40 protein-coding genes and 4 pseudogenes (1 of these 44 cut by a window edge) are annotated in these 57,671 nt (G+C 57.9%); 17 read left to right on the top strand and 27 right to left on the bottom strand.

The genetic code is table 11. From position 1 onward, the window contains the following. Positions 1-46 precede the first annotated feature (46 nt). Positions 47-1,312, bottom strand: coding sequence for a RidA family protein (locus tag ACB039_RS06770; RefSeq protein WP_371165351.1), 1,266 nt, complete (start codon positions 1,310-1,312; stop codon positions 47-49). A 407-nt stretch (positions 1,313-1,719) separates the two neighbouring features. Between ACB039_RS06770 and ACB039_RS06775 the strand changes: the two genes are divergently transcribed. Then, positions 1,720-2,001, top strand: coding sequence for a hypothetical protein (locus tag ACB039_RS06775; protein WP_371165352.1), 282 nt, complete (start codon positions 1,720-1,722; stop codon positions 1,999-2,001). Positions 2,002-2,092: 91 nt separating this feature from the next. Here the strand turns inward: ACB039_RS06775 and ACB039_RS06780 are convergent, their stop codons facing one another. Continuing rightward, the gene (locus tag ACB039_RS06780; RefSeq protein ID WP_371165353.1) at positions 2,093-3,217 is read right to left on the bottom strand and encodes an anhydro-N-acetylmuramic acid kinase; all 1,125 of its coding nucleotides are present in this window, start codon (positions 3,215-3,217) and stop codon (positions 2,093-2,095) included. A gap of 533 nt (positions 3,218-3,750) precedes the next feature. Then, positions 3,751-5,070: a peptidoglycan DD-metalloendopeptidase family protein gene (locus tag ACB039_RS06785; protein ID WP_371165354.1), complete on the bottom strand. Its 1,320-nt coding sequence runs from the start codon at positions 5,068-5,070 to the stop codon at positions 3,751-3,753. A gap of 114 nt (positions 5,071-5,184) precedes the next feature. On the opposite strand from ACB039_RS06785, the gene tyrS reads away from it, so the two are divergent. Then, on the top strand, positions 5,185-6,384 hold the full coding sequence (gene tyrS, locus ACB039_RS06790; RefSeq protein WP_371165355.1) for a tyrosine--tRNA ligase: 1,200 nt from the start codon (positions 5,185-5,187) through the stop codon (positions 6,382-6,384). 69 nt (positions 6,385-6,453) lie between these two features. Here tyrS and ygjK read toward each other — a convergent pair whose 3' ends face one another. The 3 genes and pseudogenes from ygjK to ACB039_RS06805 form a co-directional block, all read right to left on the bottom strand. Continuing rightward, positions 6,454-8,934 carry an alpha-glucosidase gene (gene ygjK / locus ACB039_RS06795; RefSeq protein ID WP_371165356.1) on the bottom strand — a complete coding sequence of 827 codons (2,481 nt, stop codon included), beginning with the start codon at positions 8,932-8,934 and terminating at the stop codon, positions 6,454-6,456. 184 nt (positions 8,935-9,118) lie between these two features. Then, positions 9,119-9,433, bottom strand: a pseudogene (locus ACB039_RS06800) (helix-turn-helix domain-containing protein); the annotation flags it as partial. A gap of 70 nt (positions 9,434-9,503) precedes the next feature. Continuing rightward, positions 9,504-10,760: an adenylosuccinate synthetase gene (locus ACB039_RS06805; RefSeq protein ID WP_005331291.1), complete on the bottom strand. Its 1,257-nt coding sequence runs from the start codon at positions 10,758-10,760 to the stop codon at positions 9,504-9,506. Between the two features lie 169 nt (positions 10,761-10,929). On the opposite strand from ACB039_RS06805, the gene ACB039_RS06810 reads away from it, so the two are divergent. Continuing rightward, positions 10,930-11,838, top strand: a complete 909-nt coding sequence (locus ACB039_RS06810; protein WP_182788167.1) for a LysR family transcriptional regulator — start codon at positions 10,930-10,932, stop codon at positions 11,836-11,838. A gap of 75 nt (positions 11,839-11,913) precedes the next feature. On the opposite strand, the gene ACB039_RS06815 is transcribed toward ACB039_RS06810, so the two are convergent. Together ACB039_RS06815 and ACB039_RS06820 are read right to left on the bottom strand one after the other, a co-directional pair. Further along, positions 11,914-13,248 (bottom strand): TAXI family TRAP transporter solute-binding subunit, encoded by a 1,335-nt coding sequence (locus ACB039_RS06815; RefSeq protein WP_371165357.1) that lies wholly within the window; start codon positions 13,246-13,248, stop codon positions 11,914-11,916. A gap of 239 nt (positions 13,249-13,487) precedes the next feature. Continuing rightward, positions 13,488-14,630 carry a MalY/PatB family protein gene (locus ACB039_RS06820; RefSeq protein ID WP_371165358.1) on the bottom strand — a complete coding sequence of 381 codons (1,143 nt, stop codon included), beginning with the start codon at positions 14,628-14,630 and terminating at the stop codon, positions 13,488-13,490. A gap of 163 nt (positions 14,631-14,793) precedes the next feature. Here ACB039_RS06820 and ACB039_RS06825 point away from each other — a divergent pair, with 163 nt between their 5' ends. After that, positions 14,794-15,966: an MFS transporter gene (locus tag ACB039_RS06825; RefSeq protein WP_371165359.1), complete on the top strand. Its 1,173-nt coding sequence runs from the start codon at positions 14,794-14,796 to the stop codon at positions 15,964-15,966. Between the two features lie 69 nt (positions 15,967-16,035). Here the strand turns inward: ACB039_RS06825 and ACB039_RS06830 are convergent, their stop codons facing one another. Together ACB039_RS06830 and ACB039_RS06835 are read right to left on the bottom strand one after the other, a co-directional pair. Next, positions 16,036-16,920, bottom strand: coding sequence for a LysR family transcriptional regulator (locus tag ACB039_RS06830; RefSeq protein ID WP_005331279.1), 885 nt, complete (start codon positions 16,918-16,920; stop codon positions 16,036-16,038). An 87-nt stretch (positions 16,921-17,007) separates the two neighbouring features. Beyond that, a complete protein-coding gene (locus ACB039_RS06835) occupies positions 17,008-17,763 on the bottom strand; it encodes a YciK family oxidoreductase (protein WP_218409409.1) in 756 nt (251 codons plus the stop codon). A 221-nt stretch (positions 17,764-17,984) separates the two neighbouring features. Here ACB039_RS06835 and sohB point away from each other — a divergent pair, with 221 nt between their 5' ends. After that, positions 17,985-18,992 carry a protease SohB gene (gene sohB, locus ACB039_RS06840; RefSeq protein ID WP_371165360.1) on the top strand — a complete coding sequence of 336 codons (1,008 nt, stop codon included), beginning with the start codon at positions 17,985-17,987 and terminating at the stop codon, positions 18,990-18,992. Positions 18,993-19,235: 243 nt separating this feature from the next. Here sohB and astB read toward each other — a convergent pair whose 3' ends face one another. After that, the gene (astB, locus tag ACB039_RS06845; protein ID WP_171268703.1) at positions 19,236-20,573 is read right to left on the bottom strand and encodes an N-succinylarginine dihydrolase; all 1,338 of its coding nucleotides are present in this window, start codon (positions 20,571-20,573) and stop codon (positions 19,236-19,238) included. Positions 20,574-20,933: 360 nt separating this feature from the next. On the opposite strand from astB, the gene topA reads away from it, so the two are divergent. Both topA and ACB039_RS06855 read left to right on the top strand, forming a co-directional pair. Beyond that, the gene (gene topA, locus ACB039_RS06850) at positions 20,934-23,555 is read left to right on the top strand and encodes a type I DNA topoisomerase (RefSeq protein WP_171273422.1); all 2,622 of its coding nucleotides are present in this window, start codon (positions 20,934-20,936) and stop codon (positions 23,553-23,555) included. Positions 23,556-23,670: 115 nt separating this feature from the next. Further along, positions 23,671-23,841 (top strand): hypothetical protein, encoded by a 171-nt coding sequence (locus tag ACB039_RS06855; RefSeq protein WP_162852227.1) that lies wholly within the window; start codon positions 23,671-23,673, stop codon positions 23,839-23,841. Between the two features lie 20 nt (positions 23,842-23,861). On the opposite strand, the gene ACB039_RS06860 is transcribed toward ACB039_RS06855, so the two are convergent. From ACB039_RS06860 to ACB039_RS06905, 10 genes are all read right to left on the bottom strand, one after another. Beyond that, on the bottom strand, positions 23,862-24,218 hold the full coding sequence (locus ACB039_RS06860; protein ID WP_371165361.1) for an MGMT family protein: 357 nt from the start codon (positions 24,216-24,218) through the stop codon (positions 23,862-23,864). Between the two features lie 77 nt (positions 24,219-24,295). Further along, positions 24,296-25,849 carry a methyl-accepting chemotaxis protein gene (locus tag ACB039_RS06865; protein WP_371165362.1) on the bottom strand — a complete coding sequence of 518 codons (1,554 nt, stop codon included), beginning with the start codon at positions 25,847-25,849 and terminating at the stop codon, positions 24,296-24,298. A gap of 200 nt (positions 25,850-26,049) precedes the next feature. After that, complete coding sequence (locus ACB039_RS06870; protein ID WP_371165363.1) at positions 26,050-27,915, bottom strand: beta-N-acetylhexosaminidase; 1,866 nt, start codon at positions 27,913-27,915, stop codon at positions 26,050-26,052. Positions 27,916-28,065: 150 nt separating this feature from the next. Further along, positions 28,066-28,938: a BadF/BadG/BcrA/BcrD ATPase family protein gene (locus tag ACB039_RS06875; RefSeq protein ID WP_371165364.1), complete on the bottom strand. Its 873-nt coding sequence runs from the start codon at positions 28,936-28,938 to the stop codon at positions 28,066-28,068. After that, positions 28,931-30,646, bottom strand: coding sequence for a glycoside hydrolase family 9 protein (locus tag ACB039_RS06880; protein WP_371165365.1), 1,716 nt, complete (start codon positions 30,644-30,646; stop codon positions 28,931-28,933). The genes ACB039_RS06875 and ACB039_RS06880 overlap by 8 nt, the downstream gene beginning before the upstream one ends. Positions 30,647-30,747: 101 nt before the next feature. Then, positions 30,748-31,740, bottom strand: a complete 993-nt coding sequence (locus ACB039_RS06885; RefSeq protein ID WP_182788192.1) for an ABC transporter ATP-binding protein — start codon at positions 31,738-31,740, stop codon at positions 30,748-30,750. An 11-nt stretch (positions 31,741-31,751) separates the two neighbouring features. Beyond that, a complete protein-coding gene (locus ACB039_RS06890) occupies positions 31,752-32,774 on the bottom strand; it encodes an ABC transporter ATP-binding protein (RefSeq protein WP_226171986.1) in 1,023 nt (340 codons plus the stop codon). Next, complete coding sequence (locus ACB039_RS06895) at positions 32,771-33,685, bottom strand: ABC transporter permease (RefSeq protein WP_042648441.1); 915 nt, start codon at positions 33,683-33,685, stop codon at positions 32,771-32,773. Before ACB039_RS06895 ends, ACB039_RS06890 begins: the two co-directional genes overlap by 4 nt. 1 nt (position 33,686) lies before the next feature. Further along, positions 33,687-34,670, bottom strand: a complete 984-nt coding sequence (locus tag ACB039_RS06900; protein WP_005331240.1) for an ABC transporter permease — start codon at positions 34,668-34,670, stop codon at positions 33,687-33,689. 116 nt (positions 34,671-34,786) lie between these two features. Next, positions 34,787-36,469, bottom strand: coding sequence for an ABC transporter substrate-binding protein (locus ACB039_RS06905; RefSeq protein WP_041205282.1), 1,683 nt, complete (start codon positions 36,467-36,469; stop codon positions 34,787-34,789). Between the two features lie 588 nt (positions 36,470-37,057). Between ACB039_RS06905 and ACB039_RS06910 the strand changes: the two genes are divergently transcribed. Continuing rightward, positions 37,058-38,023 (top strand): IS1595 family transposase, encoded by a 966-nt coding sequence (locus ACB039_RS06910; RefSeq protein WP_371165366.1) that lies wholly within the window; start codon positions 37,058-37,060, stop codon positions 38,021-38,023. 78 nt (positions 38,024-38,101) lie between these two features. Then, a complete protein-coding gene (locus ACB039_RS06915) occupies positions 38,102-39,064 on the top strand; it encodes an IS1595 family transposase (protein WP_371165367.1) in 963 nt (320 codons plus the stop codon). A gap of 74 nt (positions 39,065-39,138) precedes the next feature. On the opposite strand, the pseudogene ACB039_RS06920 reads toward ACB039_RS06915, so the two are convergent. Then, a pseudogene (locus ACB039_RS06920) lies at positions 39,139-39,492 on the bottom strand (TRAM domain-containing protein); the annotation flags it as partial. A 59-nt stretch (positions 39,493-39,551) separates the two neighbouring features. Between ACB039_RS06920 and ACB039_RS06925 the strand changes: the two are divergent. Together ACB039_RS06925 and ACB039_RS06930 are read left to right on the top strand one after the other, a co-directional pair. After that, positions 39,552-39,761: a hypothetical protein gene (locus ACB039_RS06925; RefSeq protein WP_371165368.1), complete on the top strand. Its 210-nt coding sequence runs from the start codon at positions 39,552-39,554 to the stop codon at positions 39,759-39,761. A 145-nt stretch (positions 39,762-39,906) separates the two neighbouring features. Continuing rightward, positions 39,907-40,374: a GNAT family N-acetyltransferase gene (locus ACB039_RS06930; RefSeq protein WP_268433869.1), complete on the top strand. Its 468-nt coding sequence runs from the start codon at positions 39,907-39,909 to the stop codon at positions 40,372-40,374. A 113-nt stretch (positions 40,375-40,487) separates the two neighbouring features. On the opposite strand, the gene rimO is transcribed toward ACB039_RS06930, so the two are convergent. Beyond that, positions 40,488-41,915 carry a 30S ribosomal protein S12 methylthiotransferase RimO gene (gene rimO / locus ACB039_RS06935; protein ID WP_371165369.1) on the bottom strand — a complete coding sequence of 476 codons (1,428 nt, stop codon included), beginning with the start codon at positions 41,913-41,915 and terminating at the stop codon, positions 40,488-40,490. 1,681 nt (positions 41,916-43,596) lie between these two features. Here rimO and ACB039_RS06940 point away from each other — a divergent pair. The 3 genes from ACB039_RS06940 to ACB039_RS06950 all read left to right on the top strand — a co-directional run bounded on the left by ACB039_RS06940 (position 43,597) and on the right by ACB039_RS06950 (position 46,566). Further along, the gene (locus ACB039_RS06940) at positions 43,597-43,989 is read left to right on the top strand and encodes a hypothetical protein (RefSeq protein WP_128297483.1); all 393 of its coding nucleotides are present in this window, start codon (positions 43,597-43,599) and stop codon (positions 43,987-43,989) included. Positions 43,990-44,013: 24 nt separating this feature from the next. After that, a complete protein-coding gene (locus ACB039_RS06945; RefSeq protein ID WP_371165370.1) occupies positions 44,014-45,723 on the top strand; it encodes a relaxase/mobilization nuclease domain-containing protein in 1,710 nt (569 codons plus the stop codon). A 120-nt stretch (positions 45,724-45,843) separates the two neighbouring features. Continuing rightward, positions 45,844-46,566 (top strand): hypothetical protein, encoded by a 723-nt coding sequence (locus ACB039_RS06950; RefSeq protein WP_128297515.1) that lies wholly within the window; start codon positions 45,844-45,846, stop codon positions 46,564-46,566. Between the two features lie 370 nt (positions 46,567-46,936). Here the strand turns inward: ACB039_RS06950 and ACB039_RS06955 are convergent, their stop codons facing one another. The 4 genes and pseudogenes from ACB039_RS06955 to ACB039_RS06970 all read right to left on the bottom strand — a co-directional run bounded on the left by ACB039_RS06955 (position 46,937) and on the right by ACB039_RS06970 (position 54,369). Next, a complete protein-coding gene (locus ACB039_RS06955; RefSeq protein WP_190283682.1) occupies positions 46,937-49,150 on the bottom strand; it encodes a DEAD/DEAH box helicase in 2,214 nt (737 codons plus the stop codon). Further along, positions 49,125-50,420, bottom strand: coding sequence for an ATP-binding protein (locus ACB039_RS06960; protein WP_190283681.1), 1,296 nt, complete (start codon positions 50,418-50,420; stop codon positions 49,125-49,127). The genes ACB039_RS06955 and ACB039_RS06960 overlap by 26 nt, the downstream gene beginning before the upstream one ends. Further along, positions 50,413-53,169 carry a TerB N-terminal domain-containing protein gene (locus ACB039_RS06965; RefSeq protein ID WP_371165371.1) on the bottom strand — a complete coding sequence of 919 codons (2,757 nt, stop codon included), beginning with the start codon at positions 53,167-53,169 and terminating at the stop codon, positions 50,413-50,415. The genes ACB039_RS06960 and ACB039_RS06965 overlap by 8 nt, the downstream gene beginning before the upstream one ends. A 282-nt stretch (positions 53,170-53,451) precedes the next feature. Next, positions 53,452-54,369: pseudogene (locus ACB039_RS06970) on the bottom strand (IS5 family transposase). 228 nt (positions 54,370-54,597) lie between these two features. Between ACB039_RS06970 and ACB039_RS06975 the strand changes: the two are divergent. The 3 genes and pseudogenes from ACB039_RS06975 to ACB039_RS06985 all read left to right on the top strand — a co-directional run. Beyond that, positions 54,598-54,909 (top strand): annotated as a pseudogene (locus ACB039_RS06975) (transposase); the annotation flags it as partial. A gap of 824 nt (positions 54,910-55,733) precedes the next feature. Then, on the top strand, positions 55,734-56,021 hold the full coding sequence (locus tag ACB039_RS06980; RefSeq protein ID WP_190283677.1) for a hypothetical protein: 288 nt from the start codon (positions 55,734-55,736) through the stop codon (positions 56,019-56,021). Positions 56,022-56,184: 163 nt separating this feature from the next. After that, a protein-coding gene (locus ACB039_RS06985) for a recombinase family protein (protein ID WP_371165372.1) crosses the window boundary here: on the top strand, positions 56,185-57,671 show its 5' portion. Its footprint extends 334 nt past the window's final position; only the first 1,487 of its 1,821 coding nucleotides appear in the window; it begins with the start codon at positions 56,185-56,187; its stop codon lies beyond the right edge, outside the window.

Genomic DNA, 57,671 nt, shown 5'->3' on the forward strand with positions numbered 1-57,671 from the left:
AAGACACCGGCCGAAGCCGGTGTCTTTTTACTGCTAAAACAATCTCTTAAACCAAAGGCGGGGTACTTTCCGCATTGGAGAGTACGGCATCCATCTGGATCAGGGCGCCGGCGGGCAGTTCGCTCACGCCAATGACGGTGCGGGCGGGCAGATAGCTCGGGAAGTAGTTGGTGTAGATGGCGTTTACTGCGTCCAGATCCTCGATGTTCTTCACCTGGATATTGACCTTGACGATATCGTCCATCACGTGGCCGATACTCTCGACGATGGTCTTGATATGGCCGAGGCACTGGGCGGTCTGCTCACGGATACAGCCGGTCAGCACCTTGCCGGTGGCCATGTCGATCGGCAGCTGGCCGGCGATATGGTTGTAGTGAGAGAAGGCGACGCTCTGGCAATGGAGCGGGCTGCGCGGCGCCTTGTCGGTATTGCGGGCGATGATCACCAGATTGTGTCTGTCTTCTACCAGCTGCGGCGGAGTGCCGTCACCGTGGGAGATCACCGCATCCATCTGCACCCTGGCACCCTGCGGCAGGGCGGAGGCCGCGATCACGCTGCGGGCCGGCAGATAGGCGACGGCGCGGGCGATGGCGGAGTCCGGGAAGAAGGTGCGGTAAACCTCGTTGACGGCGTCCAGATCCACCAGGCTGGTCAGATAGACGGTGACCTTGACGATATCGTCAAACGGCACATCGATGCTCTCCAGCACGTTTTTGATATTGCGCAGGCACTGGGCCGCCTGCTCCTGGATGCCACCGGCAACCAGCTGGCCGGTGGCGGTATCCACCGGCAGCTGGGCACCGATATTGTTGTAGTGGGAGAAGGCGACGGTATGGGTCGAGAGTGGATCCTGCGGTGCCTTGTCGCTGTTGCGGGAGAGTTTCAGCAGCGGGCAGGGTGCCTGCGGGAAGGTGCCTTCCCCGTTGGAGAGCAGGGCGTCCATCTGAATGGCGGCGCCCAGCGGCAGGGCTGCCACGGCCAGCACGGTACGGGTCGGCAGGTTGCGGGGGAAGAATTCCCGATAGACGGCGTTGACCGCCTCCAGATCCCCCATGTCTTTGAGGAAGAGGGTGACTTTCACCATGTCATCCATGACGTGGCCGATGCTCTCGACTATGGCCTGGATATTGGTCAGGCACTGTCTGGCCTGGGCCTGGATATCGCCACCTACCAGCTTGCCTGTCCTGGGATCGACGGGGAGCTGGGCGGCAATATTGTTGTAGTGGGAGAAGGCCACGCTCTGGGTGCAGGGGCCCAGATCCTGCGGTGCATTGGGGGTATTTCTGGCTGACTTGATGATGGTACCACTCATGGCGATACTCCTTTCTCTTTATTGATGTAGGGTCAACGCCTTCCTTCCTCGTTTGCCGCACACCTCGCTTTATTTCGGCAACAGTTGTCCGTTCCCGACGAATGACGACGGGTGATACGGAAAACAGTCATCGCTGTTTCGAGTCTTGCTTCGACGTCGCCTGCGTGGGCGAGCGGCTGATGGAGAAATGGATCGGGTTGATGATTCAGACAGGGGGATTCTATGGGGGGCCGACCAGGGGATGCAAACCGGGATCGCATTTCTATGAGGTGGCTCAATGCTCTGAAATATAGCTAAAATGCGGTTCAATTCACCATATATAACGGCTGACCGGGTGTCATAACGCGCCTTATAAGGGAAATGGCCGCAGTGCGTGGGTTTGTACCGGGCCGTCGTTGATCAATTCTGTGAATAAAGGGTTAATCATCGGCAATGTTTTGCTGTTCATGCACTCCAATATGAATGGCTATGCATTTTATGCCCATGGACGGGGCTGTCAGCAACATCAAAAATATGCTAACCAGTGTCCGTTTTCGACCCTTGCAACAGAGGCGGGAAATATCATTCACCCAGGCTGCATGACGACGATGTCATTGACGCAAGCGAGCCGCCGTAATCAACCAATATGGGCTATATATGACATCCAGATTTATGCAATGAAATTGCAGCGGAAAATAGAAGGGGAATGAACACGGTCGATAACGGCTGACGGCAGAGCCGGACAATGACAGAGAGGGCGGCATGTGCCGCCCTCTCTGTTCGTGTGCGCAGGTTGCCCGCTCAAGCAGGATAGAGGGCACCCAGCACCGCCGGTCGGCTGGCGCCGGTGACGGCGGGCAGGTTGCCGGGCTTGCGGTGGACAAAGCACATGGCCAGCCAAGCAAAGGCCGCTCCTTCCACCCAGTCGGGGGCGAGCCCCAGCTCGGCCGTGCTGGCGATGTGCCAGCGGGGCAGCAGGGTGGCGAGCTCCCCCAGCAGGGGGCCGTTGTGGGCGCCACCGCCGCAGACGAACAGTTCTGGCCTGGTTTGCGTCTCATCCACCGCGGGCAGCTGGCGGGCTATGCTGTGGCAGCTGAGGGCCTGCAGGGTGCGCTGTACATCCACCGGGGCGTATGCCGTGCCTGCCAGCTCGTGGTCTAGCCACTCCAGGGTGAACATCTCTCGCCCTGTGCTCTTGGGGGCGGGGGCGGCGAAGTAGGGGTGAGCCAGCAGCTTGGCTAGCAGCTCGGGAACAAGCTGGCCGCTGGCCGCCCACTGGCCACAGGCGTCATAGCTGCCGCCGTCGGGCTGATGGCGGCGATACCAGCCATCGAGCAGGGTGTTGGCGGGACCGGTATCGAAGCCATATACCCCTGAACCAGAGCCCCCGTCGGTCTGGCCCGACAGCACTGAGATATTGGCGATGCCGCCGAGGTTCAGCACCACCCGCAGGGCGCCCGGTTTGGCAAAAATGGCCTGATGGAAGGCGGGCACCAGCGGCGCCCCCTGACCGCCTAGGGCCATGTCCAGGGTGCGAAAATCGGCAATCACATCGATACCCGTGAGGGCAGCCAAGAGTGCCGCATTGCCTATCTGCAGGGTAAAGCCGAGCTGGGGGCGGTGGCGCACCGTCTGGCCGTGGGAGCCGATGGCACGGATATCCTTGGGCTCAAGCCCTGCCTTGGCAAGCAGCGCCAGGGTGGCGGCGGCAAATTCCTGCGCCACGCGATTGTCGGCCACGCCCATGCGGTCTATTTCGTTCTCCCCCGGGGTGCAGAGGGCGTGAAGCTCGCGGGCCGTTGCCTCTGGCCAGGGATGGCAGAGCGCCGCCTCCACCCGAAGGGTTTCCCCATCCAGAGTGACCAGCACGGCATCGATGCCATCCATGCTGGTGCCCGACATCAATCCGATATAGCGCTCAGCCATGGTGTCTCCTCAATTGCGGGTCGTACTAGAGAGCAGGAGATTGGGGAATAGGGTCACGGCCTCAATGCCATGCCATATTCTGGTACCCGACATCAATCCGATATAGCGCTCGCTCATGACATGCCCTTATGTGACGAGAAACCTGACCAAGGAGTGGAGGAGGGCGCGGCATCTATCCCATGCCAGGCTCTGGTACCTGACATCAATCCGATATAGCGCTCAGCCATGGTGTCTCCTCAATTGCGGGTCGTACTAGAGAGCAGGAGATTGGGGAATAGGGTCACGGCCTCAATGCCATGCCATATTCTGGTGCCCGACATCAATCCGATATAGCGCTCGCTCATGACATGCCCTTCTGTGACGAGAAATCTGACCAAGGAGCCGAGAAAGGCGCGGCACCTATCCCATGCCAGACTCTGGTGCCAGGCATCAATCCGATATATCGCTCAGCCATGAGCTCTCCTCAATATGGTTGCCAAGAGTGGGCTGAATAAAAAGGGCTGGCGGGCATTATCCCGCCAGCCCCTCTGGCCTTAGCTGCCGTTGCTGTCCCGCTGGTTCTGGGCCAGTTGCAGCTCCGTGCTGTCAAGCTTGGCCAGTTGTGGCCTGGCCTGTGCCTTGAAGCTGGCCAGTGCGCGCCCGGTGAGGGTCTCAGCCTGGGGCAGGGTGAGGGTGCGTGGGTTCTTGTGCACGCCGCCCACCACGAATTCATAGTGCAGGTGCGGGCCTGTGACGCGGCCGGTGCCTCCCAGCAGGCCTATGGTTTGCCCCTGTTTCACCCGCTGCCCCTTGTTCACGGTGCGCTTGGAGAGGTGCAGGTATTTGGTTACGTAGTTGCCAGCGTGCTTGATGAACACATAGTTGCCGTTGAACTGGTTGTAACCGGCCGCCACCACGCTGCCGCCCCCCGCCGCCATGATGGGGGTGCCCACCGGCGCCACGTAGTCGATGCCGTTGTGGGGGCGCACCTTGCCGGTGACCGGGTGCAGGCGACGCGGGTTGAAGTTGGAGCTGATGTATTTGAAGTTGACCGGGGCGCGCAGGAAGCTCTTGCGCATCGCCTTGCCTTCCGGGGTGTAGTAGTTGCCATCCTGGTTCAGCACGGCGCGATAGATGGCCCCCTGGTTGATGAACTCGGCGGCCAGGATGTCGCCGGAGGCGACCCGTTCGTCATCCTGATACTTGTCTTCGTAGACCACCCGGAAGCTGTCTCCCGGCTGCAGGTCCTGGGCAAAATCGATGTCCCAGCCGAAGATGGCGGCCAGGTCCATGATCTGATCCTCCGTCATGCCTGCCTCGCTGGCGGCGCCCCAGAAGCTGGATCGGATCTCCCCCTTCGCCACCTGCTCGCGGGTGTCGAGCTCGAGCTTGACCGACCTGGCGACGAAGCTGTCGTCCTTGCGGCTCACCTTGAGCGCCTGTTCCAGGCTGTGCGGGTAATACAGGCTGTGCAGCTCGCCCTGTTCGGTGAGCTTGAAGGTGAGCTCCTGCCCCGGCTGCAGCATCCGCAGGGGATCGCTGCCGTCGAGCTGATCGATAAGATGAAGATCAGTGGTATTGAGCCCGATGCGCTGGAAGATGACCCCCATGTTGTCGCCCCGGCGCACCTTCACCTGCTTGGTGATGTAGCGCGGCTTGGGCGGGGTGAGGGGCTGCGCGGTCTCGAGTTCATCGTTTGCGGCGGCCGCGTCGGCGGGCTGGCGCAGGGCAAGCTCGTTGCCGTTGTCATCGACCCGGGTGGCGACGGCCTGTTCGCTTGGCCAGGCTGCCAGCATCATCACCAGGATGCTCAGAATAAGCACCATCTTGCGGTGCCAGGTAGGAAGAGAGTTGAAGGCGTGCCAAATGACCATGAGAAGCTGACGAAGTTGAACCCAGAAGAAGGTCGGAGTTTACCGCCTTTCCAATTGGCCTGCCATTCCAGTAATATGTCTGGCCCTGTGGAATCGTGATTGGAGAGTCAAAAAATGTCCCAGCTCGAGGTGGCGCTAGCCGAGATCAAGCGCGGAGCGGAAGAAATTCTGGTTGAAGAAGAACTTGTCGCCAAGTTGAAGGAAGGGCGCCAGCTGCGCATCAAGCTGGGGATGGACCCGACGGCTCCGGACATTCACCTGGGTCATACCGTGATCCTCAACAAGCTGAAGACCTTCCAGGATCTGGGCCACGAGATCATTCTGCTGATCGGCGACTTCACCGCCATGGTGGGGGATCCCTCCGGCAAGAACAGCACCCGCCCGCCGCTCTCCGAAGAGGCCATCAAGCACAACGCCCTCACCTATGCGGAGCAGGCGTTCAAGATCCTGGATCCCGCCAAGACCCGCATCGAGTACAACTCCACTTGGTTGGGTGAGCTGGGCGCGACCGGCATGATCAAGCTGGCGGCCAAGCAGACAGTGGCCCGCATGATGGAGCGCGACGACTTCAAGAAGCGCTACAGCGGCGGCCAGTCCATCGCCATTCACGAATTCCTCTATCCGCTGCTGCAAGGCTATGACTCGGTTGCGCTCAAGGCGGACGTCGAGCTCGGCGGTACCGATCAGAAGTTCAACCTGCTGATGGGTCGCGAGCTGCAAAAAGATGCCGGCATGGCCGCCCAGTGCGTGCTGATGATGCCGCTGCTGGTGGGTCTGGACGGCGTCAAGAAGATGTCCAAGTCCGCCGCCAACTACATAGGCGTGCACGATGCCCCGGGTGAGATGTTCGGCAAGATCATGTCCATCACCGACGATCTGATGTGGAACTACTACGAGCTGCTCTCCTCCCGCCCGCTGGCGGACATCGAAGGCTTCAAGGCCGGTATCGAAGCCGGTACCCTGAACCCCCGCGACGTGAAGATCTGGCTGGCGAAAGAGATCATCACCCGCTACCACGACGAAGCGGCGGCCGAAGCGGCCCACGAGGACTTCACCCAGCGCTTCTCCAAGAACGCCATCCCGGACGAGATGCCGGAAGTCGAACTGGCGCTGGACGGGGAAGGTCTGGCTATCGCCAACCTGCTGAAAGACGCCGGTCTGGTGGAGACCACCTCCGAGGCGCTACGGATGATCAAGCAGGGCGCGGTCAAGGTGGATGGCGACAAGCTGGACGATGGCAAGGCACTGATCGGTGCCGGTACCGCCGTCTATCAGGTCGGCAAGCGCAAGTTTGCCCGGGTGACCGTCAAGTAATCGCGATCCGCTGATAGAAAGAAGGCCTCCATCATGGAGGCCTTTTTGTTGGCTGACTACCGCTGAGAGTTAGCTCTCTTTCTTCAGAAAGTTGCGATAGAGCATATAGAGGTGGGCCGAGCTCCAGCTGAAGTTGCTGGCCCCCTGCATGGCGCCGGTTTCCGGGTTGTAGTTCTCGCGGATGGGGCCGCTGCCCGCCAGCCCCTCGGCGTTGGCAAACAGCTTGTTGACCAGCAGTTGGGCGTCGTCGCGATAGCCGTAGTTCTCCAGCCCCTTCACCCCGAAGTAGAACTGATCCAGCCAGACCCGGCCGCGCCAGTAGATGTCGGGGTCGTAGGCCGGGTTGGTCAGGGCCGCCGTGCCGAGCGGCACTTTGGTGTTGAACTCCTGGCTGCTCAGCATCACCTCGCGCACCCGCGCCGCCTTCTCCTTGTCCGCCACCTCGGCCCAGAGCGGGCTCCAGCCTTCCGGGCCACGGCCGCGGGCGGTCAGCAGCTTGCCGACGCAGCCGTTGGCATCTGCCACGTCCCCCTGGGCAATCTGGCGATCGTAATAGAAGCCGGAGGCCTCATCGAACAGGCAGCTGTTGATGTAGCCGGCGAGCTGGCTGGCGCCCTCGCGATAGCGGATCCCTTCGTCAGGCTTGCCGAGCAGCTCGGCCATGTCCGCCAGGATGCGCTTCTCCTTGGCGAGGAAGGCGTTGAGTTCCACCGACTCCTGATCGATGGAGAAGCCGATGAGGCTGCCGTCGTCCTCGTGGTTTTCGAAGAAGGCGACGTTCCAGTCCTGGCGGGCCTTGTCGATGTCGCCACCATAGGCCTTGTCGGCGTAACGCTTGAGCTGATCCGGCTCGATGAAGCCGAAGCGGGCGGCGTTGTCCATGCCGGACTCCCAGCCGGCGCCGTGCTGGGCACCTATGTCCATCTCGTCGTACCCGCCTGTGTTCAGCACCTGCTGATAGAGCGCCATACCGGCGCAGCCATACCAGCCGTCCCCTTCGGCGGTGCAGCTCGCGAGATCCAGCCCGGCGGGCACGCCACTGGCGTACTGCACCTTGAAGGTGATGTTGCCGAACTCGTCGTTGTGCTCGACGTGGCGGGTGGCGCCGTATTCGATGATGCCGTTGCGGTTGTTGTCCCGCGCCCTGTACCACCAGTCGTGATAGGCCTGGATCTTCGGATACATCTCGGCGATGAAGGCCTTGTCTTTAGTGGCGCTGTAGATCTCCCAGATGGCCCAGGCGGAGAGCGGCGGCTTGGTGTCCCGCTCGTTCCAGTTGCCGCCGTCGCCACCTCTGTCCGACAGCTTGTTGTAGAAGACGGCGTCGATCACCATGCCGGCATCCTGCGGACGCACCGGGTCATCCGGCTGAACCTGGTAGTCATACATGGCGCGCACGTTGTTCTTGGCTACCTCGGGGTTGAAGTGGGCCATGGCGTAGGCGTGCTTCCAGCTGTCCCAGGCCCAGACGCCGTCGAACCAGCGGGCCGTGTTGGAGGGGGTGACCCCGTCGTGGAGGATGGCGCCAGCCGGCGAGCGCCAGTTGCCGTTGAGGGTCTCCATCGCCTTGACCGCGATGCGACGCTCCGACTCCGGGATGCCCTGGTTGGAGAGGCCGCGCGCCAGGTAATCTTCCCAGCGACGGATAGAGGCATCGAAGGCGTCGGCCGGGTCGGCCAAGAGCGCCTGGCGGCTCTGCTCGAAGCGGCTCGCCTCCTCGCTGCTGTGGACATAGCTCTGCAGGGTGTAGATATCCTGCTGACCCTTGGCGGCCAGGGTGAGGCTGGTCTCGCTCACATAGCCGAGCCCCTTCTCGTCCAGGGTGGTGCGGCTCGGCAGGGTGCGGTCGATGCGGTAGCGGGCGCTGCCGCTTTGCATGATGTTCCAGGTGCTGCGCAGTTCGCCGAACTGGAACTCGATGCCTTGCTCGCTCTGGCTGATGGTGCGGGTCCAGTCGGGATACTGCTCGGCGACCGTCTTGTTGGCATTCCACTGCTGGAGCAGCTCCCCCTGCCAGTTGAGGGTCAGGGTGAGGGGCGCATCCTGGTTGTTCACCAGACGGGTGCGGATAAGGGCGGTGCGAGCATCGCCGTAGCGCAGCTCCAGCTCCAGGGTGAAGGGCTCGAACTCGAAGCGCTGCACCAGGGCGCCGGGGATGGCGTAGATCTCATGCTTACTGGCGCTGGTGAGCGGGAAAGCGCGGCCGCTCTCGTCCCCCAGACTGAGCCTGTCAAGCTCGCTGGCGAAGAACAGGCTGTACTCTTCGGCGATCACCATGGGGCCGGTGAAGCCGCCCCACTCGCCGTCGCTTTTGGGTAGCAGGAAGCCGTGCCAGGCCCCGAGATCGAGCAGCGGGTTGTATTTGAGGTTGGAGTAGCTGTCAAAGTCACGGAACTGGAGCGGGGTGCCGGTGCGATCGATCACGTTCCGATACTGGTTCGCCAGGGTGGCGCCAGGCGGGGTTGGGGCACTCGAGTCATTGCCGTTGCAGGCGGTCAGGCCAAACAGGGCGACACCCAGGGCGATGGAAAGTAAATTTTTACGAAACATATCTCGCTCCAATGACGATTTTGTAGGTTAAGGAAGGTGCTTTTTTTGTGTTTATTTTAGTAAAAACGTTTTCATGGCCATTCTAGGGGAAAGAAAGCGGAAAGATTGGCGCTGCGTCACAGTATGGATGGGGAGACGTGTGATCGGGATCACCGGGTTACATGAGGTTACACAGGAGTTGTTTTTAGTAACTATTTACTTGTCGCTGTGGCGCCGTTGCGGGACAGGTACGCAAATATTGGTGGGGAGTCAGGCCGAACTCCTGCTTGAAGCGGGTGGCGAAGCGGCTGGGAGAGTCGTAACCGCAGGCGAGGGCGGCCTCCAGCGGGCTCAGTCCCTGTTGCAGCAGGGTGAGGGCGTGGCTCATGCGCACCTGGGTTTGGGTGGTCTGACTCAGCTTGCGGCTAGCCATGGAGCAAACCAGCTCGAAGCAGAATGTCAGCGCCGGGCTTATCTCAAGGCGTGGCTTCCTCTGCGGCGTGGCCTGGGCGTCAGTCAGCGGGCCGGCCATAAAAAAACCGGCCTCCATGAGGCCGGTTTTGACATCTTGCTGGCAGCAGCGAGGCAGCTTAGCGCAGTATCATCTGCTCGCGGCCCGGGCCGACGGAGACCATGGGAACCGGCACACCCAGCAGGGCTTCGATGCGCAGCACGTAGTGCTGGGCAGCCTTGGGCAAGTCTTCGAACTTGCGGATGTGGGAGATGTCTTCGCTCCAGGCTTCCATGGACTCGTACACCGGCTTCAGACCGGCAGTTTGCGGCCAGATCGGGTTCTCGGTGTTGGCACCTTCGTAGGCCACGCAGATCTTCAGATCCGGCATGCCGGAGAGGCAGTCCAGCTTGGTCAGGGCGATCTCGTTGGCAGCCTGGATCTCCAGACCCTGCTTGGTGGCGACCGCATCGAAGTAACCGATGTCACGGGGACGGCCAGTGGTGGCGCCGAACTCGTTGGCGAACTTGCGGAACTCGTCCTGATTCTCCATGGCGGTGATCAGGGTGCCGGTACCGACCGAGGTACTGAACGCCTTGGCCACGGCAATCACGCGCTCGGGGCGCAGGGCCGGCAGGCCGCCACCGATGCCGGCGTAGGCGCCGGAGACGTGGGAGGAGGTCACCCAGGGGTACTCACCGTAGATGAGGTCACGGCCGGCGCCCAGCTGGGCTTCGAACAGCAGGGTGCCGTTCTTGGCCTGGATGGCCTTGAGCGGCTCGCTGACGTTGCAGACGGCGTCGATCCAGGGGGCGGACACTTCCAGCAGCCAGTCGGCCATCTCCTGAGCAGTCTGGCTGAATTCGAAGCTGGGGTAGAGCGCCTTGAGCTGCGGCAGTTTCCAGTCGAGGAAGAACTGGATGCGCTCGACCAGCACGTCCGGCTGTTTCAGCCAGCCCACCAGGATCGCCTTTTTCATGACCCGATCACCGTAAGCCGGGGCAATGCCCTGACGGGTGGAGCCATAGGCACCATCACCCAGACGGACTTCTTCCAGGGTGTCTTCCAGCGCGTGGATCGGCAGGCAGAAGGTGGCTCTGTCAGAGATGGCGAGTTTCGGAGTCACGCCGGCGGCCTTCACTTCGGCCAGTTCTTTGGTCAGCGGCTCCGGGCTGATGACCATGCCAGGGCCGAGCACGACCAGGCAATCCGGGTTGAAGACGCCGCTTGGCAGCTGGTGCAGCTTGAAGGTGCCAAGATCGTTGACCACGGTGTGGCCGGCGTTGTTGCCGCCCTGGAAACGGATGCTGGCGGCGGACTGGCCTGCCAGATAATCGACGATGCGGCCTTTGCCTTCATCACCCCAGTTAGCACCTACGACTACGATAGACGACATGACTCTTTCTCCTAAGACGTTAGGCGTCCATCCTAGGAGCCCTATGCGGATTAGAAAAATTAATTATCTTTATAATTCCGATAAGTAAGTCATATAATTATGGCCAATTTATCGGCAAAGCCCCGCCATGACGCGCCACCCCGCGCCAGCCGTGGGTGAGAGTTACCTCATGTTGGATATTCACTGGTTAAATACCTTTGTCACCCTGGCCCGCCTGCAGCACTTCGGCCAGACCGCCACCGAGCTGCACATGACCCAGCCCAACGTCAGCCTGCACCTCAAGAACCTGGAGCAGGCCACCCGGGTCAAGCTCATCGAGCGCAGCCCGTTTCGGTTGACTCAGGCTGGCGAGCGGCTGCTGCAAAGTGCCGAGCGTGCCATCAACGAGCTGCAGCTCTGTCAGTCCGATCTCAACGCCCTCAGCCAGTTGAGCCAGGGGACGCTCGCCATCGCCGCCAGCGACATCATCTCGCGCCTGTTGCTGATCCAGCCGTTCCAGCGCTTCAAGCAGGCCTTTCCCGGCATCGATCTCACCCTGTTCAACACCACCTCGGATCAGGCGGCGGATCTGGTCAGGGCGGGCAAGGCGGATCTCGGCTTCGTGATGGCGCAAAAGCGCAGCGAGCCGCTCTACTACACCGAATTGCAGCAGGTGACCTGGTGTGCGCTGGGGCAGGGGCTCACCCGCTGGCAGGCCCGTGCCAGGGCGGGGGAGAGCGATCCCCTCGACGAACCGACCCTGATCCTGCTGGGGCACGACACCCGCACTCGGGCGCTGATTGACCCTTCCTTGCCCCTGCTCGGGCTGCCGAGCTGCCGCATCATGGAGGTGGGCAGCGTGGATGCCCAGCTCGACTGGGCAGAAGCGGGGTTCGGGGTGGCCATAGTGCCGGATTTCTCGCTCCACCCGCGGCTCAAGCTCACCGCTCCCGTGACCCGGCTGACCGACTTCCCCGGCACCAGCCTGGGGTATGTGGTGCGCCAGAACCAGGTGCTGTCGCGAGCCATCAAGCAGTTGCTGCACTGGGTGGAGGAGGAGATCCTGCGCCCGGACTCGTTACTGTCCCCCAAAGGGTGAACCCGGTGCCCTTCGCTGAACAGTCAGATGACAAGAGGCCACCCCAGGGTGGCCTCTTGCATTGTGCTCTCCCCGTCATTGGGCGGGGGCTGGCGTCTCGCCGGTGACCGGCGAGGCGCCGCTTGGGCTGCCCGGTACGGGTGTGGCGGTTGTCGCTTGCTCGGTGCTCTTTGCCGCCGAAGGGGTGGCGATCTTGGCCGCATCCGGCTGGCTGCCCTGCGCTATATCAGCCTCCGTCGGCACCGGTAGCGTGGTCAGCGCCGGGGCTTGCCCGGTCGCCACCGCATCCGAGCTGGCCGGCAGGGTGGCGCCAGCAGGCTGCTCCGGCAGCACCTCAGCTCCTTCCAGCGGGGTGGCCGCGCTGGTGGGGGCCGACGGCGCCGTGGGGAGCTCCCCTGAGGTAGCCTCGGCCCCGGAGGGGGTGAGGGACTCGGGCAACAGGGTCGGTACGGCATCCAGCATGCCGGGGTGCAGCGGGAGTATGTCCCCTGCCTGCATGGATTCGGGGGTAAGGGTGGTGAGCGCCGGGTGCAGGCGAGTGAACTGCTTGAGATGGCGGCTCAGCACGTCGCGCAGGGTGCGCACCTCGGCCTCGGGCAGGCTGGCCTTGGCCACCAGCTCGGCGGTCACGGCAAAGGTGGCGAGGGAGCTGGTCTGCCCCGGGTAGAGATTGGCGCCGATGCGGCTGCGTTGGTAGTAGGGGTATTGCTTGAGCAGCTTGTCTATCTGCTCCCCCTCGATGGGGATGAGGCGGGCCTGGCAGCGACCGGTCAGATCGCCGATCCCCTGATTGGGGTGGCCGGCAACCAGGAAGGCGGCATCCAGGGTACCGTTGCAGAGTCCCTCCAGCCGGTTGCCGGGGGATGCCACGGGAGGCAGTGTGAAGTCGGTTGGGCGCCAGCCCATGGCTTCGAGCAGTGCCTGGCTGGTGACCCTGTCTCCCGAGTTGGGGCTGCCCAGATCGACCCGCTTGCCTTCGATGTCCGCCAGAGTGGTGATGTTGCTGGTGGCACTGGCGAGCAGGGTCAGGGATTCATTATGGAGCCGCAGCAGGCTGCGCAGCTGATCGTTCGGGGCCTGACCCGCGAAGGGGCCGCTGCCGTGGGCCGCATGGAACAAGACATCCGACTGTACCAGCGCCAGCTGGATGTCGCCCTTGGCCAGTGCGGCCAGGTTGGCAATGGAACCCGAGGTGCTCTGTACCGTGCAGTGCAACCCGTGGCTGGCACTGTCGTCGTTGAGCAGGCGGCAGATGGCGCCCCCCGTGGGGTAGTAAACGCCGTTGAGCGCCCCCGTGCCTATGGTGACATAGGCGGGGGCGGCAGACAGGGGCAGCGCCAGCACGGCCGCCAGCCAGGGCTGGACAAGGTGTAACAGGTGTGACAGGGCGCGCAGGGGTCTTGGGTGCATAGGGAACCGGAACAATGGCTGAAAAAAGGGATGAACCAGGCTCATCCCGTCATGAGTCACATCTTATCTATATCAGATGTGAACCTGAATGGCTTTCGCCATTCCCGTCCATGGCTGGGGGAGGCTGACCGGCAGCCCCCTCCTTGCCGTCAGTGGCGTGCCTGGAGAATCGCCTTCTCCATGCGAGCCAGCGTCTCCCTGAGCCTTGCCCGGTGGCTTGCCGGAGCGTGCGATCCTTGTCAGATGCTGCGCTGAAGAATGGCTTTCTCCATGCGCGCCAAGGCTTCGGTGAGGCGAGCCCGGGTGCAGCCAAAGTTGAGGCGCACGCATTGGCCATCACCAAACTGGGCGCCCGGGGAGAGACCGACACCCGCCTGCTCGAAGAAGGCGACCGGGTCATCCAGCTCGAGGCCGCTCACATCGATCCAGGCGAGATAGGTCGCCTGATTCTTTGCCAGCTTGACGCCGGGCCAGCGGGCAACCGCCTGTTCGATCAGTGTCAGGTTGGCCCTCAGATAGTCGAGCTGTTCGCTGAGCCACTGTTCACCACCCTCGTAGGCGGCCTCGGCGGCCACGAAGCCCAGCAGGTTGACGTCGGCACTGATGCCGCGCATCGCCTGCTGCAGCTTGAGGCGCAGGCGGCTATTGGGCACTACCGCGAAGGAGCAGCACAGACCCGCGATGTTGAAGGTCTTGCTCGGCGCCATCATGACGGCGCTGCGTTCGGCGGCCGACGGGCTCAGGGCACCGTAGGGCAGGTGGCGGGCATCCTTGTCCAGCAGCAGATCGCAGTGGATCTCGTCCGAGCAGACCACCAGATTGTGGCGCTCGGCGATGGCGTCGATGGTGAGCAGCTCCTCGCGGGTGAAGACGGTGCCCCCCGGATTGTGCGGGTTGCACAAGAGCAGCAGGTCGGCGGAGGGAGCCTGGCGTTCCAGCTCCTCCAGATCCAGCACCCAGCGTCCGGCCTCCTCCATCATGGGAACGGTCAGCAGGGGACGATCGTTGAAGCCCGGCGCCTGCAGGAAGGGGTAGTAGACCGGCTTGGGGGTGATGATGCCACGGCCGTGCTGGCTCCAGGCTTTGCAGGCGAGGTTCAGACCGGGCACCACCCCCGGCAGGAAGACCAGCCACTCCGGGGAGATAGTCCAGCCATAGCGCTGCTGCATGCGGGTGATGATGAGTTCGATCAGCCGGGGGGAGGGGCGGGAATAGCCGAAGATGCCGTGGGCCACCCGCGCCGTGAGCGCTTCGATGACGGCGGGGGGCGAGGCGAAGTCGGTGTCGGCCACCCACATGGGCAGCACATCCTGACCCTTGTACTTGTCCCACTTCAGGCTCATGGTGCCGCTGCGATCTATCTCCCGATCAAAATCAAACATGTGAAATCCTTGTACTGGCCAGAGGGTTTACCAATGTACGGACTTGGACGTGGCCTCGCAACCCTTGAGGTGGCTGTTGATAATCGCATAAAATAAACGCCGTCATACTGTACACCCGCCGGCTTCTGGCTCCCTTTTTCTCTTCCATATCAATGGTATCTCTATGAGTTTGCTGAGTGCTGCCCGCAAGAGGCCGGATCCCGTCTCTCTCTCTTTCCTCGCCGTGACCTTCATGACCGGGGTGGCGGTGGCACTCCAGGTGCCCACTTTGAGCCTGTTTCTGGCCGAGGAGGTGCAGGTGCGCCCCTTTCTGGTGGGGCTCTTCTATACCGTCAACGCGGTGATCGGCATCCTCATCAGCCAGTGGCTCGGCCATCGCTCCGACAACGGGGGGGATCGCAAGCAACTGATCCTGCGCTGCTGTGTCGCCGGCATAGTGCTCTCCCTGCTGTTTGCCTGGAACCGGCAATACTGGCTGCTGGTGAGCCTGGGGGTGGTGCTGGCGAGCCTGACCGCCACCGCCAGTCCCCAGCTGTTTGCCCTGGCACGCGAATATGCCGACAGCCGCAACAAGCGGGCGGACATGTTCAGCTCGGTGCTGCGGGCCCAGTTTTCCCTGGCCTGGGTGATTGGGCCACCGGCGGCCTTCGCGCTCGCCATCGGCTACGGCTTCGAGGTGATGTATCTGGCCTCCGCCCTGGCTTATCTGATCTGTGCCTTCGTGGTCTGGCGCTGGTTGCCCTCCCTGCCGCTGCCGAGCATCCGGGGCGAAGGGGAGCGGGTCAGCAGCTGGCGAGATCCTTCGGTGCGGGCGCTCTTCATCGCCTCCACTCTGATGTGGACCTGCAACAGCATGTACCTCATCAACATGCCGCTCTACATCACCCGTGAGCTGGGACTGGAGGAGAAGCTGGCCGGGATCCTGATGGGCACGGCGGCGGCCCTGGAGATCCCCTTTATGCTGCTGGCGGGTTACTACACCCGGCGTTTTGGCAAGCGGCCCATGATGCTGCTGGCGGTGCTGGCCGGGGTCGGCTTCTACGCCGGCCTGGTGACCCTGTCGAGTCAGGGGGCCCTCATCGCGCTGCAACTGCTCAACGCCATCTTCATCGGCATCGTCGCCGGGATCGGCATGTCCTATTTCCAGGATCTGATGCCGGGCCGGGCCGGGGTGGCAACCACCTTGTTTGCCAACAGCATCCGCACCGGCTCCATCATGGCGGGCGCGATAGCGGGGACGGTGGCGGAGATCTGGAGTTTTCACGGGGTCTTCATGGTGGCCACCGCCTTGGCGCTGGCCGCGCTGGCCGCCTGCTGGCGGGTGCCCAATGTGTGAGGTGCCCGGGGCGGGCGAGTGAGGGCCTGACGGGATGAGCAGGGGCCGGCCGCGTTGGCCGGCGCGGGACTATTTGCCGCTGTCGGCCTGGTATTCGTTGCGCAGGCAGCGCAGCAGCAGCTCGGCTGCCGGCCCCAGGGCATCGGTCGACGGGGTGAGCAGGTAGGTGTAGAGGTAGCGCTCGCTGCCGCCAGCGAGATCGAGCCTCACCAGGGCGCCGCTGGCGAGCTCCTCCTGCACCAGGTGGCGTGGTACCCAGGCATAGCCGAGACCGAGGCTCACCATGCTGAGCACCTCGCGATAGTGGGTCGCCTTCCAGCCGGTGTCATCCGCATCGTTCCAGTCCACCGAGCGGTGGATGGGGGGGTGCAGGCTTATCTGGTTATGGCTGGCGAGCAGTTCGGCCGTGATGGGCTCCTCCTGCCCGGCGAGGGGATGTTCAGCCGCGCACAACGGCAACAGGCAGACCTCGTCCAGGGGCAGACCGGTGCGATCGTGGGGCAGGTGCTCGGAGAGCATCAGATCACCCACCTGGAGTGCATTGAAGTGGCAATGGATCCGCTCGTGCAGATTGATGCGGCAACCCCGGCTGCGGGGATGGAAGTGCGCCAACGCCCGATAGAGCCGCTCGCGCGGTTGCAGCACCGACACATAGAGGTTGATCTGCGGCTCCCACTGGCGCTCCAGGTTGTTGGCCAGGTTCTCCAGCTCTTCCACCTGCTGGCTGAGCTGGCGGGCCCGCTTGAGGAAGATCTCCCCCGCCGGTGTCAGCACCGCCTTGCGCCCCCTCACCTCCAGCAGGGCCAGCCCCAGGCTCTGTTGCAGCTTGGCGACCGCATGATTGAGGGAGGATTGGCTCTTGTTCAGCGCCTCCGCGGCCTGGGCGTAACCGCCACAGTCCACCACGGCCTGGAAGATCCGCCATTGCTCAAACGTGCTCTTGGGACGAAACATAGTGCAACCTGTCAGGGGCCGATGGGATTCAACAGGGCGCGACTGGCGCCCCCCTTCACTTTAACCCCATCTGGTTAGTGTGTTGATTTATTTGGGCTGGGCCACGAAGGTCTGGCCGGTCTTGCCACGGCTGTCCGGCCCCATCAGATAGAGATAGAGCGGCATCAGGTCGGCCGGGGTCTTCAGCAACTGGGGATCTTCCGCCGGGAAGGCGCTGGCGCGCATCCTGGTGCGGGTGCCGCCCGGGTTGAGGGTGTTGACCCGCACCCCAGTGTTCTCCAGCTCGTCCGCCAGCACTTCCATCATGCCCTCGACGGCGAACTTGGAGATGGCATAGGTGCCCCAGTAGGCTCGTCCCTTGCGCCCCACGCTGGAGGAGGTGTAGACGATGGAGGCCTCGCCGTGCGCCTTGGCGGTCTGGCGAATGAGGGGCAGCAGGGCCTGGGTCAGCAGGAATTCCGACTTGACGTTGACCTGCATCACCTCGTCCCACTCCTTCTCCTGGATATGTTCGAAGGGGGAGAGGGTGCCAAGCAGGCCGGCATTGAACAGCACGCCATCGAGGCGGCCGAACTGCTGGGAGAAGGTTTCGGCCATGCCGCGGTAGTGGGCGGCGGTGGCCCCTTTCAAATCGACAGGGACTATGGCGGGCAGCGGGTGGCCGGCCGCCTCTATCTGGTCATAGACCGCCTCCAGCTTGGCGCTGGTGCGACCGAGCAGCACCACGGTAGCGCCGTGGGCGGCATAGGTGAGCGCCGCTTCGCGGCCGATACCGTCACCGGCACCCGTTACCAGAATGACCTTGTCCTTGAGCAGATCCCGAGGGGCCTGATAATCGAGCATGTGCACTCCTGTTAACAAATCTGTGGCGGATGGGCGCAATAGAGGAGGCAAGTGTACTGATCCGGCCCTGCCGTTGACCAGCATGAGACGGCAAAAATGTGAAGAAAACAGGGCGGTAGCCTGAATTGGCGCAAGATGGCCCTGGGCCAGGGCAGAGTTTTTGCGCGGCGCCGACAAACTCCTTACTATGTGAAAAAACCGAACATAGCGCGGAGCATCAAGTGGCATTTTTGACCGAATACGGCCTGTTCCTGGCCAAGACCCTCACCCTACTGCTGGCCATCGGCGCCGTCGTCCTGATGGTGGCGAGCAGCCGTCAGCCCAGGACCCGCAAGGGGGAGCTGGTGGTGACCGATCTCTCCAGCGAGCTGGAGCAGGGGCGTCATCAGTTGCAGACGGCCCTGGCCGGCAAGGCCGAGCGCAAGCAGATGGACAAGGCACGCAAGGCCGAAGACAAGGCGCGCGCCAAGGCGACCGATGAGCGCAGCCGGCTGTTTGTGCTCGATTTTCACGGCAGCATGGATGCGAGGGAAGTGGCCTCCCTGCGGGAAGAGGTGAGCGCCGTGATTGGGGTCGCCCGGCCCGGGGACGAGGTGCTGCTGCGCCTCGAGTCCGGCGGCGGCGTGGTGCACGGCTATGGCCTGGCGGCCTCCCAGCTGCAGCGCCTGCGTGACAAGGACATCACGCTGACGGTGGCCATCGACAAGGTGGCGGCGAGCGGTGGCTACATGATGGCCTGTGTGGCGGACAAGATACTGGCGGCGCCCTTTGCCATTGTCGGCTCCATCGGAGTGATAGCCCAGTTACCGAACTTCAACAAGCTCTTGAAAAAGCACGACATCGAGTTTGAGATGCACACCGCCGGTCAGTACAAGCGCACCATCACCATGTTCGGCGAGAACGACGATCTGGGTCGGGAGAAGTTTCGCGAGGAGCTGGGGGCCATCCACGAGCGCTTCAAGGGGTTCGTGGCCGAGCACAGACCCGACCTCGACATCGACAAGGTCACCACGGGGGAGCATTGGCTGGCGAGCCAGGCCAAGCAGCTCGGCCTGGTGGATGCGCTCTGCGCCAGCGATGACTACCTGCTGGCCCAGGCCAGCCACCACAAGGTGGTCGGCATCAGCTACCGCAAGCCCAAGAGCCTGACCCAGCGGCTAGGCCGCCAGGCCGCACTGGGGCTGGAGGGGGCGCTCGGCCGCCTCTGGCAGCAGAGTCCCTGGCGCTGAGAACCTGTTTCGAGCTTACTGCGAGGTCGTGATCAAGGCTCATGTGCTGCTCGCTTGTTTGTAACCAAGAGTTCTCATGTGTATCTACACACTCCGGTTCCTGTGCTGCTCTTCACCTTGCTGACGATCTCTCGCTACAGCTCGTGAACAGGTTTTATAGCTCAGTGCAAAGGACTAAAAAGAGAGCCGGGCATTGCCCGGCTCTCTTTTTATTGCGTCGGCTCTGCTGGCCGATGGCGCGCCTCAGCGCTGGAAGGGGTAGACGGAGCCGAGTTTGAGGATCTGGGTCAGCTCGTCCAGGGCGGTGCGGGTCTCCAGCACCAGGGCTGGATCGCGCAGATCGTCCAGCGCCAGGCTGTCGCGGTAGTGGCGATCCACCCAGGTGTCGAGGCGGGCAAACTGGTTGTCGTTGATGAGGCAGGCCGGGTTGACCGCCGCGAGCTCGGCGTCGTTCATGGCGACCCGCAGTCGCAGGCAGGCGGGGCCGCCGCCGTTGCGCATGCTCTGCTTCACGTCCATGAAATGTACCCCCTTGATGGGGGTGCCCAGGGTCACGAGCTTGGCAAGATAAGCGGATACTGCCGGGTTGTCACGGCACTCGGTGGGGGCGATGATCGCCATCTCACCGCTCGGCAGGGTCAGGATCTGGGTGTTGAACAGATAGGATTTCACCGCGTCCTGCACCGACACCTCATTGGTCGGCACTTCGATGAAGTGCAGTTCCCCTTCACCGAACTTGGTGCGGACCTCGGCCAGGGCCGCCTCGGTATGGAGGAAGGCCTGCTGGTGGAAGAAGAGCACATTCTGGTTGCCCACCGCGATCACATCGTTGTGGAACACCCCCTGATCGATTACGTCCGGGTTCTGCTGGATGAAGACGGCGCTCTCTTCCCCCAGGCCGTGCAGACGGGCGATGGCCTGGCTGGCCTCCAGGGTCTGGCGGGCCGGGTAGCGCTTGGGGGCGGGCTGTGAGACGTCGAAGGCGCTGCGGCCATAGACGAACAGCTCGACCCCGGCCTCGCCGTAGGCGCGGCACAGGCGGGTGTGGTTGGCGGCCCCCTCGTCACCGAAGTGATCGTTCTCCGGCAGGTGCTGATGGTGGCTGAAGTGGCGATCGTTGTTGAACACCGCGCGCAGGATGCGGCCGGTCACCTCGGGCTCCAGGGAGCGGTGGAACTTGTTGGTCAGGTTGGCGGGGGTGAAATGGATGCGGCCATCCTGGGTGTCGGCACTCGGGGATACGGTGGCGGCGTTGGCGGTCCACATGCTGGAGGCGGAGTAACAGGCGGCCAGCACGGCGGGGGCCTGTTTCGCGGCCTGGGCCAGGACGCTGGCATCGTTACCGGTGAAGCCGAGGCGGCGCAGGGTGGCGAGATCCGGCCGCTCCTGCGGCGCCAGCACCCCTTGCGTCATGCCGAGCTCGGTCAGCGCCTTCATCTTGCGCAGCCCCTGCTTGGCCGCCTCCTTCGGATTGGACGCTTCCTTGGCGTTGCTTTGGGACGCCACGTTGCCATAGGAGAGACCAGCATAGTTGTGGGTGGGGCCGACCAGGCCGTCGAAGTTGACCTCGAAGTGCTTCATGACTACATCCTTTCGATTTTTATATGGGGAGCGGTTCCTTCCGCGCACAAAGCTGCGGCGTGCGGCCATTATAAAGAGATTTCATCCTTTGTAACAAGCTGATAACCAAGATGGTTTTTTATGTGACGGGGGTGGCTGGATATGTCATTTCCAATCTAAAAAAGGGGGGGATATAGCATAAAAACAAAAAAGCGGTTGCTTCCCGCGCCTCCCCTTCGCATTAATAAATAAAGAAGCAAGGTGGTTCGGGCTGCATGGCAAATTTGTTCACAAGATTGCTTTTTCCCGTCAAATCTCTTATACAGCCCCACAAAACCGCACGCCAACCCCGTCGGGTGCAATGAGGATAATAGTTACAGCATGGGCAAATCACTGGTCATAGTGGAGTCTCCGGCCAAGGCCAAGACCATCAACAAATATTTGGGCAAGGACTACGTGGTGAAATCCAGCGTCGGTCACGTGCGCGATCTGCCGACCAGCGGCAGCGGCAGCACCGAGCCCAAAAAACCTGTCATTCGCGGCATCAAGCTCAGCGAATCCGAGAAGGCGGCCAAGGATCGCAACGCCCTGTTCTCCAGGATGGGGATCAACCCGACCGCAGGCTGGCAGGCCAACTACCAGATTTTGCCCGGCAAGGAAAAAGTGGTCAGCGAGTTGCAAAGTCTGGCCGCCAAGGCCGACACCATCTATCTCGCAACCGACTTGGATAGAGAAGGGGAAGCGATCGCCTGGCACCTGCGCGAGATCATCGGCGGCGACGACAGCCGCTACAAGCGCGTGGTGTTCAACGAGATCACCAAGACCGCGATCCAGGAGGCGTTTGCCCAGCCGTCCGAGCTGAACATCCATCGCGTCAACGCCCAGCAGGCCCGTCGTTTCCTCGACCGCGTCGTGGGTTACATGGTCTCCCCCCTGCTCTGGAAGAAGCTGGCCCGCGGTCTCTCCGCCGGTCGGGTGCAATCCGTCGCGGTGCGCCTCATCGTCGATAAAGAGCGCGAGATCAAAGCCTTCGTGCCGGTGGAGTTCTGGGATCTCAACGCCGATCTGCTGACCGGTGACAAGGCGGATCTGCGGATGGAGGTGGTCAGCCGCAACGGCGTCGACTTCAAGCCGGTGACCCAGGCCGAGACCTTCGCCGCCGTGGCTGCCCTCGAAGGGGTCGACTACAAGGTGGTGAACCGGGAAGACAAGCCGACCGGCTCCAAGCCGTCCGCCCCCTTCATCACCTCCACCCTGCAGCAGGCGGCCTCCACCCGGCTGAGCTTCGGGGTCAAGAAGACCATGATGATGGCCCAGCGTCTCTATGAAGCGGGTTACATCACCTACATGCGTACCGACTCCACCAACCTCAGCAAAGAGGCGGTCGAGGCGGTGCGGGAATATATCGGCGAGCAGTATGGCGCCGCCTATCTGCCGAGCGATCCGAATCTCTATGGTTCCAAGGCCGGCGCCCAGGAGGCCCACGAGGCGATCCGCCCCTCCAGCGTGCAGGTGACTGCCGAGATGCTGGAAGGGATGGAGCCCGACGCCATGCGGCTCTATGACCTCATCTGGCGCCAGTTTGTGGCATGCCAGATGACCCCGGCCCAGTACGACTCCTCCACCCTGACCGTCAAGGCTGGTGAGTTCGAGCTCAAGGCCCGTGGCCGCACCCTGCGCTTCGCCGGCTGGACCAAGGCCCTGCCGCCCATGGGTCGCAAGGGGGACGACAGTCAGCTGCCGGCGGTGACCGTCGGCGAGATCCTGAAGCTGGTCAAGCTGGATCCCCGTCAGCATTTCACCAAGCCGCCCGCCCGCTTCACCGAAGCGGCCTTGGTGCGCGAGCTGGAAAAACGCGGCATCGGCCGCCCGTCCACCTACGCCTCCATCATCTCCACCATCGTCGATCGCGGTTATGTGCGGGTCGAGAGTCGCCGCTTCTTCGCCGAGAAGATGGGTGAGATCGTCACCGACCGCCTGGTGGAGAACTTCGTCGAGCTGATGAACTACGAGTTCACCGCCAAGATGGAAGACAAGCTCGATGGCATCGCCGAAGGCAGCCTGGAGTGGAAGAAGGTGCTGGACGCCTTCTACGCCGAGTTTACCCAGGAGCTGGAGCAGGCCGACAAGCCGGCGGAAGAGGGGGGCATGCGAGCCAACCAGATGGTGCTGACAGACATCGACTGCCCGGATTGCGGCCGCAAGATGGGCATTCGCACCGCCACCACGGGCGTCTTCCTCGGTTGCTCCGGCTATGCCCTGCCGCCGAAGGAGCGCTGCAAGAAGACCATCAACCTGGTCAGTGCGGACGAGTTCGTCTCCGCCACCGACGGGGACGAAGCCGAGACCGAGGCGCTGCGCGCCAAGCACCGCTGCGGTGTCTGCGGCACCGCCATGGATGCCTACATCATCGACGACAGCCGCAAGCTGCACGTCTGTGGTCGCAACCCGGACTGCGACGGTTACGAAATCGAGCAGGGCCAGTTCAAGCTCAAGGGCTATGAAGGGCCGAGCATCGAGTGCGATCGCTGCGGCTCCGAGATGCAGCTTAAGAACGGTCGCTTCGGCAAGTACATGGGTTGCACCAATGAGACCTGCAAGAACACCCGCAAGATCCTGAAAAACGGTGACATAGCGCCGCCGAAGGAAGATCCGGTGCCGCTGCCGGAGCTCAAGTGCACCCAGTCCGACGCCCACTTCGTGTTGCGTGATGGCGCCGCCGGTCTCTTCCTCGCCGCCAGCAACTTCCCGAAATCACGCGAGACTCGTGCGCCTCTGGTGGAGGAGCTCAAGCGCTTCCGTGATCGGTTGTCGCCCAAGCATCAGTACCTGGCCGACGCCCCGGCGTCAGATCCTGACGGTAACGCATCCGTGGTGCGCTTCAGCCGCAAGAGCAAGGAGCAGTACGTGATGACGGAGGTGAACGGCAAGGCAACGGGCTGGACCGCCCATTACGACAATGGAAAATGGCAGGAGAGCCTGCCCAAGGCGAAGAAAGCCTGATCCACTACCGCTCATACCATGATGAAAGAGGCCCCTTGCGAGGGGCCTTTTTATTGGGAGATGGCGGTATACTGAGAGAGCTGCATGGATGGCAGCACAAGACAGGGAGGTTGTCATGGAGATACATGAAATCCGGCCAGGCATGACCTGCCTGACACGGGAAGGAACGGCCTATGTGCTGGAAGTGGACAGGCAGAGTCTGCTGGTATTGCTGCAGCGGGAAGATGAAACCATCCCGGTGCAGGTACGTTGCGACGACATCCTGGGCCCCCTTGCCAGCGATTAGCGAAATCGCCCAGAAAGGGACTAGAACGGGATCAGAAAGAGCAGCTCGGCGAGGTCGGGCTGCCACTGCCACTCCCCCATCCTGACCCGCCCGCCAATCACGGGCACCCCCTCTTCCTGCAATCTTCCTACTTGTTCATCAAAACCCGCCGAGCCCTTGGGCAAGGAGAGGGTGCCACCTGCGCCCAGCACGCGATGCCAGGGCAGCGTCTTGTCGGTCTCCCGCAACACTTTTCCCACCAGCCGCGCCCGCCCGGGCAGGCCCGCGAGATCCGCCACCTGGCCGTAGCTCACCACCCGGCCGGCCGGGATCAGGGCCAGGATAGCCTCGATGCGCGCCACCTTGTCCAAGGGGGAAGGAGGAGGGGTCATCATCATGGTGTGTTACTCGGCGTGAAACAAAAGCGCCACCATTGTGGCGCTTCCGTGGTCTGGGGGGCAACAGGGGATCCGGCTCAGCCGAAAGTCTGGCTCAGCCCCCTGAGCTCGCTGGCACGTTTGAGCAGCTCCTGGCTGGAGTTATCCACCGCCTGGATCTTCTGGCTGTTGGCGCGGGAGTACTGGGAGATCTGGTGGATGTTGCGGCTGATCTCCTCCACCACCGCCTGCTGCTGTTCGGCCGCGGCGGCTATCTGGGTGGAGAACTCGGTCACCTGATCTATCTCCCCCAGCACCAGATGCAGGTTGCCGGAGCCCTGGCGCGTCATCAGGGCGCACTCGCGGGTTTGGGCCAGGTTGTCCTGCATCATCCCCTGCCAGCGTCCCAGGGTCTGCTGGATCTGGCGGATGCTGCCCTGGATCTGTTCGGTCGCCTTGTGGGTGCGGGTGGAGAGGGTGCGCACCTCGTCCGCCACCACCGCAAAGCCGCGTCCCTGTTCACCGGCCCGCGCCGCCTCGATGGCGGCGTTAAGGGCCAGCAGGTTGGTCTGCTCGGCGATGCCCTGGATCTCGCCCATGACGCTGCCGATCCGCTCGGATTCGTTCGCCAGCTCGACGGCGGAGTGGAAGGCATGCTCCGCCTGCCTGGCCAGCAGCTCCATCTGCTGCTCGGTCTGATCCAGCTGCTGCACCGTGTGCTGGCAACTGCTGCGTGCCTCTGTCACCTGGCTGTTGGTGTCCTGGATGTTACGCGCTATCTCGTGGGCCGTGCTGGCCATCTGGGTCATGGCGGCGGCCATCTGCTGGGTCTGGGCGTCCTGCTCGTTGATGTCGAGGAAGGCTTGATGGGAAGAGTCCTGCAGGTCGGTCGCCAGGGTCTGCAGGGGATGGGTGGCGTCGTTGACCCGACCCAGCACGGTACGAATGCGGGCCTGCAGCATCTTGAGATGGAAATCGGCGATGGCGCCGGGGGCATCCCCCGAGTAGACCAGCCGGGTCAGGCTGTCATATTGCTGGCCGAGCCGCTTGAGGTAGCGTGGCAGCGAGATGAGCTCGCGCCAGTAAGTGCCGGCGACGGCCAGCAGGGGCAGCAGCATCAGCAGCACGGTCAGGGCACCCTGGGAGAAGGCCGCCCAGCCAAAGAGCACCAGCATCAGCAGGCCGAGCAGCAGGGGTCTGGCACTGTGCAGGGAGGGCAGCTTGCTGGCGCCGCCCTGTTCGGCCTTGAGCAGGGCCTGATAGGCCTGGGCTGCGACCAGCTTGAGCTGGGGCTCCGGCTTGCAGCGCACCGACTGGTAGCCGCTTATCTTACCGTTCTCGTAGATGGGGGTCACATAGGCGTCGACCCAGTAATAGCGGCCATCCTTGCAGCGGTTCTTGACCATGCCGCGCCAGGGGTTGCCCTCCTTGAGGCGATCCCAGAGGTCGGCGAAGGCGGCCTTGGGCATGTCGGGGTGACGCACCAGGTTGTGGTTGTGTCCGACCAGTTCATCGACCTGGTAGCCGGCGATGCGGCAGAAGGCGGGGTTGGCGTAGGTGATGACGCCGCGCAGATCCGTGGTGGAGACGAGTTGCACGTCGGCGGGGAACTCAACTTCACTGTCCTGGACTTGGACGTGTTTGCGGGCCATAAGGATAAGCTCCGATGCGTTGTTGGTTGTTATTGTGGTTGAGCCGGATGCAGGCCCGGGCGCAGTGCGTCTTGCCCGGCCTCATCGGGGGCCTTATTTTGCCAACAAAGGCAGAGTAAAAGTAGGGGCTAGGTTGGATTTCTGTTGTTTAGTGGTAAAAAAATGGCGACCAAAAGGTCGCCAAAAAGAGAAAGACAACACTACCTCTGTGGCACCCGGTAACGCACCTGTAACTGATCGAGGATCTGCAGCTGGCCGGGCAGGCGGGCGGCGAAGTGATCCCAGGCCTTGCGGGCGGGGTCGCTCCAGGCCACCTCGGCCGTGGCGAGCATGCGCGGGAACAACATGTAGTCGAGACGATCGCGAAAGGTGACCAGTTCCGACCACAAGGGGCTCAGCACCCCCAGGATGTTATCGTTGGCATGGAAATCGACCGGTGCAGGATCACATCGGTAGACCTGCTCCAGATTGAGGGTCCCCGCCCAGTAGAGCCCGGGTTCATGGATGTCCGGGCTCCAGGCGAGATCCAGATAGAGAGACTGGGCCGGGGCCATCACCACGGGGTAACCCGCGGAGGCGGCATCCAGCCCCGCCTGGAAGCTGGTCCAGGCGAAGATGGTGGCGTCCCGGCTCACCTTGTCCCCGTGCAGTATCTCCTCCCACCCCAGCATCTGCTTGCCCCTGGCCGCCAGGTATTGCTGGCAGTGGCGCAGCAGGTGGCCCTGCAGCTCCCGGCAATCGGAGTAGCCCTGCTCTGCCATCAACTGCTGGCAGGCGGGGCTGTCGGTCCAGACTCCGTTGGGCACCTCGTCCCCCCCCATGTGCACCTGAGTGCCGGGGAAGAGCGCGCACACCTCGTCGATCACCGCCTCCAGGAAGCGATAGGTGCCGGGCAGGGCCGGGTTGAGCACGTTGTCGTCAAAATATTGCACCGAGAGGTAGCGGGAGCTGTCCGCCTCTTCTCGCAGCAGCTCTGGCAGCGCCTTGATGGCCGCGTGGCAGTGACCCGGGATGTCTATCTCCGGGATGATGGTGATGCCGAGCCCGGCGCCGTAGGCCACCAGTTCGCGCACCTCGCTCTGGGTGTAGTAACCGCCATAGGGCTCGGGGCCGCCGCTGAGCTGAGGATCCACCGCCAACCCGTGGCCGCGCCAGGCCGCCACCTCGGTCAGCTGGGGGAAGGCCTTGATCTCGAGGCGCCAGCCCTCGTCATCGGTCAGGTGCCAGTGGAAGCGGTTGAACTTGTAGAGGCTCATCTGCTTGAGCAGGCGCTTGAGGGTGGCGATGGAGTGGAAGTGGCGGGCGCAGTCGAGAAAGATGCCGCGAAAACCGAAGCGCGGTGCATCCTCCACTTCGAGGCAGGGCAGGCTCTCCCCGTGTTGCAGGGCCCACTGTGCCAGGGTCACCAGACCATGGCGCCAGCCCGCCTCCCCGGCGGCCCGGATGCGGATCTCCTCCGGCGTGATGGTGAGTTCATAGCCCTCGGGGGTAAGCGGCGCCTCGACCAGGTGGATCTCGGCGTCGTGATCCTGTGTCAGGGCGAGCCCCGTCAGCTCGTTGAAATGGGCCAGCAGGGGAGCGAGGGAGACTGGGCCGCTGACATGGGCTCGCTCGGCCAGGCGGAAGTTGCCTTCCGGCAGTCTCAGGTGCACCGGCTGTGGCACTATGCCGTTGGCGGGCTCCACCTCGGGCAGATCGGGGGTCACGGCGGGGCTCGGCGGCAGGCCGAGATCCTGGCCCGTCTGCACCACGGGTTGCAGCTGGGCTTGGGCGCCTTCGTCCGTCAGGCTGAGGAAGAAGCCCTGGGGCAGATCGGAGTAGCGTTTGATGGGGGTGTTGCGGCAGCAAAAACGCAGCTCGCTGACCCCCTCATTGGGTACCAGTACCTTGTAGCTACCGCTCTGGCGCGCCAGAGATCCCCCTTCCACCGACTGGGGATCTATGTGGCGAGCCAGGCAGAAGTGCAGCTTCCAGGGGCTTGCCGGGAGCTGGCTCAGGGTGAAGCGGAACCAGACGTCTTCACCGTCGCGACGGTCGATCTGGGTATGGATCAGGGGTGCAGACATGGGTATTCCTCTGATGGGGTGAACAAGATGGGGTCCTCTCCCGCAGGTGGCTCGGCGTGGACGGTGCTCAGGGATGCAGGCATGGGTAGGCCTCTGACTGGGCAAACGGGGTTGTGCCCTTTCCAGCGCATCGTTCACACCCGCCAGGGCTCAAGGATGCAGGCATGGGTAGGCCTCCGATTGGGCAAACAGGATGGCGCCTTCCAGCGCATCGGCTTGCGGGGGAACCAGGTTGAGATGCCCCAGGCGAGGGGCCAGGCGCATGCCGACGCCGCCCAGCAGGGCGATGCGGTCGGCTCCCAGCAGCCCCATGCCCTCCAGCAGGGTCTGCAACTGGGCACAGGTTTCATCCAGCAGCTGGTTGGCGAGCTCATCCCCGTCGCTGGCGGCGTCGAACACCCAGGGGGCGAAGCGGCCATAGTCGGCGGGAATGGCGCGGGCGGCCCAGCGCACCACCTCGGCCTGATCCCGCTTGAAGTGATCGAGCAGGCGCACGGCGAGCAGGCTGGGGGGCAGTATGCCGTCGTGGCAGAGTAGGGATTGCTGGATGGCGCGCAGCCCCAGCCAGGCGCCGCTGCCGAGATCCGAGATGGGAACGCCGCGCCCTGAGCAGGTATGAAGCCGGCCGTGGTGATAGATGAGCCCGGCGGATCCTGTGCCGGCGATGAGGATGGCCCCCTCACGGCCGCCAAAGGCGCCGAGGCAGGCGCCGAAGGCGTCGGAGGTGAGCCTGACGCTCGCGAAGGGGAAGGGCATCTCAAGCAGGGCGTGGTAGCAGTCGGCCAGCTCGGCAGAGGCGAGCGCCAGCCCTACCCCCATCTGCTGTTCGCACTCGATGCCAAGCCCGGCGGCCAGCCGGGCGCTGGCGATGGCCGCCAGCACGTTGGCGTGGGCGAGGGGGATGCCGAGCTCCAGATTGGAGCCTGCGGCGCGTCCCTCTCCCAGCACTCTGCCCCCTTTGTCCCGAATGCGAGCGCGGGTGTGCGTTCCCCCGCCATCGACCCCGACCCAGTACTCAATCATGACGGGCCTCCGGCGCACTCTGCCAGCTGATGGCCAGGGCGAACCAGGCGCCGTGGGGGATCCACTGCTCCCCCCAGCGCCAGTTTTGATCCAGCCTCTCCTTGTACTCCTCGGGGATGAAAGCCACCTCAGCCTCGTCATCGAACCCGGCTGTGATGCCGTTGCAGATCCCCCCGGGTGCATTGGGATAACCAGCGGTGTAGCTCGGGTTGTTGATGCCGTGCCCCGCCAGCATGCAGGCGTTGAAGGGGTTTTGCCCGAGGATCCAGTCGAGCTGGTGCTGGCCGAACGTCGTCAGGAGCTGGCTCTGCTGGGGGAAGTGACGGGCTGCGGCGAAGGCCATGGCGGCGAGGGATGCCAGCCGGGCGTTCTCGCCCTGCCACCAGTAACCGGACTCGTTGTGGTGGGGCATAAAGAAGCTGATGCGGGGGGCTTCGTCGACGCCCTTCACATATTGGCGGGCCAGGGCGAAGGGGTTGCCTGCCCGGGCGGCGAGGGCCAGCTCGGCGGCCAGCGCCTGCTGCACCACGGCGCTCACCCGGGCGCGGCGTTCCTGATCAGGCTCGACCCCCAGGTATTCCAGCAGGGCCAGCACCGGCAGACCCGCCTCGGCGGCGTGGTAGTAGGGGCGCGAGCCGTCGTCGTTGGCACTCCAGTAGTGGCCGAGCTCGGGGTGGGGGTGCTGGCGGGCGCAGAGCCTGCCGGCTCTGTCCCTTGCCTCCCCGAGCCAGTCGCGGCCAAGGGTCTGGGTCAGTTCCACCGCCGCCAGCAGGGCGCAGTAGTCGTCTATGATGTTCTCGCAACCGTCGTCCAGGTAGGCGAGGTTGTGTTCGCGCAGGTGCAGGTAGCCGCGCCTGGCCGCCTCGGCATAGTGGCTGGTATCAAAGTCGCCGCCGGTCTGCTCGCGGGCGGCCCGGGCCAGGGCGGCGATGGCCATGCCGCCCCCCTGGCGAAAGCCTGCCTGCCAGTGGTCGGATTTGAGCCCCTGTTGGGTGGCGTAGGCGCACAGCTCGCGCTGCTCGGGATCCTTGCTCCACTTGTCGAACAGGGTCATGTAGAAGAAGCCGCTCTCATCCTGCATCCGGCAGAGAAAATCCGCCCCGTGCAGCCCCTCGTCACTGAGCCGCTTGCAGAGGTTCAGCCCGTCGATGTCGTGGCGCGTCGCCAGGAGCGCCCGGCTCTTGAGCAGGCTCCACACCACCAGAGGGGTCTGCTGGGGATTGAGGTAGTTGGCGTAGGAGAGGTGGCTCAGGTACTTGCTCATGTCGCCGCTGGCATCGAACCAGCCGCCGTGCACATCCTTGTGCTGGTCGGTGCCAAACAAGCGGGCGCGGCGGTCGGCTCTATCGACGGTGCCGCTGGCGCGCTGGCCCTTGAAGTAGTGAATGACATCGGAGAGGCAGCGGCTGGTCAGCAGATCCTGGCCTATGGCGAAACGGGTGGAGCGGACTATGCCTTGGGCTGTTATCGCCTCCAGCCGGTAGTGGCCGGGTTCCTTGAATGCGGAGAAGTCGGCGCGCCAATAAGCGTGTCCTTGCCAGCCGGGCACCTGGCCTGCGGCCTGGAGAGGCAGCTCCAGCAGGAGGCGGTCATCATGCAGGCGGCGCAGTCGCACCAGGCCGCTTATCTCCACACCGGCGGCGGTCTGCAGCAGGGCAATCTTGTGTCCGTCACACTCGTAACCCACCTGATTGATCAAGAGTTCCATCCAGCTTTACTCCCTGGTCTGGGGCAATGAAGAGGCCTCACGAGGAGGCCCGGGTAAAGGTGTTGCGGGCCGGGAAGGCCGCCCCCGGCGTGGGGGCTGGCTTATTCGTGCAGGTAGCAGCGCACGAAGTGGTTGTCGGCAAGCCGGGTCACGGGGGGCAGGCTCTCCTTGCAGCGCGCCATGGCCTGATGGCAGCGACCGGCGAAGGGGCAGCCATGGGATTCCGGGGTCCAGAGCGGTATCTCCCCCTTGCGGCCCCCCTCCAGCTCGGCGTGGATGCTCTTCTCGGGGTCGGGCACCGCCGAGATGAGCAACTGGGTGTAGGGGTGCTGGGGGTGGTGCAGTATCTCGTCCACTTCCCCCCACTCCACCATGTGCCCCACATACATCACCGCCAGATCTTCGGCCACGTAGCGGGCGGTGGCGATGTCGTGGGTGATGTAGAGCATGGAGACGCCGAGTTCGTTCTTCATCTGCTCCATCAGGTTGAGGATGCCGATGCGAATGGAGACGTCGAGCATGGAGGTGGGTTCGTCCGCCAGCACCACCTCGGCCTCCACCGCCAGGTTGCGGGCGATGTTGACCCGCTGGCGCTGGCCGCCGGAGAGCTGGTGGGGATACTTGGCCGCCGTGGCCTTGGCCGGCGTCAGCCCCACTTTTTCCAGCAGGGCATAGACCATGTCAGGCAGATCTTTCTTGTCGAGCACCTTGCTGTGCAGCAGCAGGGGACGGGCGATGTGGTGGTAGATGGTGTGGGTCGGGTTGAGCGAACCGAACGGGTCTTGCCACACCATCTGCACGCTCTGACGATAGTCCAGCAGGGCTGTGCCCTTGTTGAACTCCTCCAGATCCCGGCCCCGGTAGAGGATGCGGCCGTTGGAGAGCTTGTACATCTTGGCGATGATCTTGGCGATGGTGCTCTTGCCGGAGCCCGATTCCCCCACCACCGCCAGGGCGCGGCCCCGGTGCAGGTTGAAGGTGATGTCGGAGAGGGCCCGCATCTTGCCGCTCTTGATGGCATTGGAGTTGACGGCGAAGTCCTTGTAGAGATGCTGGACCTCGATGATGGGCGCGTCGGTTTGGGCGATTTGCATGACAGACATCCTTAACAGCCAGCGGCCTTGTCCAGATAGATGGGGTGGTTCAGGGATTCCTCGGCCGAGTCATAGAGATGGCAGGCGGCCTGCTGCCCGGGCCGGATCTCGGCCAGCTGGGTATATTCCTGGCGGCAGCGTTCGTGCACCTTGCCGCAGCGGGCCTGGAAGCGGCAGCCGACCGGCACTTCCAGCAGGTTGAGCGGGGTGCCGGGGATCCCCTCCAGCACGGTTTTTGGCCCGTGCAGGGGGGGGAAGGAGTTGCCCAGCCCCTTGGTGTAGGGGTGCAAGGGGGCGGTCAGAATTGACTTGGACGGCGCCACCTCCACCAGCTCCCCCGCATACATGATGCCGATGCGATCGCAGAACTCGACCATGAGCGAGAGGTCATGGGTGATGAAGAGAATGGAGAAGTTGAACTTTGCCTTGAGGGCGTAGACCTTCTGCAGTATCTCCCGCTGCACCACCACATCCAGCGCCGTGGTGGGCTCATCCATGATCAAGAGCTCGGGGTTGAGCGCCATGGCGATGGCGATCACCAGCCGCTGGCGCATGCCGCCGGAGAACTGGTGCGGGTAATCCTTGAGCCGGCTCGGGTGGATGTCGACTATCTCCAGCAGCTCCTGGGCGCGCTTGATGGCCTCGTAGCGGGTCAGGCCGGGGTTGTGTGCCAAGAGCACGTCGCAGAACTGCTCCTCCATGCGCAGCACGGGGTTGAGCGCATTCATGGCGGACTGGAACACCACGCTCGCCTGGCGCCAGCGGTAGCTGCGCAGCCGCTCGTCGTCAAAGCCGAGGATGTTCTCCCCCTTGAACAGGATCTCGCCGCCACTGATGTAGGCGGGCGGCTTGTGCAGCCGGGCCACCGAGAAGGCGACGGTGGACTTGCCGCAGCCGGACTCGCCGGCGAGGCCGAAGACTTCGCCGGGGGCGATGTCAAAGCTGACCGAATTGACGGCGCGCACGTCGCCGCTCTCGGTGATGTAGTCGACGCAGAGGTTGCGTACCGACAGCAGGGGTTGTTGCGAGCTCATGCTGTCTTCTCCTGGGCGGCAATGGGGGTGACGGGGGCGGCGAGCTGTTTCCAGCGGCGCAGACCCTTGTGAGAGCGCAGTTGCGGGTTGGCTATCTCGTCGATGGCGAAGTTGAGCATGGCCAGACCCGCCCCCAGGGTGGCGATGGCAAAGCAGGGGGCCAGGATTTCCCACCAGGCACCCACCAGGATGGCGCTGGAGGTCTGGGCGTTGTAGAGCATGATGCCCCAGCTGACCACGGTCGGATCACCCAGTCCCAGGAACTCCAGGGTCGCCTCGGTGACGATGGCGTAGATGATGGAGCCGATGAAGCTCACCCCTATGATGGAGATGAGGTTGGGCAGTATCTCCACCAGAATGATGCGCCAGGCCGGCTCACCCAGTACCTCGGCGGCGATGACGAACTCTTTCTCCCGCAGTGCCAGGGTCTGGGCACGGATCACCCGGGCGCCATAGGCCCAGGAGGTAAAGCCTATGATGAGCGCAATCACCGTCGGTGACGCCTCCCCGATAAAGCTCGCGAGCACCAGTAATAAAGGGAGGTTGGGGATCACCAGCACCACGTTCATCAGGAAGGTGAGGCATTCGTCCACCACGCCGCCGAAGTAACCGGCAGTGATGCCGATGCCGATGGCGAGGGCGCAGACCAGCAGGCCTGCCCCGAAGCCCACCATGAGGGAGATGCGGGCGCCACTGGTGAACTGGGCCCAGAGATCGTGACCCATGCGGTTGGAGCCCATCACCAGCTCCATGCTGGGGGGCTGGTGGGGGCGGGCGACCCGCTTGGTGGGTTCATTGCTGGCGAGCAGCGGGGCAAACAGGGCCATCAGCACGAAGGTGACTACGATGGCGAGGCCAAAGGCCGCCTTCTTGTTGCCCAGCAGGATCTTGAGGATGGTCGGCATACGCATCTTATTTGCCTCCTGTACGCAGACGGGGATCCAGGAAGACGTAGAGCACGTCCGCCAGGAAGTTGAAGCTGAGCATGGTGATGGTCATGATGAGCAGTTGCCCCTGAATGAGCGGGTAGTCGCGGGCCAGGATGCCCTGATAGAGGGTTAAGCCCAGGCCCGGATAGTTGAAGATCACCTCTGTGATGAGGGAGCCGCCGATGACGAAGCCGAGTGCCATGGAGAGAGCGGTGACGCTGGGCAGCACGGCGTTGCGGGCGCCGTAGTTGAAGATGACTCTGTTGCTGGAGAGCCCCTTGGCCTTGGCCATGGTGATGTAGTCCTCACCGAGCAGGTTGATCATGTTGTTGCGCATGGTGATGAGGAAGCCCCCCACCTGCACCATGGCCAGGGTGCCCACCGGCATGATGGCGTGCAGCATGATGCTCTTGATGTGTTCCCAGCCGAAATCGGCGGTGATCTCCGGGCTGTAGGCGTAGCCGATGGGCAGCCAGCCGAGGCTGACCCCGAACAGGAACAGGGCGAGCAGGGAGACCACCACGGGGGGAATGGCCTGCATCACCAGGGTGAGCGGGGAGAGGATGCTGTCCATGCGTCCCCCCCGGTACCAGGCGGCGAAGATGCCGACGATGGAGCCGATGGAGAAGCTCAGTATGGTGGAGGTGCCCACCAGGAACAGGGTCCAGCCGATGGCGCGACCGAGCACGTCGGCGACCGGTTGGGGGTAGTAGCGCACCGAGGTGCCGAGATCCCAGGTGAAGACACTCTTCACATAGGCGAGAAACTGGGTGGTGATGGGACCGTCAACGAACCCGAAGGTGGCCTTGAGGGCCTCGAGGGCGGCTGGTTCCATCATGGCGCCGGCCCGGGCGAACATGACGGAGACGGGATCTCCGGGCATGGCTCTGGGCAGCAGGAAGTTGATGGTGGCGGCCACCAGGAAGGCGACCAGATAGAAGGAGAAGCGTCTAAGTATAAATCCCATGGTGAACCCTTTTACTGCAAGCCTGCCCCGCGCCGGGCAAAGCTCCCCAACCCCGGCAAAGACGGGGGATGGAAGACATGGCGGGGAAAAAGGCCCCCCTCAGGGGGCCGAGGTGATTAGCTGTTTGGCTTGAGTGACAACACGTGCAGCAGACGCTCCGGGGTGTCCGGGTGTACCTGCGGCTTGGCGACCGGGTTGTCGGCACTGAACCAGCCATTGAAGCGCTTGGTGCTGTATTCGTACCAGGTCGGGTTGTTGAACACCGGGATTATGGTCTGGTTGGCACCGACGCGCTCCTGGATGGCAAACATGATCTCCTTCTGCTTGGCCGCATCGGCGGTCTGGGTGAAGTCATCGATCAGCTTGTCGAGCTCAGGATCCTTGTAACGGGGCGCCGCGAAGCGGTTGCCGCGCTCACCCATATTGCGGGAGTGGAAGGCGGTCTCGAAGTACTTGTGCGGGTTGGCACCGGCAAAGTAACCCTGCAGAGCGACGTCGAAGTCACCGGTGATCAGGTTCTCGGTCCAGACGGTGGCTTCCGGGGTGGAGGTCTTGGCGTTCAGGCCCAGAGCCTGCAGGCCTTCCACACCGATCTGTACTGTGTTGACCCAGTCGGTCCAGCCGTTCGGTACCAGCACCTTGAACTCGATCTTCTTGCAGCTCGGGGTGTCGAGGAACTTGTCGCCGTCACAGTCCTTGTAGCCCGCTTCCTTCAGCAGTGCCTTGGCACCTTCCAGGTCGAACTTGTTGTATTTGCCGTATTTCTTCTCGACATCCGGGTTGTCCCAGGAGGCGAATGCCTTGCCAAGGCCTGACGGGTATTCGTTGACGGTCGGGTAGCCATAGCCTGCGATGTCCACCATGGACTGGCGGTCCATCGCCATGGAGAAGGCGCGGCGGAAGTTGATGTCGTTGAAGGCTTCGTTATTGCCCGGGTTCTTGCTCTGGAAGTTGACGTTGAACGCCACCGTGCCGGAGGCGGGGAACCAGTACTTGTTGTTCTTGGGATCGTTGCCGACGTAGAGGCGCTCGATGTCCGGCACGAAGGAGCCGAACCAGTCCACGTCACCCTTCATCACAGCAGCCAGTACCTGGTCGTTGGTGGCCATCTGCGGCATGCGCAGGCAGTCGATGGCAAGGTTGGCGTTGTCCCAGTAGTGCGGGTTGCGGCACTGGGTATAGAGCTGGGCGGAGAAGTTGTCCACTTCGGTGAAGGGACCCGTGCCGACCGGCTTGTCGTTGGTGAAGGCAACCGGGTCTTTCACCGACTTCCACTGATGCTCGGGGACGATGGGCACCAGCACCAGGTCATTCACCACGTTGGTGTTGACCTCGGCCAGGTCAAATTTGACCTTATGCTCACCCAGCTTCTCGACACCCTTGATTTGAGTCCAGATGGATCGCTCATCCAGCGCCTTGTTGGCCTTGACCAGGTTGAAGGAGAAGATAATGTCGTCGGCGGTGAAGGCTTCACCATCGGACCACTTGACCCCGTCACGCAGATCGAAGGTGACGGATTTCAGATCATCGCTGAAGGCGTAGTGGGTGGCCAGACGATAGACGGGTTTGCCACCCTGCATATCGTTGAAGATCACCAGCGGCTCATAGATGAAGTGACGGGTGGTGTGCAGCAGACCGGCCTGCAGGAAGGGGTTGAAGTTCTTGACCCATGCGGTTTCCTGCTGTGCAACCAGGGTCAGCACCGTCTTGTTCTCGGCGGCCATGGCGGTGCCGGCGGCACCGAGCATCAGGGTTCCCAGCATGACTGAGGTAGCGATTTTGGATACTTTGGCAAGCATATTTTTTCCTTTCTTATTGGTCTTCCATGGTTTTGGAATGGAGCACCGGATCCCATGCTTGGATGCCGGCCCTCAATGTTGGTCAGGTTTTGCACCCTTGTAGTTGTGTCATCCAACGCCCCTAGAAAAGCAGAGTTAACAGGAAAACAACAACTCTTCATTTCGTCGATATCGTAAAAACTCCCACCCTCTCGTCATTATCGTCAAACTCTATTTTTAATCCTTTTAAATTATACAGTTGCATTAATTCTCACAAAGTACCAAGTCACCCTTTATGACAATTCAAAGACGATAATGTGAAGTGGATCGTGCTCGTTTTTGCTCCCCTTCAGTGGCTTTTTTTTGAGCTTGAAACAAGCAGGCCGCAAAGCGTTGCGAGATTGTGCGCTGGGTCACTAAGGCGGTGATTGTCCCTCTTGCCCGGGGGCAGTGCCAGCCAGAGGTTGCTATCAACGGATGGGGTTGAGGTGGGGCGACAGAAGGTGAGGGAAGCAGCCAGGGCACTCTAGGGGCAATAAAAAGGCGCTGTCCCAATTACGTGTTGGAAGACTAACCTTGGAGTAGGTCATCACCTTGAGGGCCTCCATCATGGATACCCAAGCCTTCCAACATCTCCTTACCCTGTTCCCGCAACTCTCTGTCCGACAACGACATATCGCTCAGCGTGAGTTGCAGCAACCCAGCTTGCCTTCTCGCATTAACGCCTTGCTGCCGGATTGCCCTGCTTGTCCCCTTTGTCATGCACAGCCAGACCAGCTTGCTCCTTGGGGCTGGACTCGGGGGTTACGGCGTTACCGTTGTAAACAATGCTTGCGGACCTGCTCTACCTTGACCAAGACGCCATTGGCACGCCTGAGAAAATCCCAATGCTGGCAAGCCTATGCCCAGGCGCTCATCGACGGTCTAACCGTCAGAGCAGCGGCTCGGCGCTGTGGGGTCAGCAAGAACACAGCCTTTCTGTGGCGCCATCGCTTTTTGCGCGCCATGGCGGAGCATCGGGCCGACCATGAAGGCGGGATTGTGGAAGTGGATGAGACCTTTTTTCTTGAGTCCTTCAAAGGCCAGCATGTCTGGTCACGACCAGCCCGACAGCGAGGTGGCAAAGGGCGAACCCGAGGAACGGGACCGGATTACATCCCGGTGGTCGTGGTGCAAGACAGGGAAGGCCATCTGGCCGATTTCCAACTGGAGCAACTGGATGCCAGGCATGTGAAGGCGGTCCTGGCGCCGCTAGTCGACAAGGATGCGGTGCTGTGCAGTGATGGGGCAGGCGTGTATGCGAGCTTTGCCCGTAGCCAGGGATTGAGCCATCAGGTGCTGCATAACCGGGCGGGACAGCGGGTGATAAGCGGTGCTTACCATATCCAACATGTGAACGGGTATCACCGCAGGCTAAAGGAATGGATGGAGCGATTTCACGGTGTCGCGACGTCTTACTTGAAGCATTATCTGGGTTGGCGGCGGATGCTGGAGCGTTATCAACGAGGGATAGACGTCAGATGTTGCTTGCATGAGGCGCTAGGGCGCCCGATGCAACACATAATTGGGACATAGCCAATAAAAAAGGCTCTGTCCCAATTACGTGTTGAAAGGCTAATCTTGCAGTAGGCCATCACCTTGAGGTCTACCATCATGGATACTCCAGCCTTTCAACACCTGTTGTCCCTCTTTCCCCAGTTAACCCTGCGCCAGCGCCGTGTTGCTCAGCAGGAACTCTCTGCACCCCACACCATTACCTCGCTCAATACTCAGTTACCGGCATGCAGTGGCTGCCCACATTGTCAGGCCGATGTCACCGAGCTGGCGCCTTGGGGATGGAGTCGGGGTCTGCGCCGCTACCGTTGCAAACAGTGTCTGCGCACCAGCTCCATCCTCACCAAGACGCCTCTGGCCCGGTTGCGTAAAGCCCAGTGCTGGGAAGACTACGCGCAATCCCTCATCGAAGGACTGACCGTCCGCCAGGCAGCGCGGCGTTGCGGAGTCAGCAAAAACACCGCCTTCCTCTGGCGTCACCGTTTCTTGCGTGCCATGGCAGGTCATCAGGCCACCCGGGAAGAGGGCATCGTTGAGGTAGACGAGACCTTCTTCCTCGAATCGTTCAAGGGGCAACGGGGACTGCCGCGTCCGCCAAGGCATCGTGGTGGCAAGGGGCGAACCCGTGGAACCGGGCCGGATTACATCCCGGTGATGGTGGTGCAAGACCGGGCGGACCATCATGCGGATTTTCAGCTGGAGAAGATAAATGCCGAGGCGGTCATCGCGGTGTTGAAGCCGTTGGTGTCACCGGATGCGGTGTTGTGTAGCGATGGTGCGGGTGTGTATGCCAGTTTCAGCAAAGAGCAGGGTGTAACCCATCAGGTCGTGCACAATCGCCAAGGCGAACGGGTGGTCGGTGCGTATCACATTCAACACGTGAACGGGTATCACCATAGGTTGAAAGAGTGGATGGAGCGCTTCCATGGCGTGGCAACGCACTACCTGATGAATTATTTGGGTTGGCGCAGGATGCTGGAGCGTTACGGGAGGGGCGTGAATATCAAAGCATGTTTGCATGAGGCGCTGGGGCGCCCCATGCAACACGTAATTGGGACATAGCCATAAAAAAGCCAGTCAGCAGGACTGACTGGCTTCTGTGGCTGCGCCCTGGCGCAGCCCGAGGCGGTGGCCTTGCTGGCCCACAGATCGTACTCGTCCGCTTCGTCGATGCGGACCTTGACCATGTCGCCGGGCTTGAGGCTGGTTTCACCGTTCAGGTAGACCAGGCCGTCGATCTCGGGGGCATCGGCGAAGGAGCGGCCGGTGGCGCCCTCTTCGTCCACTTCGTCGATCAGCACCGTCATCTCCTTGCCGACCTTGCGGGCCAGCTTGCGAACGGAGACCTGCTGCTGCAGCTCCATGAAGCGCTGGAAACGCTCTTCCTGGACGTCTTCCGGCACAGGATCCGGCAGCTCGTTGGCCTTGGCGCCCTCGACCGGGCTGTATTTGAAGCAGCCAACCCTGTCCAGCTCCGCCTTGTCGATGAAGCCGCTGGTGTTGACCACCACCAGCTCCGCATCGTCATAGCTGGGGACCTCTGAGCCGGGTGGACAAGCTGCGCCAGGCCAACGAGAAGCTGGTCTTCAACTTCACCGTGGCCGGTCAGGGGTCCGACATCCATGTCACCTCGGCCGGGCAGGCAAAGACCACCTTCATCCCGGCCGATCTGCCGCGCCAGTTGCAGAACCGGTTGCTGGGTCATGGCGGGAAAGTACATCTTGGTTCCCGACCCCTTCCACTCCCCGGCTGGTTATGATATCCATTCGATAACCTTGTCTAGAGGATGCTGGTCTAGGAGCCTCGCTGCTGGCGAGGCCGCCGCTCGCGGGTGCGACCCTGGGTTTCGTCTCGCCGTGTTCATTCCTCCCTGCTGGTCATGGGTTATACGCAAAAGAGGCTTTATGGAGTTGTTGTTACTGGCGGATGCGCCATCTGCTGCAGGCGTGGTTGCCTCATGGTATTTTGACGAATGGTGCCGCGACAGTGGTCGCTGCACTCAAGAGCAGGTGCTGGCCAAGGTCACGGCGGCCACCCAGGTCGACCGGGCTCCGCTGATGGTACTGGCCCGCCTGGCCGGTGAATGGGTGGGGGCTGCCGAGCTCAAGATCCGCGAAATGGCGATGTTTCCCGAGTACGAATATTGGTTGGGTGGGGTATATGTCGTTGAAAAAGCGCGCGGGCAGGGGGTCGCCTCCTTGCTGGTAACAGAGATCCTCGGCCGTGCCCGCAGGGCGGGGATCAGCAAGCTGTACTTACAAACCGAGAACCTGACCGGTGGCGTTTATTGCCGTCATGGTTTCAAGGCCCTTGAGGAGGTCCATTATAAAGGCCTTCATGTCCTGGTGATGGTGGCGGATACAGGCCTCTAGCCCTCGTCAGAAGCGCTGACCATCTTGTGCGATCAATAAAAAAAGCCAGTCAGGGTCACTGACTGGCTTTTTTATTGGCGCCTGCCGGGCAGGTGCCGTCATGGACTGCGGGCTTAGCCTATCAGGCTGGCCCACAGATCGTACTCGTCCGCTTCGTCGATGCGGACCTTGACCATGTCGCCGGGCTTGAGGCCGGTTTCACCGTTCAGGTAGACCAGGCCGTCGATCTCGGGCGCGTCGGCGAAGGAGCGGCCGGTGGCGCCCTCTTCGTCCACTTCGTCGATCAACACTGTCATCTCCTTGCCGACCTTGCGGGCCAGCTTGCGAACGGAGACCTGCTGCTGTAGCTCCATGAAGCGCTGGAAACGCGCTTCCTGGACGTCTTCCGGCACAGGATCCGGCAGCTCGTTGGCCTTGGCGCCCTCGACCGGGCTGTATTTGAAGCAGCCAACCCTGTCCAGCTCCGCCTTGTCGATGAAGTCCAGCAGCATCTGGAACTCCTCTTCGGTCTCGCCGGGGAAGCCGACGATGAAGGTAGAGCGCAGGGTGATTTCGGGGCAGATCTCGCGCCACTTCTGGATCCGTTCCAGGGTGCGCTCGACGGTACCCGGACGCTTCATCAGTTTGAGGATGCGCGGGCTGGCGTGCTGCAGCGGAATGTCCAGGTAGGGCAGGACCTTGCCATCGCGCATCAGCGGGATGACGTCATCCACATGGGGATAGGGGTAGACGTAGTGCAGGCGCACCCAGATGTCGAGCTTGGCCAGCTCCTCGCACAGAGCCACCATGCTGGTCTTGACCGGCATGCCGTCGTAGAAACCGGTGCGGTGCTTGACGTCCACGCCGTAGGCGGAGGTGTCCTGGGAGATCACCAGGATCTCCTTCACGCCGGCCTCTTTCAGGCGCTTGGCCTCGGCCAGTACCTCGCCGATGGGACGGCTCACCAGATCCCCGCGCATGGAGGGGATGATGCAGAAGGTGCAGCGGTGGTTGCAGCCCTCGGAGATCTTCAGATAGGCGTAGTGACGGGGAGTCAGCTTGACGCCGTGGGCCGGCACCAGGCTGGTGAAGGGGTTGTGGGTCGGCTTTTCCACGTACTTGTGAACGTGACCCAGCACCTCTTCGTAGGCGTGGGGGCCGGTTATCTCGAGCACCTTGGGGTGGATCTCGCGGATCTGGTTCTCTTTGGCACCGAGGCAACCGGTGACGATCACCTTGCCGTTTTCGGCCAGGGCTTCGCCGATGGCTTCCAACGACTCCTGTACCGCGCTGTCGATGAAGCCGCAGGTGTTGACCACCACCAGCTCCGCATCGTCATAGCTGGGCACCACATCGTACCCTTCGATACGCAGCTGGGTCAGGATACGCTCGGAATCGACCAGATTTTTGGGGCATCCCAAGCTCACAAAACCAATCCTTGGGGGATGAGACCTAATAATGCTGGAAGTCGCTTGTTGGACAGGTTGGTTGTCCAATGGCTGAGCCTGCGTGGTTGCAGGCGTCAGGCTGTCTGAGCTGGGGTCAAAACGGTTGACAGTCATAGGGGGTCGCTGGTCACTGATGCAAAAAAAGATGGCGGATTATACCTGATGAGCAGGAAAGAGGAAGAAGTGATGTGTGTATTTTTTGACCTGCCATATTAGGTTTCAATGCACGATATTTTGTGTCTTTTCCTGAGAGATGAAGATGATGCGCTCATCAACGACAGGGGCCTCGGTTACGAGTTCTGCCTCTAAGTCTTCAAGCCATCTTCGGCCGCCAGCATGTGCGGGAGACCTACATCAAGCAGTCCAGTACTGCCGTTGATTGCGACCGGCAAAATGAATCGCAGCTTGCTGATGATCCTAGCGTTGTTTCCTGATACCACGATTCGGAACATCCTCAATAGTTCAGCCCTCTAGGGTCGCTACTAGTTCAGATATGGCGATGGAGTAGATAACTACTATCCATCGCTGTTGATTCTAAATGCTTCCAGAACACGCATATGGCCTCCGCGAGTGGTCAGAACACCATAACCACCTGCTTGGTTTGGTGCGCTCTGGGACCTAGAGTGCAGCCATGAGTAAGTAGGTAAGAAAACGCAAGGTGGTGTCTGAGAGTAATGAAGTCTCATATCATACTAAGTAATAAAGATTCATACTGAATATTAAAGCATCACGCAGACATGTTAGTTTTAGAAAGGTGCTAGCCGCTCAGCTCTAGGGAAAGTGCGAACAAGTATCCCACGAACAAAAAATGAAAATTTTAGTCATTTAATATCAATGGGTTACCAGTAAATGCTCTCGTGCCATATGACTTATTCGCACCTTCCTAAGCACTTCGCCTCTTTACTGTTTGTAGCTGATGGCCTATGTATTGCTTTCCTTCAGGCTCTGTCCTCTTGATGTCTGCAAGTTGGCGGTTCCTTTGTGGTGTGTCGATCAAGTCTAGGTTGGCGTTATGGTTAGAACCTGCTTTCCTACTGGAGCTGTGAAATCTACACCTTCTAGCCGAGAGGTCAGTCGGACACCTTTTGGTTGCAGATGCTCGACAGTAGTCAGCACGGCCACGGTGTCGCACCCCAGACGGTCAATCACCACAACCGAATCACCTTCACAGTCCCAATACTGTCTCATCAATGAAATACCGATCCATCTGGTCACCTGCTTGCTCAATTTCTTGCTGCTGATTTACTGTGGTTTGGTCGGCGTTGTTGCCCAAATCAGCGATCCAGTAATGACTTCTCCAGCCCCAGGTGACAGCTACATTCAGGGCCTTCTGACAGGCGGGCCCAGCATATTCAGTTTGTTTATGGCCTCGTGCTTGTCAATCAGAGTTAGTAATCCAGATTATTACTAAATCGACTTTCGCAATTCATATGTGATAAGTAGTGAATAGAATTATTACTACAGGCATTACTTAATGTAGTAATTAATTAATGCACTATCACTCGCAATGAAAATCAATGCTTTATTTATTTTAAGTGTTGATTGTTTTACCTGAGACGGTTTAATATTAAGTAGAGAGAGAAGGAACACGCGAGCTATATTATTTGACCATCAAAACATCACTTCGTGAGTTTTCATGGTCAAATAAGCCCGCCCCACATAGCTCAAACCCTGCGGGTTCTGCGCTAATGGGGGATGTACGTGCTCAAACCCAATGGGTTCTGCGCGGTCAAAATTCTCTTCAGATAATGCAGTGTTACTCCAGCATAAAAACAATAACAACAACGGTGCTACCATGAATGAAAGCAAAGATACGAGAAAAAAACCAAACTGTCGCGGTGGTCGTCCACCAAAAAAACAAGATGAGAAAGTGACTCATTTTATTAAAATAGGTCTAACTGAAAAACAGTTTAAGCATTTTTACAATGCATTTAAGGGGCGTAATGAGAGAGTTAATCTTTCCTCTTGCATGCGGAAAATGATTGTCGGATTTCTTAACGATGGTCGTTTCATAGTTAAGAATCCTAGTGAAATTGATGACCAAGCATTGTATGAATTAAGGCGACTAGGTAAAAACATAAATGGATTTTTGATAAATAGTAGTATTGGTAAGGATTACTCACAGCTAATCATTACCTTGTCATCTACTCAGCAACTGATCAACCAAATGATAGAAAAGATAAAATAATAATACTATGAGGCTTGGCAGTTGATGACGATAACAAAAATTAAAAAAAAGACAAAATCCTTTAGGGCTAGGCTGAACTATGTATTTCGTGGTGATAGTCATGAGCATAAACTGCATGATGAGAAGGGGAAGTTAAATGTCAGATTCATCAGCGGGTCTACATTTCAACGTGATCCATATGTAATTACTGGGGGTGTGGTGAATGTTAATATAGATTTATTAGAGTCTGAGTTTCTAGAACGCTCGGCTCAATGTAGGGGTAAAAATGAGTCACATTGTTGTCACTATATTATTAGTTTGGCTCCACAGGAGACTCTATCAGATCAGCAGTGGCAGAATGCTGGAGAGATTCTTTTACGACAACTAGGATACGATTGCTCTGTAGTCTGGTGTGGTGCCATCCATAACGATTCTCAATGCCAACATATGCATATTGTTTCATCCAGCATTTTATCTAACGGTCGCAGCATTAACCAACATAATGATTATCATATGGCAATGAGGGCGGCTCGAATTATAGAGCGAGAATTTGGCCTAAGCATCAATATAGATGCTGATAAAAGTTTCAACAAGGATTCTAAAACAGAACCGGTGCTGTTGAGAATCAGCCAAAAACACAAATTTGAGGAACATGCTGAAACAATTCGAAGAAAGCTAAAGATTATATATAAGACAAGTAAACCTTCAACAATGTCTGATTTTGTCATGAGGCTTAGGAATGTTGGGGTAGCTACACAGATATGCAAAGATCTGAATGGGTTACCCAATGGAATTCGCTACTCAGTTGATGGTAATAAGTGGTTAAGTGGCAGTAGTATAAAAAAAACTAGGTTTACGTGGCGGGCATTACAGACCCATGAGAAAATCAGTTATGTCCCAGAGCGTGATAATGTTGCACTAGGACTTGACAGCGTTACTCCATTATTAAGAGTGCATGATTCTAACGATGATATTTCTTATATCAGAGGGAAGCTTAATAGTACGATTTTATACAATAAACCTAAAACGATGACTGATTTAGTTGTCAAACTGGCTAGATGCGGGGTATATGTCCAGGCTACAGTAGATGAATCAGGAATCCCCGATGGTATAAAATTTTCTCGAGATGGGAATGTTTGGCATTCTGGCTCAGCTATACAAAAAACTAAGTTCAGCTTTAACAGACTTATCGAACGATATGGTATTAGTTATACATCAATAGATAACATTGCCCTCGGGATAGGAGGGGCTAAACAGTTAGATATTTCTGTTTCAATGATGATTACACCGCGAGGAGTTCAGCGTGTTCGTGGTCTTAAAAAACAAGGAATTTACCACCATGACTTATCTGTATATACGAATGGAGATAAATATCGAGTGAGTATACCATATCGATTTTTTATAAGTCAAAAAGAGTTTGTTAATGTTGCAGTCGGCGGGACTCTTGAATATACATCGATTATGTCAGCTATAGTAGAATCATTTATTGAAATGATAAAGAAGATAATTCATGCGATCTTTGGTTGTTCTCCTATGATGCAGCTATGTATTGTTGAGGGGGATCAACAACCAATCGATAATGAGTGGCAATCAGTATCACTGATTGATAATAATAAAAAGACGGTTGACCATAACCTGATAGAGTCTAGAGATTATCTTGAAATAAAAAAAGATTTAGAGCGTGGATTGCAATGGCGACTCAATCCAAATAATCTTGAGCATGTCATGTTAGATGGAAATATTAAGATAAGATGACAATAATAAAGTTTATATTATACCAGAGAAATGTATGTTTTTTCTTGTGAAAATTTCTCATTGAGCTATCATAATTACAAATGATATTAACTGTTATAATTACAACAACAAAGGTTTATCATGACAACGGCAAAATTGAGACAGTGTGGTGATAGTATAAAAGTGATTTTTTCAAAAAGTATATCTAAAAAAAATGATGTTGGAGGGGAGAGGTCTATATCTAGCATGGTTGTGGCCACAGTAGATATAAATTCTGATTTTAGTCGTATTGACAGTTTGAGTGAAAATGAGGTTGTTGATTTCAGGTTATGGGCTGACAAGCAGCAGCGTCTAATACGGAATGCATTTGCAAAAAATGCGAGTCGAGGGATTTATGGTGGCAGGCCAGTAATTAGAGATTCTAAATCTACGTTTGCATTGTATGGTTCTCATATAGATTATATCACTGGCTGTCGATATGGTGAGTTTACTGGAATTATCAGTGAAACGTATCAGACGGGGCATGCCCTGGAATACCCTAATAATACGGACGAAATTTATGCATGGTTAGACCGGTGTAAGGATGCTGGCAGGTTAGAAGAAATATTAGATCCTGTTATCGACTGGGTTAACCAGAAAATGGAAAGTTCATATGAGAAAAATGGAGTTTCTGCGTATTCTGAACCTGAGGAAATTGAGTTATATATGAGTTTGAGACGGTGGTATGGATGTCTGAGAATCACATTTGACTTGCCTGGTGGGAAAATTACAGATAGTGAGCGTGAGAGGGATGCTATATGGAGTGAGAGTTATCAACAAAGGGTTGACGAATATATGTGTGGAAAATATGAAAAGACAACTTGATTTTATAGATTAAATGGGCATTATTACCCAATTCAATACAGCCTGAATGGCACTAACTGAGGACTCGGTGATTTGATCACCACTATCCTTTTCAAGTCTGCATCGTGGACACGTCGCTTAACGCCATCATTAACTGGCATCAATACAACAAGTATCTTATTAACCCTGGTTCGCTCATAATTCTCGCAGAGCGAGGAAAGGCCATAGTTATTATATAGGTGTATTCTGTCAGCTAGCCAGCTCAGTAGCAAAGGTAAGTGGGCCTATATTGCACCACTAGTCGTGGTGCATGTGTTCCAGCTATCTGTCTAGTCGGAGTTTTGTACACTATTTCAGTAATATATGTCCGTATTGTTTAAAACATGATAGATTATTTTCCATACATGAGTATGACTTTTTTACAGATTCCTAATGCACCTTCCAGATCTAACCGAAGTGAGGAGAATGATTTACGCAAAAGCCTATCAGGAAGTGCCCAATCCCACTTTTCTCTATTTAAGTTTTGGACTCCGTCCAGTAGATCTGTCGATAGTATATGTGAGTCATTAATGCTGGCCATAACATTCAGCATTTTTTCTTTGGTGCAATTAATTAAGATGTAAACGCCTTCATTAACAGCATCAATATCATTTTTTTGCATCAACAGAACAAACGCATCATGTGCAATATCACTGGACCACGGGAATAGCAGCACGGCATTACTGCCCACTTCAATCAATGTAGTCGAGTCAAGATCATAGCGTTTAAAGTTTTCTCTTGCTTCGGCCAGTAGCTCTTTTGCTTTGGCATCAAGAAATGGAACGTCAAAGCCACCAGTAAGCACATTGCGCATTTCACCCCTGACTCTTTCGTTAACAGTGGCCAAGCAGTTATCAAAGACAGGAGGAGTCCCTCCTTTTGAGGGGGCCACCAGTATAAATTTCTTTTCTTCATTCACTTCGAGAACTTGCCAGCGGCGACCGGCAAAAATGATCTTTTGGCCGGTGATCAGTGGCCTGCTGATTGGGAGCAAACCAACCTGAGTAGAGGCGCAGATCAGCCTGTATTCTTCATCACTGACAAATGATGCGAAGAATTCGTGATTGTTCACGAGTTTTTCGCCAACCTCCCCATGCAGCAGCAAACCTGATGAGTCCTGTTGTATCAATTTCAAGCTGCCCATCTGCTTGAGAAGACCGATGAAGTCATCAGGTGTGAACCCCTCAAAAGGTGCACCAGGGGAGAGCAGGCTATGCCAAAGGTCTCTGGCCATGATGCCGCCGCGCTCACTGATAACAGAAAGGATCTGTTGAACCAGAGTTGAGGCGTGCAAGCCACCAGCAAGCGGAGGCTCAAACCAACCGCTGATCAGTAGCCTGACCATAGCGATAGTCTGGATCAGGTCCTCACGTAATGAATCCGAGATGCTTGTCTTGGGGGAGAGCTCACGCTCGATGATGTAGCCGCGAAGGATGGCGGATTCTCCCTTACGGCGTCCGGATCTACCCAGACGTTGCCGCAATGAAGATACGGCAGGGGGGCGACCGATCTGGCAAATGCTTTTAACGGAGCCAATGTCGATCCCGAGCTCCAACGAACTGGTGCAAATCGCTGTCGCTGGCACGTCACCCGACTTCAATGCTTGTTCGGTTTCTTCACGATATGTTTTCGACAAACTCCCGTGGTGCGCCCAAAACTGGTTTGGGACCCTGTCTTGTTCACAAAGACGACGTAAACGGTCTGTGTACTTTTCAACGTTCGATCTGGAGTTGGGAAACACCAGGTTGTTTGATCCCCTCAGTGCTCGATACAAGTCGTTGCCGATGGCCACATAGGGAGAAGTCGGGTCGTCTTCATCTCGTTCTTCGTCTGGTTCCGTTTTACCTTCGATATAGCCTTTGATGAGGACCTTTAGCTCCTGGCCCCCATCCTTTGACTCGATGAGCTGGACGCTATCAGGTAGGGAAGGGCGCAAGAATTTTGCCGCGAGCGACATATCCCCGAGAGTAGCAGAGAGCCCAACGCGGGGGACCTGACGACCGATGGCCAGCTCAACACGATGCATCAGGGATTGGATCTGTTTTCCTCGCTCAAAGCCGATGAAGGCATGCAGCTCATCAATCACGATGTACTTGATGTTAGCCATCATCCCTGGGATGGATGGCCCCCGATTAACAAAGAGGGCTTCCAGGGATTCAGGGGTGATCAACAACACCCCGTTGGGGTGCTTCAAGAATTTCTGCTTCTTGCTGTAGGCGATATCACCATGCCAGCCAGTAACGGGGATCTCTAATGAGTCACAGAGCTCGTTGAGCCGTCCCCATTGATCATTGATCAGCGCTTTGAGAGGACTGATGTATAGAACCGTAGCGGGCTCGGGGCTGTTCAGTAGCACCGTGAATATCGGCAAGAAGGCCGCTTCAGTTTTACCCGCAGCGGTGGCAGCAGCGATGATCACGTCTGTATCTGCCCCCAATAAGGCCGGTATCGCCCGCTCTTGCGCATCACGAAGAGAGGTCCACCCCTTTTGCCACACCCAGCGCCGGATCCGCTCATCCAGCCGTTCAAAATGTCGGGAGTCAGAGCTGGAACGAGGTGAATTCATCATCGGGCTCCACTGCCAGTTCTAACTCCGCTCCCTGATCAGATTTGATGTCAGTAAAGCCAATGAGCTCTTTCCAGTTTGTATCAGGGTTCTGCTCCAGGACGGCCAGCAGGTTCACAAAGGCGGTGATCGTCGTTCTTGGGGTTCTGAAATAGCTTTCCCCCAACCGGCTCTCACAATGGGCCATAAATGCCGGTAACGCTTCGTCTGGCAATGTGTAACGGGTTTCATCACCACAGGCATAGACATGCCGCAACTTCTCAAGGAGAACGTAGAAATCCTCAGGGGTCAGGCTTGAGAGGCGCAGTACTGGCCCTGAGTAATCCACCAGCCCATCCTGAGCAAAGCTGTTCTCGGCCAAACGGGATTGCAGGGCTGAATAGCTGAAGAGGCCGCGTCGGGTGTCCATCAAAAACTCGGGAGTGCCGCCAAGGATGAACCCGAGCCCGACCGACGTCCCTTGCAAGGAGTCATTGAGGATCCGCAGAATTTGTTCGTAGTTGGAGTTGCGAGCTTGGGTGTTGGCAAGCTTATAGAGGTTCACCATCTCATCAAGGCATACCAGCAAGCCTGAATAGCCTGCCAGCTGAACGAAACGGGCCATCAGCTTAAGCTGATCATACATGGTGGCATCATCAACGATGGTCCGGACACCCAGCGCCATGCGGGCATCGGTCTTGGTTGAGAATTCGCCCCGAAGCCATCTGATGGCGTCATGCTTCAGTTGGTCATTTCCATCTTCGAACCCTTTGCAGTAGGCGGCGATCACCTCGGCAAAGTCATAGCCATTGACCATCTCGGCGAGATCTTCCAGCTTCTTCCGGATGACCGCTTCAGGTTGTGAGCCATTTGCCTTGGCTTCATTTTTCGCTTGAGCGATGAACTTCTCCACTACACCAGCAAGTGCACCGCCATCAGGTTTCGTGCGGGTGGACATATTCTTGGCGAGCTCAGAATAGAGGGACCGCGCTTGGCCGCCGCTGGCATGCAGTCGGCGATCGGGATTGAGATCGGCGTGAACGGTAACAAGCTGCTTCTCAAGCGCGATTGCTCGCACAAGGTTGAGAAGGAAGGTTTTACCGGCACCATACTCCCCGACAACGATCCTGAATGATGAACCTGTATCGGCAACGCGATTGATGTCTGCCATGAAGGCGTCAATTTCGTTTTTGCGGCCAACTTGGATGAGATGCTGACCCACCTTGGGCACGACACCCGCTCTTAAGGATTGAATGACGGCGTCACGCTCTTTTGGCCTGATTTTACTCATGAGGAATTTGCTCCAGAAGGTCAGTGTTCAATTCAATGGTGTCATCACCCTCGATCAGCATTTCATCAAAGTGATCGAGCATGACTTCGTTAATTTGTTCAAGTGCACCATCGAGCATCAGGCCCATGGTGTTGGCAAGTGCAGACAAATCATCACGAGCCCATTCCGGACGGGCAAGCAGAGCCCTGAGGAATTGACTTAGATCATCATCAAGGCCAAATAGAGAACGAGTGTCCCCAAGGGTTGTCGGCTCGTCCGCTTGATCTGATGACGCTTCGGTCTTGGCCTGTTGTGGCTGGTGGATATCATCATGTTCACCATCATTCTCTGTAAACACGGATGCGAGCATTGCAGTGACTTGAGAGGTCTCTTGTTTGAGCTGTGCCACCCGAGCCATATCCAAACTGGAGGCACTGCCAGTAGCCTTGGTCACGCTGCCAGATTCGCTCGTTGATACGATCCTGGCCTCATTTGAATGGAGGTCTGAGTAGACCTGTTTCACATCCAAAGAGATCAGCTTATACAGCTGCTCCAGTACCTTCACTTTGGCTGGGGTGATCGAGTTGTCAGCTTTCACAAAGGTGACGAGCAGCTTGCCGACTAAAGCCTTTTGCTCATCATCGAGGCCATCGATGGTTTTCTTTACGATCGACAGGGTAGGGGAGGCTTGAGTGCCCAGCAGCGCTTTTGCGACCAGTCGAACTGATTGAGAGTGGGTCAGGAAGGTCATTGAACCGATCTGCTCCTTGAGGAAAGCGATCGTGACTTCCGATTTATCTTCGTCGGTATTCAGGACAACACAGGCCAGATCTACAAATGCGGACACAGTATCCACACTGCTCTGATTTTTGTTCAGTGTCTCTTGCGGATTTATCGGATAGATGACAACAGGTTCTTCTCCCTTCGGGCGCTTATTGCTTCTCTCTGGGTTGGGCTCAATGCTCATATGATGGCGAGCTAAGATGTTAGCCAAGCCTTCATACTGCGCTTTATTGAGGCCTCCTGTGCTGTTGATGTTGATACGCGCTGCAAGGTCAGACCAAGGCAGAAGCATTGCATCAACACCAACAACCTCTCCCAGCGACACGAAAGGTTGCTTCATGGCCATTGGCCAATACTGATATGGCAGATGAAGCAACGCTTCCAGGGTGTTTTCTGACCCAACATTTCTCCCTAGATACCGGCTATATGGTTCAAGTAAGGAGGTGCAAAGGTCAACAACCTTACTCAGCTTTTTGATGTATGGCTGTGAGAAGGAGACATCAGATAGATTGGTGACGCAGCGCTCAATGAATTGGCTGACGGCATAAGAAGACGGTGCATAGGAAACCTCGACACGAGATTTGAGCTCTTTCAGTTTGATGCCATCGCCATACTCGCGTTTATAGGTGTCGATGAACATAACCTTGAAGATATCAAAGCAGCGCTGTGCAGGGGTCCGTAAGGAGATTGTTGCGTTACAGGTCGCCCAGAGCAAAGCCCAATCGGCAGGAACCGGCTTACCGTCTCTGACCAGCTGCCCGAGGCAGATTTTCAACGAAATTGGGACGTGGTAGCTGAGCAGGTCGGCCTCTTGAGCGGGGAAAAGGTAATATTCTTTGTTGATGTTCTTCGCCATCCCATATTCGAGAAAATTGGTGGCGTATCTTGCGAAAGAGGGGTGCGCCGAATAGATGCTTACCAATCTGGCTACTTCGGCGAGAATATATGGCATCTCTCTTTTGGCTAATTCATCACTCTTGGCATCAATAAAATAACGGCGCTCAAGTCCATAGAAAAAAATGAAAACAAACCCAATTGCGACGTCTGGGTCTTTGCGCCCATTCGCCATCCATTGCAAATATCTTTTCTTGGCATCGGCAGTGAGATTTTTATAGCTCGGATAGTATCCATGCAAATGAAGATCTGAGGGCGCATCTTTGATGGTGACAAGAGCTTGTGGATCGATGAGGGATGGCTCCTCAAAGAGTCCTCCGTCCAGCCTTGTGCTACCGACATAGAACATGCCGCCACTAATTTTGAGACCGGCAAGAGTGATATCTTCACCTGGGGACATCCAGCGGCCAACCATGCTGGGCCCCGCAGGCATTAGCTCAGAAGGGGTGAAGAGTACGTTTTGCTCAGAAGGCACAACGGATGGGCTGTGTTCTCCGAATGAAAAAGATATGCTGAACTCGGGCGCGGGTAGTTCCGTATCGTTATTTGTCAGGGACAAAACAGTAAAAACATCGTCATCAAAATCAAGGGAGGCTGGCGGCGCATCAATAGCTGGATCTGGCTTTGTGTTGGCAAAAGAGTTTGCATCCAAGGTCGTGGGCTCAAAAGGGGTTGATACACCAGAAATCATGAGGTCAGAGGCCGATATCTTGATCAGATCTTCAGTGTCTGGATTTGGTTGCTGGTGCGGTGACGCCTCTGGTTGCATCTTTGTATCCACGTTGGCTATAGCATTCGAAGGACTGGGGGCCGGTGATGGCGCGAAAGCTGCCCTCGGCGGCTCTCGATGCACTGGTGAAGTGTGCTTAGTTGGATGAGGGGTGGCTGTAACTGTTGGCTTTTGTGTGTTGTCGGTGGTTTTTTTGTAACGGTATGTGAAAAAAAGAAATAAAACGCAGAATGCACCCACCCAAAATTGCCAAGGAACCGCTTTAATAGCTTCAATTATCTTGATAGTAATAAAGATGACGATGGCAAGTATAATTAGATAAAAATCTCCAAGTTTCTTTGATGTCCGCCTTTTCCTTGCCATTTATTCTCTCCAAACAGTAATGCTTAAGCTAAGTAAAATCACTAAATTAAATAGCTGCCTTAAAGTGTGATGTGCCTAATGATAAAGTTCACGTATACACGAGTAAAGGTTCTATCACCTGAAGATGTTCACTCTGTGAGGAAAGATTAGTGATTTCTTACGTGTATGGAGATGGTATTCACCTGACAGTTGCCCACAAAAGGGAGTGGTCATACGGCTTCAAACCGGCGTTGTTGATCAAATCCGTCGCTGGATGGCCGTTCCCCAACCCGTTGATACCACTCAATTCACTGGCTGGCGAACAGGCATACCAAGCCCTATCAGCTTGTTCATCACCTTCACGCCAGCCAGGATTTCGCCCACCTGGGCGTTGTAGTTCCGCAGGCTCAGCGTTGGCCCGATGAGTTGCTTGAACCGGTACATGGCGGTCTCGGCTATCGAGCGCTGGTGATAGCCGGAGTCTTTCTTCCATTGCTTCAGTTCACCGGCCTTGAGCGCCGTCACCGCCTCGTTGCGGGGATGGCCTTCCTCCCACGGTGCCGCATTTTTTCTCGGCGGTATGGTGGCTTTCGCCCCCTTCTTCTTCAGTAGCGCATGACAGGCCTTGGTGTCATACGCACCATCGGCGCTGACCTGTTTTATCTTGCGTCACAAGGGGTTGAGCAACGTCGGTAACACCTCGTTATCCGCCACCGTCTCCAGGCTGACTTCTGCGGCGATGACCGCATGGGTTGTGGCATCCACCGCCAGGTGGAGCTTGCGCCACACTCGTCGCTTCTCCTTGCCGTGTTTGCGAATTTTCCATTCGCCTTCGCCATAGACCTTGAGGCCGGTGGCATCAATGACCAAGTGAGCCACCGGGCCTTGGCTGGGGACGCGGTACTTGATGTCGACGGTCTTGGCGCGCTTGCTGATACAGCTATAGTCCGGCGACTGCAAAGGCACCGCCATCAGTTGGAACAACGAGTTAATGAAGCCTTCTAGCGCCCGCAGCGGCAACTTGAACAAGCCTTTTAGCATCAAGGCCGTCTCAATGGCGGTGTCACTGTAGTGGAAACCTCTCCCTCGGCGGCCATGGTGGACCAGGCAATGCCACTGCTTAATGGCTTGTTCGTCCATCCAGATGGTCAACGAACCGCGTTGCACCAAGGCTTGGTTGTACTGCTGCCAGTTGCTGATCTTGTGCTTGGACTTGCCCATCTGATGCTCTCGGAGACTGCGCTACAGGATCAGATCACCGAGATGACAGATAGTTCCCCGATTTGAGCAACAAGGCCCTTCAAACCGGATAACAAAACGGTACCCCTACCGTGTTATCTGGAGTCACCATATGACCACCAACGAGAAAGTACACGTCGCAAACCCTGATCTTGCCCACACTCGATAGACACCTCGTTAAGTGAGTAAAATCACTGACAGAGATGGAGCATGAGCAAAACAACAACTGAACATAAAAAGACCCTAGCCCGTTACTCTCAACCGTACAAGGATGAAGCCTTGGCCCTGGCCGAAAGTGTCGGGATGAGCAAAGCCGCAGCACAACTTGGGCTTAAAGAGGCACAGCTCTATGCCTGGCGCATCAAGGCTCGGCAGGTCATGAATACGGGTGAGCGAGAGCAACAACTAGCGGATGAAAATGTAAGACTTAAACGCCAACTCGCCGAGCATATCGGACAATTTCAGGTGGCTGCAATGACTCGCGTCCTGGGTGTGGCACGTAGCGGATTCTATGCATGGTGTGCTAGGTAAGAAACTGTCTCGGCCCGGACCCTGGTCCGTCATAAGTTGGATGCAAGGGTTGCCGATGCCTTCGCCGCTGCCAAGGAGTGAAGCGACGTGCCCATGATGCAGACTTGAAGAGGATGGTGGTGATCAGATCACCAAGTCCTCAGTTAGTTCCTCAAGCTGCATCGATTTGGGAAACAACGCCTGGGAAAGGAGCAATGACGGCACGATACTGACACTATGATGGCTAGATGCAGCTAACCTCACTAGGGTGGTGAAAGTGGCAACCAAGGCGTTACAAATTTAATGATTTAGAAACAATTTGTTTTATTTAAAAATTTAAATATAAAATCTTTTTTTTGTTCTCAAACATATATATATCTATTCCGCGCTTTCACTTCGTTTCAGCGCGAAGGGGAGCCAGATATTTAAAGATGTGAGGTTTTAAGGTGTTAAAAGAAGAAAGTCTTTATAAAGAAAGTGAAAAACAAGGCATCTATGGCGTATTTTTTTGATAAAAAATACAACATTAAATTATCATGAAAAATGAAGTTGTGCAATGTTTTTTTTGCGTAAAACTGAAAAAAACCTTCTGTCAATATGTTTGTGAAATGTTGCAAAATAACCAGTGACACTTCTGGGGGGGGGCGCTAGGTTGTCAGCGTTAACACCGCATGGCTTTATCAGCCCCTCCCCACTTCAAGCCTGAAAAATATAAGTAAAAATAAATATTAGAGATTATTGATAATTCCATTCTGGTGATGAAAATATTTGCCAGCGGGGGTTGATATCTAGTGTTTTCGGATATAATCTTCCACCAAAAGATCGGCGAGGGCTATATGAAGAGATCCGGTGGCAGTGTTGATAGTGAGAAAATGAAAAGAGCTGAATTATTGTATCGTAGACGGCGGGCTGGTCTGGATATGCCTGACGGTCACTATACAAAGGATGTCTTTCAATTGAGCAACAAGGAGTGGCAGCCCTGCTGTCGCAATATCATGATCGGCGATGATATGCACCCCATTAGGGCGAAGCAGCACGCAAAATCAAAACAGCATATTGCGAATCTGTGCGGTGTTCGCCCAGCAGATTTCATTAAGCACCTCAAAACATCAAAATTAAAATAGAACCGACTGAGATCACCCTGTGATATAAATCATCGGTGTGGTTCTTCATTTTTATTGGATGCCATATATCTGTTTATTAATCTAATCGTACAGATAGCTTACAAATATAGTGATTTATCTAGCATATAGATCTTCGTCATAGAGTCGATTTTTTGGAGATGTTATGAATTTAATGTCATCTGCACCAACACTATATTTGTATAGTCGTGTAAGTACTGAAAAACAAGCCGCTGGTAATAAAACTGGCGTGCAACGTCAGACTGAAGGTGCATTGGTTGAAGCAACAAAGGCAAAATATAGTAGTATGCCTGTTGTTCATATGTCAGATAACGGCATGTCAGCCAGTAAAGGGGAAAATATTGAACATGGACGTCTTGGCGATTTTATTGAACTATGCCGTTCAGGTCAAATCGCCACCGGCTCTGTATTGGCCATGGAAAATATAGATCGTTTCTCTCGCCTAGCGTTAACAAGAGCAAGTGAGTATTTAACATGTGTACTTGCTGCTAATGTTTTTGTTTATACCTGGATTGATGGGGCAGTATATCAAAAAGATAATTTGGCATCTGCCATTTTCGCACTTGTCAAACTTGAAAGTAGTAATGATTATACAAATAAGCTTTCTGCTCGAGTTACTGGTGCTGCACGTGTTGCTTTAAAGCGGCACCTAGATGGTGTTCGCGATACGGATGGTTATCCGGCAGCGATTAATGGTTTCGGAAAGAACAAATTTTGGGTTGATACTACAACCGGATTTGTTCGCCCTCATCCATATTATTTCCCAGTGATTAGAGAAATCATTTCGATGATTCGTGAGGGGAAGGGGCATATAACAATAAAAAAATATTTAGATGAAAACTATACTCCCCCTACAATAGCTCAAAATTCTAATAAGGAAGGGTGGGGGATAAACCTTATTAAAAAGGTTATCAGTGATCGGGCAGTCTTAGGTGAAAAAATAATTCATATTGATGGTCGTGAGCATCTATTGGAAAACTATTACCCCCAGGCTTGCACCGAGGCTGAATTCGCACAAGCTAGGCATGTGCGTAGTGAAAAAAAGCAATTTACTAGTAAGCTGAAAAGCGCTGCGGGCATCATTACGGGAATGCGTATCGCCACTTGCGGGGATTGTGGCAGTTCACTACAGGTCTACCGCAGTAAGGCGGGAAAAAAGGATGAAAAGCTTCGTTATAAATGTAGCGGCAGATCAGACACATCGGTGAAAAGCTGCACAGCTGCAACATTTGATAACCGATATTTTGAGTACGCACTCATGTTGCTGATTGGCAGTGTCATCCTTCAGCCCAAAAAAAATGAAAATGAGAATAAGGTTGCTTTACTAAAGAATAAAATAGATGCGATAAGTTCAAAAATAAAGAGTACGTTTCAATCTATTGAGGCTGCCACAGAGGGTGATATACATATTTTGTTTACTGAACGATTAAATAGCCTATCTAGGGAGCGCAAAAAGTTAAATGAAGAGTTGATCATTGAAAGAAGTCATGAAGAGATCTCTATCAATCCAGATATATATATGCTTATACCTCCAAGCTTCATTGACTACAATCAGACAGATATAAGAAATGAGGTCAGAGATACAATATATAAAACTGTTAAATCCGTAAAAGTACATTCTGTTACTAGCTG

Origin of the sequence: Aeromonas sp. S2(2024) (assembly GCF_041402505.1) — a bacterium.
In the GTDB taxonomy this organism is placed as follows: domain Bacteria; phylum Pseudomonadota; class Gammaproteobacteria; order Enterobacterales; family Aeromonadaceae; genus Aeromonas; species Aeromonas media.

Coding starts and splice junctions, on each gene's coding strand:
- ACB039_RS06770 (WP_371165351.1), bottom strand. CDS start 1,312: ATGAGTGGTACCATCATCAAGTCAGCCAGAAATACCCCCAATGCACCG.
- ACB039_RS06780 (WP_371165353.1), bottom strand. CDS start 3,217: ATGGCTGAGCGCTATATCGGATTGATGTCGGGCACCAGCATGGATGGC.
- ACB039_RS06785 (WP_371165354.1), bottom strand. CDS start 5,070: ATGGTCATTTGGCACGCCTTCAACTCTCTTCCTACCTGGCACCGCAAG.
- tyrS (WP_371165355.1), top strand. CDS start 5,185: ATGTCCCAGCTCGAGGTGGCGCTAGCCGAGATCAAGCGCGGAGCGGAA.
- ygjK (WP_371165356.1), bottom strand. CDS start 8,934: ATGTTTCGTAAAAATTTACTTTCCATCGCCCTGGGTGTCGCCCTGTTT.
- ACB039_RS06805 (WP_005331291.1), bottom strand. CDS start 10,760: ATGTCGTCTATCGTAGTCGTAGGTGCTAACTGGGGTGATGAAGGCAAA.
- ACB039_RS06810 (WP_182788167.1), top strand. CDS start 10,930: ATGTTGGATATTCACTGGTTAAATACCTTTGTCACCCTGGCCCGCCTG.
- ACB039_RS06815 (WP_371165357.1), bottom strand. CDS start 13,248: ATGCACCCAAGACCCCTGCGCGCCCTGTCACACCTGTTACACCTTGTC.
- ACB039_RS06820 (WP_371165358.1), bottom strand. CDS start 14,630: ATGTTTGATTTTGATCGGGAGATAGATCGCAGCGGCACCATGAGCCTG.
- ACB039_RS06825 (WP_371165359.1), top strand. CDS start 14,794: ATGAGTTTGCTGAGTGCTGCCCGCAAGAGGCCGGATCCCGTCTCTCTC.
- ACB039_RS06830 (WP_005331279.1), bottom strand. CDS start 16,920: ATGTTTCGTCCCAAGAGCACGTTTGAGCAATGGCGGATCTTCCAGGCC.
- ACB039_RS06835 (WP_218409409.1), bottom strand. CDS start 17,763: ATGCTCGATTATCAGGCCCCTCGGGATCTGCTCAAGGACAAGGTCATT.
- astB (WP_171268703.1), bottom strand. CDS start 20,573: ATGAAGCACTTCGAGGTCAACTTCGACGGCCTGGTCGGCCCCACCCAC.
- topA (WP_171273422.1), top strand. CDS start 20,934: ATGGGCAAATCACTGGTCATAGTGGAGTCTCCGGCCAAGGCCAAGACC.
- ACB039_RS06855 (WP_162852227.1), top strand. CDS start 23,671: ATGGAGATACATGAAATCCGGCCAGGCATGACCTGCCTGACACGGGAA.
- ACB039_RS06860 (WP_371165361.1), bottom strand. CDS start 24,218: ATGATGATGACCCCTCCTCCTTCCCCCTTGGACAAGGTGGCGCGCATC.
- ACB039_RS06865 (WP_371165362.1), bottom strand. CDS start 25,849: ATGGCCCGCAAACACGTCCAAGTCCAGGACAGTGAAGTTGAGTTCCCC.
- ACB039_RS06870 (WP_371165363.1), bottom strand. CDS start 27,915: ATGTCTGCACCCCTGATCCATACCCAGATCGACCGTCGCGACGGTGAA.
- ACB039_RS06875 (WP_371165364.1), bottom strand. CDS start 28,938: ATGATTGAGTACTGGGTCGGGGTCGATGGCGGGGGAACGCACACCCGC.
- ACB039_RS06880 (WP_371165365.1), bottom strand. CDS start 30,646: ATGGAACTCTTGATCAATCAGGTGGGTTACGAGTGTGACGGACACAAG.
- ACB039_RS06885 (WP_182788192.1), bottom strand. CDS start 31,740: ATGCAAATCGCCCAAACCGACGCGCCCATCATCGAGGTCCAGCATCTC.
- ACB039_RS06890 (WP_226171986.1), bottom strand. CDS start 32,774: ATGAGCTCGCAACAACCCCTGCTGTCGGTACGCAACCTCTGCGTCGAC.
- ACB039_RS06895 (WP_042648441.1), bottom strand. CDS start 33,685: ATGCGTATGCCGACCATCCTCAAGATCCTGCTGGGCAACAAGAAGGCG.
- ACB039_RS06900 (WP_005331240.1), bottom strand. CDS start 34,670: ATGGGATTTATACTTAGACGCTTCTCCTTCTATCTGGTCGCCTTCCTG.
- ACB039_RS06905 (WP_041205282.1), bottom strand. CDS start 36,469: ATGCTTGCCAAAGTATCCAAAATCGCTACCTCAGTCATGCTGGGAACC.
- ACB039_RS06910 (WP_371165366.1), top strand. CDS start 37,058: ATGGATACCCAAGCCTTCCAACATCTCCTTACCCTGTTCCCGCAACTC.
- ACB039_RS06915 (WP_371165367.1), top strand. CDS start 38,102: ATGGATACTCCAGCCTTTCAACACCTGTTGTCCCTCTTTCCCCAGTTA.
- ACB039_RS06930 (WP_268433869.1), top strand. CDS start 39,907: ATGGAGTTGTTGTTACTGGCGGATGCGCCATCTGCTGCAGGCGTGGTT.
- rimO (WP_371165369.1), bottom strand. CDS start 41,915: ATGACTGTCAACCGTTTTGACCCCAGCTCAGACAGCCTGACGCCTGCA.
- ACB039_RS06940 (WP_128297483.1), top strand. CDS start 43,597: ATGAATGAAAGCAAAGATACGAGAAAAAAACCAAACTGTCGCGGTGGT.
- ACB039_RS06945 (WP_371165370.1), top strand. CDS start 44,014: ATGACGATAACAAAAATTAAAAAAAAGACAAAATCCTTTAGGGCTAGG.
- ACB039_RS06950 (WP_128297515.1), top strand. CDS start 45,844: ATGACAACGGCAAAATTGAGACAGTGTGGTGATAGTATAAAAGTGATT.
- ACB039_RS06955 (WP_190283682.1), bottom strand. CDS start 49,150: ATGAATTCACCTCGTTCCAGCTCTGACTCCCGACATTTTGAACGGCTG.
- ACB039_RS06960 (WP_190283681.1), bottom strand. CDS start 50,420: ATGAGTAAAATCAGGCCAAAAGAGCGTGACGCCGTCATTCAATCCTTA.
- ACB039_RS06965 (WP_371165371.1), bottom strand. CDS start 53,169: ATGGCAAGGAAAAGGCGGACATCAAAGAAACTTGGAGATTTTTATCTA.
- ACB039_RS06980 (WP_190283677.1), top strand. CDS start 55,734: ATGAAGAGATCCGGTGGCAGTGTTGATAGTGAGAAAATGAAAAGAGCT.